The following is a 54,145-nucleotide window of genomic DNA, read 5'->3' as shown; positions in this document are numbered from 1 at the left end:
ATTATCTCACGCTCGGCGGAGAGTTGATCGGCTGCAGCTGGCACGGCGCTTTGTTCGAGATCGAGACGGGGGCCTGCGTCGGAGGGCCGTGCGTCGGGCAGCGGCTGATCGCCTGGCCGGTGACCGTGGTGGACGGCATCCTGACCACCGCATAAGGCGCGCGCCCTTTACTCCGAAGGCGTGCCCGCCTTGGCCACCACGCGCTGAATAGCCGTAGCGGTCATATCCTCGCCCATCGCGACACCCTCGCTGCGCGGATCGGCGGCGCCCGCCCAATGGCCGTCCTTCCACTCGATCGCATTGGCCTTGAGGCCGAGTGGCGCCACCGTGGTCTTCTGGCCCATCGCATCGAGCGCGGGCTTCATCGCCTCGGCCTGCGTGCCCTTTTCCAGCACCACCATATCGCCGGGCGCATAGACCAGACCGAGCGCGATCGCGTCCTGCGCGCTCAGGTGCCAATCGAGCACCGCGACCAGCGCCTTGGCCACCTGCGCGATGATCGTCGATCCTCCTGCCGCGCCGATCGCGATCCGCACCTTGCCGTCCGGCCCATAGACGATCGTCGGCGCCATCGAACTGCGCGGCCGCTTGCCGCCCTCGACCCGGTTGGCGACCCACATGCCGTTCTTCACGGGCACGATATCGAAATCGGTCAGCTCGTTGTTGAGGAAGGCGCCGTCCTGGCTGAGGCCCGATCCCGCGACGCTTTCGATCGTGGTGGTGATCTCGGCAACGTTTCCGGCGCGATCGATGGCGACCATATCGGTGGTGCCATGCTCGGGGCCGGGCGTGGCGCGGACGCGGGGCGGGGCGCCCGGAGGCGTGCCCGGCTGGACGATGTCGATCGAGCTGTTCGGCGAAATCAGCGCCGATCGACCGGCGATATAGCCCGCGCTGAGCAGCCCCGCGACCGGCACGCTGACCTTATCGGGATCGGCGAGATAGGTGTCGCGATCGGCGTAAGCGAGGCGCGAGCTTTCGGCGAACAGATGCCAGGCAACGGGGGAATCCTTGCCCAGCTTGGCCATGTCGAAGCGTTCGAGCTGCTTGAGGATCGTCAGCACGACGATCGATCCCGATCCCGCTGACCCCTCGCCACAGATCCTGTAGATGCGATAGGTGCCGCAGATCGGGGTGCGCGGCTTGGCATCATAGGCGGCGAGATCGGCGACCGTCATCTTCGAGGGGTTCTTGGCGGCGCCGTTGACCGTGGCGACCAGTTTCTCCGCCTGCGCGCCCTTGTAGAAATAGTCCGGCCCTTTGGCCGCGATGGCTTCGAACTGTGCCGCGAGCTTGGGATTCTTGACCATCGTGCCCACCGGCAGCGCCTGGCCGTTGGCATCATACAGATAGGATTTCCCCCAGGCGTCCATCGGCAGCGGGAAGTGCGCGAGGAAATTGTAGAGCCGCGGCGTGATCACCCAGCCATCGCGCGCCAGCCGGATCGCGGGCTGGAACAGCGCCGCCCAGGGCAGCTTGCCATGCGCCTGATGCGCCTTCCACATCAGCTTGAGGTTGCCCGGCACGCCGACGCTCCGCCCGCCGGGCACCGCCTGCATATGCCCCAGTGGCTTGCCGTCGACATAGAACCAATAGGGGTCCGCCGCCGCCGGCGCCGCCTCGCGCCCGTCATAGCTGGTGGTGCGATGCGCGGCATCCGAATAGACGAGGAAGCCGCCGCCGCCGAGGCCGGAGTGCAGCGGCTCCACCACGTTGAGCGCCGCCATCATCGCCACCGCCGCATCGGCCGCCGTGCCGCCCTTGCGAAGGATTTCGACGCCCGCCGCCGTCGCGCGCGGATCGGCGGCGGAGACCATGCCGGGTTGCGGCCTGGTCGGGTGGTGCGGCGCCTTGGCCTGCGCGGCGAGGGGAACGAGGGCGAGGAGGAGGGCGAGGCGCTTGAGCATGAAACGGAGGCTAACCGTCTTTTGCGGCGCAGCAAGAGGGATTTGCGTCTCGCGCTAAACCGTTCGTGTCGAGCGAAGTCGAGACACGTTAGCGTGACGCCAGCGGCACGTCCCTCGACTTCGCTCGACACAAACGGTTTTAGGGGTGGGTGCCTACAGCCTCAGCAACGTTCAGAAAGCCATCGCGCTCCAACAGCGCCACCAGCTCCGCCGCAATCCTCCGCGCCAGCAACGGCCCCTCATACACCAGCGCCGTATAGAGCTGCACCAAACTCGCCCCCGCCAATATCCGCGTATAGGCATCCGCGCCGCTCGCGATCCCCCCCGCCGCGATCAATGGGATCGCGCCGCCCGTCGCCGCGCGGAAATCCTTGAGCCGCTGCAGCGCCAAAGCCTTCAGCGGCGCGCCGGAAAGCCCCCCCGTCTCGCCGGCCCTGCGGCTCGTCAAATCCGGCCGCGCAATCGTGGTGTTGGAGACGATCAGCGCATCAACCTTGCGATCGATCGCCACCCGCGCGATCGCGTCCACATCGGCGGGCGCGAGATCCGGGGCGACTTTGAGGAAGATCGGCGGCCCCTCATCCCCGCGCACCGCCATCGCGCGGATCAGCAGATCGTCGAGCGCCGCCGCCTCCTGCAGCGCGCGCAGCCCCGGCGTATTGGGGGAGGAGATGTTGATCGTCAGATAATCGGCGACCGGCGCCATCCGCGCGACGCCCGCGGCATAATCGGCGACGCGATCGGCGGCATCCTTGTTGGCACCGACGTTGACCCCGACGATCCCCCGGCGCGGGCGCTTGGAAAGGCGATCGAAGGCCTCCTTCTGCCCGCCGTTGTTGAAGCCCATCCGGTTGATCACCGCGCGATCCTCGGGAAGACGGAACAGGCGCGGCTTGGGATTGCCCGCCTGCGGCAGCGGCGTCAGCGTGCCGACCTCGACGAAGCCGAAACCGAGCGAGAGGAAGGCGTCCGGAACTTCCGCATCTTTGTCGACGCCCGCGGCAAGGCCGATCGGTGAGGGGAAGCGGAGGCCTGCGACTTCCGTGGCGAGGCGGGGATCGTGTGATGCCACACGGCGCGGCATCGCCTTGAGCCCCTCGATCGTCAGCCGATGCGCGCGTTCGGCTTCGATCGCAAACAGGGCGGGGCGGATGAGCGGGAAGAGGCGCATATATGTATTATTAGGCACACGCGATCGGTAGGTCACGCGCAACACGTCCTCCGCTTGTCCCGAGCGAAGTCGAGGGACGTGCAAGATCCTTGAGCGCGAACGTGTCTCGACTTCGCTCGACACAAACGGAATTTGAAGCGAGCAGCGGCTTGACCCAACGCCCTCCCGCCCCCATTTGCCAATCGGATCGAATCAGTCCGATTAGGAGCCTATGCGCCTTTCCAACCTTGCCGATTATGCGGTCGTTCTGCTCTGCGCCGCCGCGCGGGCGGGGGAGGTGCGGCTCAACGCCACCTGTCTCGCCGCCGAGACGGGCGTGCCGCTGCCGACCGCGCAAAAGCTGATCGGGAAGCTTTCGGGCGCGGGGCTGCTGGTATCGGCGCGCGGCGGCAACGGCGGGTTCCGGCTGGCGCGAACGCCTGCGCAGATCACGCTCGCCGATATCGTAGAGGCGGTCGAAGGGCCGATCGCGCTGACCGCCTGTGTCGAGGCGGGGCGGCAGGATTGTGGGCTGGATCATCATTGCCAGGTCAAGCCGCATTGGGACGTGGTGAATGATGCGATGCGGGGGGCTTTGGCGAGCGTGACGCTCGCCCAACTCGCTACCCCCACACCGTTCGTCCCGAGCGCAGTCGAGGGACGTGCCCCAAGCGCAAAGGTCGAACGTGCCTCGACTTCGCTCGACACGAACGGATTGTTGGAGGCGAGAGTCTGATGGCCACCCGCAACGCCGATGCGATCGCCGCCGCCGAGAAGGCGTACGAGTGGGGTTTCTCTTCGGACATCGAGCAGGAATTCGCCCCCAAGGGGCTCAGCGAAGACACCGTCCGCTTCATTTCGGCCAAGAAGAATGAGCCCGAGTGGATGCTCGATTGGCGGCTCAAGGCCTATCGCCACTGGCTGACGATGGAGAGCCCCGACTGGGCCAAGCTCAACATCCCGCCGATCGATTATCAGGACGCTTATTATTATGCCGCGCCCAAGGTGAAGCCCAAGCTGGGCTCGCTGGACGAGGTCGATCCCGAGATCCTGCGCGTCTATGAGAAGCTCGGCATCCCGATCGAGGAGCAGAAATTGCTCGCCGGCGTCGAGAGCGACGTGCCGCAACGCAAGATCGCGGTGGACGCGGTCTTCGATAGCGTCTCGGTCGCCACCACCTTCCGCAAGGAGCTGGAGTCCGCCGGCGTCATCTTCCGCAGCATCAGCGAGGCGATCCGCGAATATCCGGAGCAAGTGCGCCAATGGCTCGGCAAGGTCGTGCCGATGCACGACAATTATTTCGCGGCGCTCAACTGCGCGGTCTTTTCGGACGGCACCTTCGTCTATGTGCCCAAGGGTGTGCGCTGCCCGATGGAGCTCAGCACCTATTTCCGCATCAATGCCGAAAATACCGGCCAGTTCGAACGCACGTTGATCGTCGCCGATGCGGGCAGTTACGTCAGCTATCTCGAAGGCTGCACCGCGCCGATGCGTGACGAGAACCAGCTCCACGCCGCCGTGGTCGAGCTGGTCGCGCTCGACGATGCCGAGATCAAATATTCCACCGTGCAGAACTGGTATCCCGGCGATGCGAACGGCCTCGGTGGCATCTACAATTTCGTCACCAAGCGCGCGCTCTGCCAGGGCCGGAACAGCAAGGTTTCGTGGACGCAGGTCGAAACCGGCAGCGCGATCACCTGGAAATATCCGAGCTGCGTGCTGGCGGGCGAGAATAGCGTCGGCGAATTCTATTCGGTGGCGGTCACCAACAACCGGCAGCAGGCCGATACCGGCACCAAGATGATCCACCTGGGCAAGGGCAGCCGCTCGACGATCGTCTCCAAGGGCATTTCGGCGGGGCGCAGCGACAACACCTATCGCGGCCTGGTTCGCGTCGGCCCCACGGCGGAGGGCGTGCGCAACTTCACCCAGTGCGACAGCCTGCTGTTGGGCGATCGATGCGGCGCGCACACCGTCCCCTATATCGAAGTGCGCAACCCCAGCGCGCAGATCGAGCATGAGGCGACGACCAGCAAGATTTCGGACGATCAGCTCTTCTACGCGATGAGCCGCGGGCTGGATCAGGAGGCGGCGGTGGCGCTGATCGTCAACGGTTTCGCCAAGGAAGTGCTGCAGCAGCTCCCGATGGAATTCGCGGTCGAGGCGCAGAAGCTGCTGGGAATCAGCCTTGAGGGGAGCGTAGGGTGATGCCCAGCGCAATTGTGCACAAGTTGTTCGACAAGGAAGGCCGTGCACTGAACCTCGGCGAACGCGAGTTCTACGAACTGCCCCGGATTGGTGAAAAAATTCAGCTAGATGAACAGGGTTATCAAACCTTGTGCCTCGTAACAGACATTGTGCACGTCCCAGAGTGCGTCAATCAAATTTCCTTCGTGATGATCGGCATCCCTGAAATGGCGACTCACATTTATTGTCGGGCAGTTGATGCTTAAAATTGAAAACCTCCACGCCGAAGTTGACGGCAAGCCGATCCTTAAGGGCCTTTCGCTCACGCTGAACGCGGGCGAGGTGCATGCGATCATGGGGCCGAACGGGGCGGGCAAATCGACGCTCGCTTATGTGCTGGCCGGCAAGCCGGGCTATGCGGTGACGGGGGGCAGTGCGACGTTCACGTCGCCCCTCCCGCTTGCGGGAGGGGTCGGGGGTGGGCGCGAGCCGATAGGCGAGCTCCCGGAACCGGCGTCGGAGCGCGACCTTGCGGTCGCGCGCCCACCCCTAACCCCTCCCGCAGGCCGGAGGGGGACAGATCTGCTTGCCCTCGCCCCCCACGAACGCGCCGCTGCGGGCCTGTTCCTTGGCTTCCAATATCCCGTCGAAATCCCCGGCGTCTCCAATCTCCAGTTCCTGCGCGAGGCGCTCAACGCGCAGCGAAAAGGCCGGGGCGAGCCGGCCGCGTCCGGCGCGGAGTTCCTCAAGATCGCGCGCGCGCAGGCGGCCGCGCTGGGTCTCGATCCTGAGATGCTCAAGCGCCCGGTCAACGTCGGCTTTTCGGGCGGCGAGAAGAAGCGCGCCGAGATGGTGCAGATGGGCATCCTCGATCCCAAGCTCGCGATCCTCGACGAGACCGACAGCGGCCTCGATATCGATGCGCTGAAGGCGGTAGGCGCGGGGATCAACACGATCATGCGCAAACCCGACAAGGCGGTGCTGCTGATCACGCATTACCAGCGGCTGCTCGATTATGTGAAGCCGGATTTCGTGCATGTGCTGGCGGGCGGCCGGATCGTGCGCAGCGGCGGCCCGGAGCTGGCGCTGGAGCTGGAGCGCGAAGGCTATCGGGAGATGGCGGCGTGAGCGAGCTGCACATCCTCCCCTGGAAGGGGAGGTGGCATCGCGCAGCGATGACGGAGGGGTGTTACCCCCTCGATAGCGGGACACCCCTCCACCACCGCTTCGCGGCGGTCCCCCTCCCCTTACAGGGGAGGATTTGATGACCGCGCTCCCCACCAAGCGCGACGAATCCTGGCGGTACAGCGATCTCGAAGCCGTCGCTCGCGTCTGGCCGGTCGAGACGCACACTCACGTCGTCGCACCTGGCGAAAGCTTCACGCTGCCGATCCTGATCGACGGCGATGCCGACGCCGTCATCATCGAAGATCACGCCATCGAGATCGGCGCAGGCGCCACCGCCACGGTCAACGCCGCGATCACGGGCGGCAAGCTGGGGCGCCTGTTCGTGCGCGTGCGGCTGGCCGAGGGGGCACATTTCGAACTCTCAGGCGCGATACTCGGCGGCGGCAGCGAAACGCACGAGATCGTCACCCGCGTCACCCATGCCAAGCCCAATGCCACCAGCGCGCAGGCCGTGCGGATCGTCCTCGGTGGCCAGGCGACCGGCTCCTATCTCGGCAAGGTCGCGGTGGCGCGCGGGGCGCAGAAGACCGACGCCTCCCAATCCGCCAAGGCGATGCTGCTTAACCGCGCCGCGACCGCCAACCTCAAGCCCGAACTCGAAATCTTCGCCGACGATGTGAAGTGCGCGCATGGCGCGACGGTGGGCGAACTGGACGCGGGGGCATTGTTCTATCTGAACGCGCGCGGGATTCCGCCGGCGGAGGCCAAGGCCTTGTTGTTGCGCGCATTCGTGGGCGGTCTGTTCGAGGGCGACGAGCGCTTCGAAGGCGCGATCGATCGTGCGTTGGAGAGATTATTGTGATTACCGTCTCTCCGTTCGTGTCGAGCGAAGTCGAGACACGTTCGACCTCGCCGCTGGCCCGTCCCTCGACTGCGCTCGGGACGAACGGGTCTCCGCTGGATGTCCTGAGCGACTTTCCCGCCATCCCCGCGGACTGGTCCTACCTCGATACCGCCGCCACCTCACAAAAGCCGCAGCCCGTGATCGACGCGATCACCCGTGCCTATGGCGAAACCTACGCGACGGTGCATCGCGGCGTCTATCAACGCTCCGCCGACATGACGATCGCCTATGAAGCGGCGCGGGAGCGGGTGGCGCGGTTCATCGGCGCGGGCTCGGCCAACGAGATCGTCTTCGTGCGCGGGGCGACCGAGGCGATCAATCTTGTCGCCACCTGCTGGGGCGGCACCACGCTCAAGGCGGGCGACCGCATCCTGCTGAGCCAACTCGAGCATCACAGCAATATCGTGCCGTGGCAGCTGCTCCGCGATCGCACCGGTATCGAAATCGACGTCTGCCCGCTCACCGCAGACGGCAAGATCGATCTCGATGCGGCCGAGGCGATGCTGACCCCGCAGCACAAGCTCGTCGCGCTCGCGCATGTCTCCAACGTCCTCGGTTCGGTGCTGGATGTCCGCTGCGCCGCCGATCTCGCGCACAAAGTCGGCGCCAAGCTGCTGGTCGATGGCTGCCAGGCGGTGCCGCGCCTGCCCGTGGATGTCGCGGCGCTGGGCGCCGATTTCTATGTTTTCTCGGGCCACAAGCTTTACGGCCCCAGCGGCATCGGCGTGCTGTGGGCGCGTCCCGAATTGCTCGACGCGATGCCGCCCTATCAGGGTGGTGGATCGATGATCGATCGCGTCAGCTTCGAACGCACCACCTATGCCCCGCCGCCGCAGCGGTTCGAGGCGGGCACGCCGCATATCGTCGGCGCGCTCGGGCTCCATGCGGCGATCGATTATGTCGAGGGCATCGGCCTCCCCGCGATCCATGCGCATGAGACCGCGCTCGTCACCGCGACGCGCGAGGCGTTGCGCGGGATCAACAGCGTGACCCTGTTCGGCCCCGAAGACTCCGCCGGAATCGTCAGTTTCGCGATGGAGGGGGTGCATCCGCACGACATCGGCACCATCTTGGACGAAGGCCAGGTCGCGATCCGCGCCGGTCACCATTGCGCGCAGCCCTTGATGGAGGCGCTGGGCGTGCCGGCAACGGCGCGGGCGAGTTTCGGGGTGTATAACGGATTGGCCGATGTCGATGCGCTGGTGCGCGGGCTGGAACGGGTAAGGCGGATTTTCGGATGAGCGACGAAGATAACAGGTGGGTGAAGATCGAGGATTTGGCGCAGGTCGTGCAGCCGCCGCGCGCTCGCGTTTCGGATGTCGAGGAAGCGCCTGCCGCGCGCCCGCGCGATTATCTCGAAGGCTTCCTCGCCGAAAAGCCGCAGCCGCTGTCCGGCAACGAGCCCGGCGGCGCGCTGTATGAAGCGGTGATCGATGCGCTCAAGGAAATCTATGATCCCGAGATCCCGGTGAACATCTATGAGCTGGGCCTCGTCTATGGCGTCGATATCGATGCCGGCGGGCACACAGTGGTGTCGATGACGCTGACCACGCCCAATTGCCCCGTCGCCGAGACAATGCCTGCCGAGGTCGAGATGCGCGTCGGCGCGGTGCCGGGGGTGGGATCGTCCGAGGTCAATCTCGTCTGGGATCCGCCGTGGGATCCGGCGAAGATGTCGGACGAGGCAAAGCTAGAGTTAGGGATGCTTTAATAAACTCCCCCTCCCCTTCAGGGGAGGGGGCCGGGGGGTGGGGGAGTCTGATGGTGGTGCATGATGCCGCTGAGAGACTGCCCCACCCCAACCCCTCCCCTGAAGGGGAGGGGCTTAGGAGATGAAGTGATGGCCACGATGACCCGCCAGCGCCCCGCCGCGCTCACCCTCACGCCCTCCGCCGAGGCGCGGATCGCGGAGCTGATGGCGCAGGCTCCTGAGGGCACGATCGGCGTCAAGCTCTCGACGCCGCGGCGCGGCTGTTCGGGGCTGGCCTATTCGGTCGAGCATGTCGCCAGCGCCAATCCGCTCGACGAGAAGATCGAGACGCCGGGCGGGGATTTCTACGTCGATGCCGGATCGGTGCTCTATCTCATCGGCAGCACGATGGATTGGGTGGACGACGATTTCACCGCCGGCTTCGTGTTCAACAACCCCAATGCCAAGGGCAGTTGTGGGTGTGGGGAGAGTTTTACGGTGTAGCGATCCTCCCCTGTAAGGGGAGGTGGCAGCCGAAGGCTGACGGAGGGGTATCACCCTTTCGATAGCGGGAAACCCCTCCACCATGCTGCGCATGGTCCCCCTCCCCGTCCCGGGGAGGATCTTAGAAGCTTACCGAATACCGCACCGCCGACCCGACATCATTGCCCGCTGCGGCGATATTGCCCGGCTGCATCCTCAGAAACACATTGGCGTCCAGCCACCCCGCGCCGGGAATGCGCGTGCCGAAATTGGCTTCCACGTCGCGCTCCTGGCCCTGCGGGGCGAGGCCGATGCGGGCGTTGGAAAAGCCGATCGCCCCGGTGGTATAATCATAGCTGGTGGGCAGCCAGAGATCGAGGCCGCCCGCCGTCACGCGCGGCGGCAACGCTACGCGCAGACCGAAGCGGCTCTCTGCGCCAACATGGGCGAGATCGAAGCTTGCCGAGCGGCTCTTGATGTCGCTGGCCAGCAGCACGCCGCCGCTCTGCGTGTGCGTCCAGCCCTGGCGCCAATGCGCGGCAAGGCTCCAACCCTTGCCGATCCAGAGCCTCGCCTCCGCGCCCAGATAGCGCGTCACCGCGCCGCTGCGCCCCATCGCCGGGGACAGACGCGCGCCGAGCACGGTGCCGTCTTCCTGCAGCGTCGATGCCGTGCCGATCAGCGTCAGCCCGCCGAAGCGCCGCTCCGCCCGCACGCCCATCATCGCATAGGCCGGATCTACGGGATCAAGATGGCTGGCCTGGTTGATCGTCCCGCGCTCGGCGGTGAAGCCGATCGCCCAGTGGCCGACGCTCTGCCGCCCGGCGAGGCTGAACGCCTGCCGCCCGGTGAAGCCCGGTGTCTCGTCGGGCGCGCGCGCGGCGAGGAAGCTGGTCGCCGGTGCATCGGGATCGATCCGCTGCTCCAGCGTGTGCCCGCTGGAGGCATAGCCCGCTGCCAAGGTCAGCGTCTCGCCGATCGCGGCGACCATCGTGCTGGAAACGGGCCGCGCCGCGATGCCCGCGTCGAAGCCGCGCCGGCCGAGCGCCAGCGACTGCCAGGGCTGGCCGCTCGCATCCTGCGACACCATTGATGAAACCGAGAAGCGCCCGGTCGTAAAATCGGTCGAGCGGATGTTGCCCGCCAGGCTTTCGCGCAGCGGCTGATCGACCGCGACATGCGCGACGCCGGGCGCGACGCTCATCGTATAAGCGCGGCCGAGCGCATCGAGCACCACCGCCTGGCCGACCGACGATCCCGTCACCTTGGCATCCCCCATCGCGCTGGATAGCGTCATCGTATCACTAGAGGAAAGCGTCACGGTGCTGCCCGCCAGACTGGTCGATCCCACCGGCGCGAAGGCTTTTGCGATGTTGAGCAGGCCATTGCCATAAATGCTGTCGACACCGGTCGCGCCCGCATCGGTCGCGCTCGAATAGAGCAGGGCCACCACCTGTGTAGGTGTGAGATTGGGGAAGGCCTGTTCCAGCAGCAGCGCGGCGGCGGCGATTTCGGGCGCCGAATAGCTGGTGCCGCTCGCCAGCACCGCCGCACCCGTATTGTCGATGGTGCGGACGGAATTGCCGAGCGCGGTCAGATAATATTGCGCATAGGTGCCGGCCCGGTCCGAAAAGGAGGAGATGGTGCCGTTGGCATCGTGCGATCCGGCGATAATCACCAGGCCGTGCGCGCTGCTCAGACTGGCGACGTCGGCGAAGACATCGGGATTGGCGCTGCCGTCATTGCCCGCCGAAATGACGACGATGATCCCCGCCGCAGTCGCGCGGTTCACGGCCGCGATCGTGGAGGAGGGCATCGCCGATCCGCCTAGCGACATGTTGATCACCTTGGCGCCGTTGGTGGTCGCGTAATTGATCGCGTTGGTGATCGCGGTGCTGCTGTAGGAACAGCCGTCGGTTCCGCCGCAGCTGCCCGATGTATCGGTGCGCAGGATCATCAGATTGGCGTTGAAGGCCACGCCCTCCATCTGGCTGCCATTGCGCGCCGCGGCGGCGACGCCGGCGACGGTGGTGCCGTGGCCGCCTTCATCGCTGATCGAATTGGTGCCATTGAAGGAGGTGCTGGAGGAAAGGATGCGGCCGGTGAATTCGCCATCGACATCCTTGATACCCGAATCGATGATCGCCAGCGTCTGCCCGGTGCCGGTGTAGCCCGCGTTCCAGGCAGTGATCGCACCCGAATCGACCGTGCCGTTGGATCGCTGATATTCGGCGTCATTGTAATTGATCACGGGCGCTGCGGGCGTGGTGGTTGTCGTTGAACCCGTGGAAGCCGCCGACGAGACCGAGTTGACGCCGCCGCCACCGCCGCCGCACGCGGTGAGCATCAGCAGCGAAGCGCCGGTCAGCAAGCCGCAGCCACGGCGAATCATGATATGCGAATGAGCCATACAAACCCCCGTCTGCCTGAGCTTATCAAAAGCGTGGTTAATTGTTGCTTGCGTATTTCTGCGAGAGTTGGTGCGGGTCGCTCACGCGGAGGAAGGTTTTCAGGACCCGCTAGTCCTGAGCGAAGTCCAAGGACGTGCCTCCAGCGTCATACCGGCGTGTCTCGACTTCGCTCGATACGAACGGGTGGGAAGAATCGTGTGAACGAGGCCCCCGAAACGTGAGGTCGGGCGGGGGAGCGGGCCGGCGCCGCGGGGGTTATGCTTTGCCGAACCCCACTCTAAAGCAAGATCAATGCTCGCCGCGCTCGCCTCGATCGACACCTGGATCTTCGATCTCGATAATACGCTGTATCCGGCGAGCTGCGATCTGTTCGGGCTGATCGATCAGCGGATGACCGATTATGTCGCGCGCGTCACCGGGTTGGATCACGATGCCGCCTACGCGCAGCAGAAGCGTTACTTCCATGAGCATGGCACGACGCTTTCGGGGATGATGGCGGATCATGGCGTCGATCCCCACGATTTTCTTGCCGACGTCCATGCGATCGAGATGGATGTGCTGCGCGAGGATCGCCTGCTGATCGATGCGATCGCGCGGCTGCCCGGCCGCAAGCTCGTCTTCACCAATGGCGACGAACCGTACGCCCGCCGCGTGCTGGCGCGGCTCGGCCTGAGCGAGAGCTTTGAGGCGATCCACGATATTCACGCGATGGCCTATCAGCCCAAGCCGCATGCCGATGCATATGCCTCGATGCTCGCCAACCTGCGCGTCACGCCCGAAACCGCTTTGTTCGCAGAGGATATGGCGCGCAACCTCCGCCCCGCGAAGGCGCTCGGCCTCACCACCTTGTGGGTGGACAATGGCAGCGAGCAGGTCGGCGTGCATGACGGCGAGGGTTTCATCGACTATCGCACCGCCGATTTGGGCCATTGGCTCGAAAGCATCTTGGAGGAAAAGTGACCGAACAGCTCGCCCCCGAACAGCTCGCACAGGTGATCGAAGCCGCGTGGGACGCGCGCGACACGATTTCCTTCGCCACCAAGGGCGAGGTCCGCGATGCCGTGGAGACGGCGCTGAACGCGCTCGACAGCGGCACGGCGCGGGTCGCCGAGAACGGGCCTGAGGGCTGGACCGTCCATCAGTGGCTCAAGAAAGCCGTGCTGCTCAGCTTCCGCCTCAACGACAATGCGCTGGTCGCCGCGGAGGCGGGTGGCCCGGCGTGGGACAAGGTGCCGCTCAAATGGGCGGGCTGGGGCGAGGATCGCTTCCGGGCGGCGGGCTTTCGCGCGGTGCCGGGCGCCGTCGCGCGGCACGGCGCGCATATCGCCAAGGGCGTGGTGCTGATGCCGAGCTTCGTCAACATCGGCGCCTATGTCGGTGAGGGCACGATGGTCGATACCTGGACCACGGTCGGCTCGTGCGCGCAGATCGGCCGGAACGTCCATCTCTCGGGCGGCGTCGGCATCGGCGGCGTGCTGGAGCCGCTGCAGGCCAATCCGGTGGTGATCGAGGACAATTGCTTCATCGGTGCGCGCAGCGAAGTCGCCGAAGGCGTGATCGTCGAGGAGGGGGCCGTGCTCTCAATGGGCGTCTATCTCGGCGCCTCGACCAAGATCGTCGATCGCGCGACGGGGGAGGTTGCCGTGGGCCGTGTGCCCTCTTATTCGGTGGTCGTGCCGGGAACGCTGCCGGGCAAGGACGGCGGGCCGGGCCTATATTGTGCAGTAATCGTCAAGCGCGTGGACGCGCAGACGCGCAGCAAAACCGGCATCAACGAGCTGCTGCGGGATTGACCGGCGTGCCCTCTCCCGCTTTCGCGGGAGAGGGAGGGGCCCGCAAAACGAGCGAAGCGAGATTTGTGGGAGGGTGAGGGTCTTCTTCTCCAGCGTGTGTTGAAGAAGAAGACCCTCACCCAACCCTCTCCCGTGAGGACGGGAGAGGGCTTGATGTTTAGCTGAAGGCGGGGCGCATCCCACCTTGCGGACGGAGCGAGCGCAGGCCGTCCTTGAACTTCGATCCGAACAGGTTCTGCGCGACGGGCTTGCGCTCCGCGGCGATCGCCGGTTCGGCGGTGGCGAGATACTCGCCATTTTCGCGTGCGCGCTGGTCCATGAAACGGGCGCGCTTCAGACGGTGGCGTAGCGACAGCGATGGATTGTCCTCGGTCGGTCCGCGATAGGCCGCCTGAACGTGCGCACCATAACGCGACAGATCGAAATCCTCGTGCAGCGCGGTGGTCGGCGCGCCTTCGATCGCCATGGGCGCAGCCGTTACCGGCGCAGCAGCCAGCGTTTCGTACGCGACCGGTTCGGCGGCGACGGGCGTCGTGGTGATTGCGGCGGGGGCAAGCACCTCTTCCTCCTCGTCACGCTTGCGGCGGCTGAGTGCGAAGGCCCCGCCGATCAAGGCCAGCAGGCCGACCGCGCCCACGCCGGCCAGCTCAAGCTCGCGGCTGTCGTCGCTGGCGGTGCTGGTCGTGGTCGATGTCTTGACGACCGCAGGTGCGGGCGCAGGAGCCGACGGCAGCGGGGCGGGAGCCACGGCGCGCGGCGTTGTCACCGGTGTCGGCGCTGCAACCGGAGCCGCCTCAGGTGCGGTCCGCGTTGCCGCAACACTAGTATGCTTTGGCGCAGCAGCCTTGGTCACCGGAGCAGCGGGTGCCACCGGCGCGTCGGCGGTGTGAATCACGACCGGCGATCGCGTCGCCATCGGCGTGGCGGTGGCGACCGGAGCCGAAGTATTCTCGCTGGTGTCGTTCGACTGCAGCGGAGCCGTCGCAGCCGGGATCACCGGTGCCGTTTCAACACTGGCCGGCGGCGCGGAGATCACGGGCGCATCCTGCGCCGGCGCGGTTTCCGCGCTCTGCGCGAACACGGGGGTTGCGGACAGGGCCAGCACCGTAGCAAGTGCGGTAAGGCCGGGGCGGAGCGGGGTAAGATTGTTACGCATGCCAGACCAACCCGTCAGCGCATAAGATGCTCCATAATCTGCGATGAGATGTGGCAAGGCGGCGATAAAGTGATTGATTGCTCTGATATGTGTTTGGGATATAATATCCGTGTGAATATCTGTTCATTGAATATTGTCCATGAACGCCTATTCATCTTGGTATATCGAGAAACGCGCAGCTAGTCAGGGGTCAGCAATCAAGTTTGTGCCTCTGCCGTTCAGCGTATCGCGGTTCCGCTTTCTGCAATCGAAAATGCCTTCAAGGCACCCCGGTCCGCTTGACCCTGCCGTCGCGAGGCGGGAAAGGAACGCTCCCGCTGCAGAGGCCCGTTTTATGCCGATCGAGATCAAGATGCCCGCTCTGTCCCCGACGATGGAGGAGGGCACACTCGCCAAATGGCTGGTCAAGGAAGGCGATACGGTGAAGTCCGGCGATATCCTCGCCGAGATTGAGACCGACAAGGCGACGATGGAATTCGAGACGATCGACGAGGGCACGATCGTCAAACTGTCGGTGCCCGAAGGCAGCGACGGCGTGAAGGTCGGCGCGGTGATCGCGCTGCTGCAAGGCGAGGATGAGGGCGATGCCCCCGCGCCGAAAGCCGAAGCCAAGCCCAAGGAACAGCCCAAAGCCGAAGTAGCCCCAGCCAAAGCTCAGGTTGCGGAGGAAAAAGCCGCGTCAACCGCCCCCGTCAAATCCGAAGGGGATCGCGTCAAGGCGAGCCCGCTCGCGCGGCGCATTGCCGAGCAGCAGGGTGTCGATCTCGGTCAGGTAAAGGGCTCCGGCCCCGGCGGGCGGGTCGTCAAAGCCGATCTGGCAGGCGCGACGCCCGGTGCGGCGCAGCCCGCGCCCAAGGCGGAAGCAGCGCCCCCCCCGCCACCCGCCGCGCCGCAGGAGGCCGGCGATATCCCATCGGAGACGATCAAGCTCTCCAATATGCGCAAGACGATCGCCAAGCGCCTCACCGAGAGCAAGCAGCAGGTGCCGCATATCTATCTCACGGTGGATATTCTGCTCGATCCTTTGCTCGCGCTGCGCGAGCAATTGAACAAGGGGCTCGAGGCGCGCGGCATCAAGCTTTCGGTCAACGATCTGCTGATCAAGGCGCAGGCGCTGGCGTTGACCGAGGTGCCCGCCTGCAACGTCAGCTTCGCCGGCGATACGCTGATCCAATACAAGCGTGCCGATATCTCCGTGGCGGTGTCGATCCCCGGCGGGCTGATCACCCCGATCATCGCGGGCGCGGAGGCCAAGACCGTCTCGACGATCGCCACCGAGGCCAAGGAACTCGCCGGCCGCGCGCGCGAAGGCAAGTTGCAGCCGCACGAATATCAGGGCGGCACCGCCAGCCTCTCCAACATGGGCATGTTCGGGATCAAGCAGTTCGAAGCGGTGATCAATCCGCCGCAGGGCATGATCCTGGCGATCGGCGCGGGTGAGAAAAGGCCCTATGTCGTGGGCGACGCGCTCCAGATCGCCACGGTGATGAGCGCCACCGGCAGCTTCGATCACCGCGCAATCGATGGCGCGGACGGCGCCAAGTTCATGGCCGCCTTCAAGCGGCTGGTCGAAAACCCGCTGGGCATGCTCGCTTGAACGAAGGCGAACAGCCTCCCGCCTCGGAACCGGCCATCCGCGTGGTCGCCATGCCCGCGGACACCAATCCCTATGGCGATATCTTCGGCGGCTGGCTGATGAGCATGATGGATTCGGCCGCGGGCACCGTCGCCGCCCGCATCTCCAAGGGCCGCGCGGTGACGGTTGCGGTCGATGGCATGACCTTCCACAAGCCGGTCAAGGTCGGCGATGTCGTCTCGGTCTATGCCGATGTGATCGAAACCGGCCGCAGTTCGCTCAAGATCGACGTCTCCGCCTGGCGCCGCGTCCGCGCGAGCGAGGATGTCGCCAAGGTGACGCACGCGACCTTCACCTTCGTCGCGATCGGTGATGATGGGCGGCCGCGGGCGATTCTGGGTGACTAATTGGGGCTGGACAGAATGGCTTGCATGGGCTGGCGTCGTTGTGCCGCTCGCGAGTCTGGCTTGGGCTGCTGTTATGTATGTCCGGACCAAACGTGCTGAAGTCGATGCGCAGCGATTCGAGCAGTTCTTCAAGGTGATGGAGTTGTTCGGATCGAACAGCAGCATAGCATCTAAAATGGCGGCGGCATTCGAGCTGCGGAAATATCCTCAATATAAGGAGGTCATCATTCGGCTTTGTGAGAAGGCGAGGGTGGAAGGCGATGCGGCCGAAATGTTGCGCGATGAACTTCGATTAACCGCCGAATCTATGCGGAAGGCCTAACGAATGACTGACACCTATGATCTCGCCATCCTCGGCTCCGGGCCCGGCGGTTATGTCGCCGCGATCCGCGCGGCGCAGTTGGGGATGAAGGTAGCGATCGTCGAGCGGGAGTTGCTCGGCGGCATCTGCCTCAACTGGGGCTGCATCCCGACCAAGGCGCTGCTGCGCTCGTCCGAGATCTTCCATTATATGCAGCATGCCAAGGATTATGGCCTGAAGGTGGAGGGCGCGAGCGTCGATCTGGCGGCGGTGGTGTCGCGGTCGCGCGGCGTGTCGAAACAGCTCAATCAGGGCGTTGGGCACCTGATGAAGAAGAACAAGGTCACGGTGGTGACGGGCGTCGGCACGCTCGCCGGCAAGGGCAAGATCAGCGTCAAGGGCGCCGACGGCAAGACCACCGAGGTGCAGGCCAAGTCGATCATCCTCGCCACCGGCGCCCGCGCGCGTGATCTGCCCTTCGCCAAGGCCGATGGCGATCGCATCTGGACCTATCGCCACGCGATGACGCCCGCCGAAATGCCGACCAAGCTGCTGGTGATCGGCTCCGGCGCGATCGGCTGCGAATTCGCCAGCTTCTACCGCGACATGGGCGCCGAGGTGACGATCGTGGAGATGCTCGATCGCATCCTGCCGGTCGAGGATGCCGAGGTCTCCGATTTCGTGAAGAAGGCGTTCGAGAAGCAGGGCATGACGATCCTGCCCAAGCATGGCGTCGAGAAGCTGGACCTGAAGGCGGGCCGCTTGGTCACCGCGACGATCAAGCTGCCCGACGGCAAGACCGAGGCGCGCGAGTTCTCCCACGTCATCGTCGCGGTCGGCATCGTGCCCAATACCGAGAATCTCGGGCTCGAGGCGCTGGGCGTGAAGACCGATCGCGGCCATGTCGTGATCGACGCCGCCTGCAAGACCAATGTCGAGGGCCTCTACGCGATCGGCGACATCACCGGCGCGCCCTGGCTGGCGCACAAGGCGAGCCATGAAGGGATCATCGCGGTCGAGACGATCGCCGGGCTACACCCGCACGCGATGGACGTGCTCAAGATCCCCGGCTGCACTTATTCGCGCCCGCAGGTGGCGTCGGTGGGGCTCACAGAAGCCAAGGCCAAGGACGCGGGATACGAGGTGAAGGTCGGCAAATTCCCCTTCATCGGCAACGGCAAGGCGATCGCGCTGGGCGAGGCCGAGGGTTTCGTGAAGACGGTGTTCGATGCCAGGACCGGCGAACTGCTCGGCGCGCACATGGTCGGCGCCGAAGTGACCGAGCTGATCGAGGGCTATATCGTCGCCAAGCAGTTGGAGACCACCGAAGCCGACCTGATGGAAACCATCTTCCCGCACCCGACGCTCAGCGAAATGATGCACGAGAGCGTGCTCTCGGCCTATGGGCGGGCGCTGCACTTCTAATGATCCCTCTCCCGCAAGCGGGAGAGGTAGGGGCCCGCGGTTCGAGCATATCGAGAAGCGTGGGAGGGTGAGGGAGCGACGGTGATCCCTGGGCTGACGGCAAAGAAGAAGACCCTCACCCAACCCTCTCCCGCGAAAAGCGGGAGAGGGCTTTACGTTGCGCTCGCCGCCTTCGCCCTCTGCCTCCTCTCGCTCGCGCTGCGTTGGCCGGGCGTGGTGATGTACGACAGCGTCGGCCAATATGAGCAGGCGCTCACCAGCGACTATTCGGATTGGCACCCGCCGATCATGGCGCATCTCTGGGCGCTGCTGCTGCCCGTCTGGTCCGGGACGGCGCCGTTTCTGCTGCTGCAGATGCTGCTGTGGTGGGGCGGCTTCGGCCTGATCGCCGCCGTTTTTGCGCGGGCCTCCCCCCAATCCGTTCATGCTGAGCTTGTCGAAGCACCGTCCTTCTTTTCCGCGCCAGCCAAGAAAAACGATCCTTCGACAAGCTCAGGACAAACGGTAGTCACGAAGAGGCAGCGGACTTACGCCGCGATCGTCACGCTCCTCATCGGCGCTTTCCCACTATTCCTCGGCTGGGGGACGGTGGTGCTCAAGGATGCGCAGATGGCCGCCTGCCTGATCGGCGCGACGGGGCTGGTCGCCTGGTGGCGGCTCGACGGGCGCAAACTGCCAGTGTGGGCGATCGTCGCAGTGGCGGTGTTGATCGCTTATGCGACTCTGGTCCGCGGCAACGCGGTGTTTGCCACCGTTCCTTTCGCTTTGGCATTGAGCGGGTGGGGCGGTGTCCGGCGTTGGTGGCTGCGTGTGGGGCTGACGGCGGCGGGCATCGTCGCGGTGCTGGGCGTGAGCCCGCTGATCAATCAGCGCCTGATGAGCGCCGAAGCCACCCACAACAGCCGTTCGCTACCGCTGTGGGATATCGTCGCCATCGCGCATCGATCGGGCACCGTGCCGCCGGGTGTCGCCCCCGCCGATTGGGCGGCGGCGGAGCAGCGCGGCTGCTACACGCCTTACTTCTGGAATCCCTATGGCGAGCCCGCGCAATGCGATGCGATAGGGCAGGCGCTGGCCTTCTCCGATGGCCCGCACCCGCAGCTGATGCGCGATTGGGCGATGAGCGTGCTGCTCCATCCGATCGCTTATGCTGCGCATCGCCTCGCCCATTTCAACGCGACGACGCGCTTTGTGGTGGGCTGGGGCGAGCCGGATTGCCTTCCGCCTCTCTATAGCGAGCCCAACAGCGATGGCCTCGGCGGGCCGGCCAATCCCGGCGGCAAGGCGCTGATCGCCCTCGCCGGGGCCGCCAGCGGGACGCCGCTCGGCTGGCCGATTGTCTGGCTGGCGGCGGGGCTGGCGCTGGCCTGGGTGCTGCGCGGGGAAGCGAGCGCCGAGGCCGGGCTTGCGCGGGCGCTGGTGCTGTCGGGCGTGGTGATGAGCGGCAGCTTTGCGGTGGCCAGCATCGCCAGCGATCTGCGCTATCATCTCTGGTCGATGATCGCGATCGCACTGGCGTTGACGATCGGGGCTGCGCAGGTGCCGCGCGGTCGGCGGCGGATCGTGATCGGGATCGTCCTTGCCGTAGCGCTGGTGGCATGGGTGGCGCGCTTTGTCGCCCCGCCCGTCTCCGTGCCGCTGCCGCCCCGCGTGCCCGGGATCGCCGCGCAATGAGGGAGCCGATCCCCGCCCGGCACGTTGCCGCCGCATGACCGAAGCCGACAAGAAAAAGATCCGCGCCAATTTCACCAAGGCGGTCAACATGACGCCTGCCGAGCTGGCGGAATGGCTGGAAACCGACGAGAGCAAGAAGGTCGGCTTCAAGGGCAAGGACGGCACCGCCGAGGAGAGCATCGGCCACAAATCCGGCCGGCGCATCATCCAGATCAAGCACAAGAAACAGGCCGACCTGACCGACGACGATTACGCGCACATGCGCAAAGTCGTCGGCTACGTCGCCCGCCACTCGGCCCAGAAGCCCGAGAACCAGGTCACCTCCCGCTGGCGCTACTCGCTGATGAACTGGGGCCATGATCCGCTGAAGTGACGGTATAGCGGTATCATAATACCCTCACGATCGTCATATGGGCGAGCTTGCTGAAGTTATCCGCCTGCCCCAAGAGGGTCTGATGTCATCCGGCGGTAACAAGATGGTCCTCGTGACGGCGCTCGCCGCCAATCTCGGCATCGCGGTCGCCAAGTTCGTCGCGGCTGCGATCACCGGATCGTCGGCGATGCTCACCGAGGGCTTTCACTCGGTGGTGGACAGCCTCAACCAGATCCTGCTGCTCTACGGCCAGAAGCGCAGCCAGCTCCCGCCCGACGAAAAGCATCCGCTCGGTTATGGGCGCGAGCTGTATTTCTGGAGCTTCGTCGTCGCCATCCTGATCTTCGCCACCGGCGCTGGGCTCTCGATCTACGAAGGCATCCTCCACATCATCGAGCCGCACGAGATCGAGCGCCCGATCGTCAGCTATATCGTGCTCGCCGTCTCCACCGCACTGGAGGGGTATAGCTGGTGGGTCGCGGTACGCGAGTTCGCGGCCACCAAGGGCGATCAGGGCTGGTGGCAGGCGATCGTGCGCTCCAAGGATCCGCCGAGCTTCATCGTCCTGTTCGAGGATTCGGCGGCGCTCTTCGGTCTGATCGTCGCCGCGATCGGCATCGCACTCGCACAGCTCACCGGCGATCCGGCGTGGGACGGCATCGCTTCGATCGTGATCGGCGTGGCGCTGGCGGCGGTCGCCTTCGTGCTGGCGCGCGAATCGAAGGGCCTGCTGATCGGCGAGCGCGCGCATCCCGATCTGGTCAAGGCGGTGCGCGAGGTGCTCGATCGCCCGCGCGAAGTGACGGCGGTGGCCAACATCCTCTCGGTCCAGATCGCGCCCGATCGCGTGTTCATCGCCGCCGATGTCGATTTCGAGGATGAGGTCCGCGCCGGTGATGTCGAACGGATCATCGCCGAGGCGGAGGCCGAACTGCGCAAGAGCTGGCCGACCATCGCCAGCCTCTATGTGAAGCCCAAGGCGGGGACGCCGGAGAATCGTTGACCGATAGCGGGCGCATGGGTATAGGCCCGCAGTCCGAGGGGCATTGCTCCTTTAGGATCTTGAACATTGCCGATGCCTGCCAGGGCCCGGAGATCGCCTGATCGCCGTGGCCCTTATGCTTTTCCGCTAAGCCTTTCATTGGGCGGCGGCGAGGGCGGTCAGCGGCAAAGTAACCCAAGCAAGAGGTGAAGGGCTTCATGCCAACGATCAACCAGCTGATCCGCAAGGGTCGCGACCCGCAGAAGGCCAAATCGAAGGTCCCTGCGATGGAGCAGAATCCGCAGAAGCGCGGCGTCTGCACGCGCGTTTACACGACGACTCCGAAGAAGCCGAACTCGGCGCTGCGCAAGGTGGCGAAGATTCGCCTGACCAATCAGCGCGAGGTCATCAGCTACATCCCCGGCGAGGGGCACAACCTGCAGGAGCACTCGGTGGTGCTGATCCGTGGCGGCCGCGTTCGCGATCTTCCCGGCGTCCGCTATCACGTGCTGCGCGGCGTACTCGATACGCAGGGCGTGAAGAACCGCAAGCAGTCCCGCTCCAAGTACGGCGCCAAGCGTCCGAAGTGATCGGCTGCAAGCCGATCATCCCGGCGCAGACCGGGATCTAGGTCCATAGTAAGTCCCGGACGGGTTCCGGATCAGGCTGAAGAATACAAGGAAACATCAGATGGCTCGTCGTCGTCGTCCCGAAAAGCGCGAAATCCTGCCGGATCCCCGGTTTGGAGACATCGTGCTCTCCAAGTTCATGAACTCCGTCATGTATGATGGTAAGAAGGCAACTGCCGAAAGCATCGTCTACACCGCTCTCGAAACCGTCGAGACGCGCGCCAAGCGCGAGCCGATCGGCGTGTTCCACGAGGCGCTGGCCAACGTCCGCCCAGGCATCGAGGTCCGCAGCCGCCGCGTCGGCGGCGCCACCTATCAGGTTCCGGTCGAGGTTCGCCCCGAGCGGAGCCAGGCGCTGGCGATCCGCTGGCTGATCAGCGCTGCGCGCGGCCGTTCGGAGCATACCATGTCGGCCCGCCTTTCCGGCGAGCTGATGGACGCGGCGAACAATCGCGGTAACGCGGTCAAGAAGCGCGAAGACACGCACCGCATGGCGGAAGCCAACCGCGCCTTCTCGCATTATCGCTGGTAAGCTATTATATGGGCGGTAAGGGATAGTCATGGCTACCGTAACCGAACCGTCCATTTCGGAGCTGCATCGCCAGTCGGAAAGACTGGAGGCCGAAACGCGCAAGCTGATGGCCGAAGCCAATAAGCTCACGGCGGAACAGCTCAAGCTCCAGGCGGAGCGCGAGTTGATGCCGCGGTCGATGATTTTCCAGGCGATGCTTGCTACGGCGGCTCTGCTTGGGGCCGGTGCTGCAATAGCCAAGCTTTTCTTCCCCTGAGCGGGACTTAGGCTCCGTTCAACCGTTAATTTCCAGTCCAAAGGACCAATGATCATGGCCCGCCGCCATCCGCTCGAACATTATCGTAACATCGGCATCATGGCCCACATCGATGCCGGCAAGACGACGACGACCGAGCGCATCCTCTATTACACCGGTAAGTCCTACAAGATCGGCGAGGTCCATGAGGGCACCGCGACGATGGACTGGATGGAGCAGGAGCAAGAGCGCGGCATCACGATCACGTCCGCCGCGACGACCTGTTTCTGGGCGGCCGACGAAGGCAAGGGCCCCGAGCACCGCATCAACATCATCGATACGCCCGGCCACGTCGATTTCACGATCGAAGTCGAGCGTTCGCTGCGCGTGCTCGATGGCGCGGTCGCCTGTTTCGATGGCGTTGCCGGCGTCGAGCCGCAGTCCGAGACGGTCTGGCGTCAGGCCGAGAAGTATAAAGTGCCGCGGATGTGCTTCATCAACAAGCTCGATCGCACCGGCGCCAACTTCAACATGTGCGTCGAGATGATCAAGGATCGCCTCGGTGCGCGTCCGGCGGTGCTGTATCTGCCGATCGGTATCGAGGGCGGCTTCAAGGGCTTGGTCGATCTGGTCAACAACCGCGCGATTATCTGGCTTGAGGAGAGCCTGGGCGCCAAGTTCGAATATCAGGACATCCCTGCTGATCTCGCCGATGCTGCTGCGGTCGCCCGCTCCGAGCTGATCGAGATGGCCGTCGAGCAAGACGACGACCTGATGGAGGCCTATCTCGAAGGCAATGAGCCCAGCGTCGCCGATCTCAAGAAGCTGATCCGCAAGGGCACGCTCAACTTCTCGTTCGTGCCCGTGCTGTGCGGCTCGGCGTTCAAGAACAAGGGCGTGCAGCCCCTGCTTGATGGCGTCGTCGATTATCTGCCGAGCCCGCTCGACATCCCGCCGGTGGAGGGCCTCAAGCTCGACGGCGAGACGCCGGATTCGCGTCCTGCGTCCGACGATGCGCCGATGTCGGCGCTGGCGTTCAAGATCATGAACGATCCGTTCGTCGGTACGCTGACCTTCGCCCGCATCTATTCGGGCAAGATGGAAGCGGCCTCGATCGTGCAGAATTCGGTCAAGGATAAGAAGGAAAAGATCGGCCGCATGCTGCTGATGCATGCCAACAGCCGTGAGGATATCCAGGAGGCCTATGCGGGCGACATCGTCGCTTTGGCGGGCCTCAAGGACACGACCACGGGTGACACGCTCTGCGCGCAAAACGCCCCGATCATTCTCGAGCGCATGGAGTTCCCGGACCCCGTCATCGAGCTGTCGGTGGAGCCCAAGACCAAGCAGGACCAGGAGAAGATGGGCGTCGCGCTCAATCGTCTCGCCCGGGAGGATCCGTCGTTCCGCGTGTCTTCGGACAATGAAAGCGGCCAGACCATCATCAAGGGCATGGGCGAGCTCCATCTCGAGATCCTGGTCGATCGCATGAAGCGCGAGTTCAAGGTCGAGGCCAATGTCGGCGCGCCGCAGGTGGCGTATCGCGAATATCTCAAGAAGCCGGTCGAGCTGGTCTACACGCACAAGAAGCAGTCGGGCGGCTCCGGCCAGTTCGCCGAGGTCAAGGTGCAGGTGAAGCCGGGCGAGCGCGGTTCCGGCTTCGTCTTCGTCGACGAGGTCAAAGGCGGCAACGTGCCGCGCGAATATATTCCCTCGGTCGAAAAGGGCATGAAGGAAACCGCGGCGACTGGCGCTTTGATCGGCTTCCCGATCGTCGACGTCGAGGTTCACCTGATCGACGGTAAGTATCATGACGTCGATTCGTCGGCGCTGGCGTTCGAAATATGCGCCCGCGGCGCGATGCGTGAGGCGGCTCAGAAGGCCGGCATCACCATCCTTGAGCCGATCATGAAGGTCGAGGTCGTAACGCCCGAGGATTATCTCGGCGACGTGATCGGCGATCTGAACAGCCGCCGCGGCCAGATCCAGGGCACCGACACCCGCGGCAACGCGCAGGCGGTCGAAGCGCAGGTGCCGCTGGCCAATATGTTCGGCTATGTGAACTCGCTCCGGTCCTTCACGCAGGGCCGCGCGCAGTACACGATGCAGTTCAGCCACTATGACGAGGTTCCCGCGAACGTCGCCGAAGAGGTGAAGGCCAAGCTGGCCTAAGGCTGGCGTAGACGAAAAAAGCTGCTATGGGCGCGCCCTCTGAGAGAGGGCGTGGCCCTTACTCCCACAGATTCGAAGCAAGGTAGGATAAAATGGCCAAGGCTAAATTTGAGCGGACGAAGCCGCACTGCAACATCGGCACCATCGGGCACGTCGATCATGGCAAGACGTCGCTCACGGCCGCCATCACGAAGATCCTCGCCGAAACCGGCGGCGCGACCTTCGTCGATTATGCCAACATCGATAAGGCTCCCGAGGAGCGCGAGCGCGGCATTACGATCTCGACCGCACACGTCGAGTATGAGACCGTGAACCGCCACTATGCGCACGTCGATTGCCCGGGCCACGCCGATTATGTGAAGAACATGATCACCGGGGCCGCGCAGATGGACGGTGGCATTCTCGTCGTCTCCGCGACCGACGGCCCGATGCCGCAGACCCGCGAGCACATCCTGCTCGCCCGCCAGGTCGGCGTGCCGCAGCTCGTCGTGTTCATGAACAAGGTCGATCTGGTCGACGATGCCGAGATCCTCGAGCTCGTCGAGCTCGAAATCCGCGAGCTGCTGTCGTCCTATGATTTCGACGGCGACAACATCCCCGTCATTCCGGGTTCGGCCAAGGCCGCTCTGGACGGCGTCAACGAAGAGCTCGGCCGTGGCGCCGTGCTCAAGCTGATGGCCGCGGTTGACGAGTTCATCCCGCAGCCCGAGCGTCCGCTCGACAAGCCGTTCCTGATGCCGATCGAGGACGTGTTCTCGATCTCGGGCCGCGGCACGGTCGTCACCGGTCGCGTCGAAGCCGGCGTTGTGAAGGTCGGTGAGGAAGTCGAGATCGTCGGCCTCAAGGACACGCGCAAGACCGTCGTCACCGGCGTCGAGATGTTCCGCAAGCTGCTCGATTCGGGCCAGGCAGGCGATAACATCGGCGCGCTGATCCGTGGCGTCGGCCGCGAAGAGGTCGAGCGCGGCCAGGTTCTCTGTAAGCCGGGTTCGATCAAGCCGCACACCAACTTCGAATCGGAAGTTTACGTGCTGTCGAAGGAAGAGGGTGGCCGTCACACGCCGTTCTTCGCCAACTATCGTCCGCAGTTCTATTTCCGCACGACCGACGTGACCGGTGAAGTCGTCCTCCCCGAGGGCACCGAAATGGTCATGCCCGGTGACAACGTGAAGCTCGGCGTCAAGCTGATCGCGCCGATCGCGATGGAGCAGGGCCTGCGCTTCTCGATCCGCGAAGGCGGCCGTACCGTCGGCGCCGGGGTTGTCAGCTCGATCTCCGCATAATATAGCGGCGACCAACAAACGAACCGGCCGATTCCTTAAGGGATCGGCCGGTTTGCTTTTTATAGGGGCCTTTCGAGGCCCAGGCTCTTTCTCATCGGCAGGAACCCATGGACAGCAATATCCGCATTCGCCTCAAGGCGTTCGATCACCGCGTTCTCGATCAGGCGACCGGCGAGATCGCCGACACCGCCCGACGTACCGGCGCGCTGACCCGTGGCCCCATTCCCCTGCCCACCCGCATCGAGAAATTCACGGTCAACCGTGGCCCGCATATCGACAAGAAGTCGCGCGAGCAGTTCGAGGTGCGCACCTACAAGCGGCTGCTCGATATCGTGCAGCCCACCCCGCAGACGGTCGATGCACTGATGAAGCTCGATCTTGCCGCGGGTGTTGATGTTGAGATCAAGTTGGCGTAAGGCGCCAGCACCGCCGGCCAAGGTGATTCACCTCAGCCGGCGCTTTTAGTTTCCCGCATGCGCCTTCGGGCATGCGGTTGAAGCAGAAAGCAAGGATACCGAACGGTTATTTCCTTCTCCGGAAGGTGCCGTTGCCTGCGTCCCCGCTTTCAACAGGAGACGGCGAGCGATCGCTTCTCGGTTGGATACTGGCCCTGGCGGGGCATGCAGTTTCATTGGGCCGGGGCTTCCGATCTCGGAGGCCTTTTTCGTTGGCAAGCTCCTCGGACGACCGCGGAGCCTCTGTTTGGAAGGAATGGATCATGCGCACTGGCGTGATCGCGAAGAAGATGGGGATGACCCGGCTGTTTCAGGAGGATGGGCGCCATGTGCCCGTCACCGTCCTGCAGCTCGATGAGCTCCAGGTTATCGCGCAGAAGACCGAAGGCCGTGATGGTTACGTCGCCGTGCAGCTTGGTGCTGGCAAGGCCAAGGTCAAGAATGTCGCCAAGCCACAGCGCGGCCACTTCGGCAAGGCCGAGGTCGAGCCCAAGGCCTATGTCGCAGAATTCCGTGTGACCGAGGAAAACCTCCTCGACGTCGGCGCCCAGATTTCGGCCGAGCATTATGTCGCGGGCCAGCTCGTCGATGTCGCTGGCCACACGCAGGGCAAGGGCTTTGCGGGCGGCATGAAGCGCTGGAACTTCGGCGGTCTTCGCGCCACGCACGGCGTCTCGGTCTCGCACCGCTCGCTCGGGTCGACCGGCCAGCGTCAGGATCCCGGCAAGGTCTTCAAGAATAAGAAGATGGCCGGCCACATGGGTGACAAGCAGCGCACCCAGCAGAATCTCGAAGTCGTCCGCACGGATGCCGAGCGCGGCCTGATCTTCATCAAGGGTTCGGTTCCCGGCTCCAAGGGCGGCTGGCTCCTCGTCAAGGATGCCGTGAAGGTCCCCGCTCATAAGGACGCGCCGTTCCCGGCCGCGCTGTGGACCGGCAAGGCGCTGCACGAACAGGCTCCTCCGGGCATGGTCGAGGAAGGCGCAGTTCACGAACTGCCGCACGATCCGAGTGCCGAGGAAGTCGCAGCGGGCGTCGCCGCAGCGGATGCCGCGATCGCGCAGGAGGCCGAAGTGGCCGCTGCCGAGACCGACACGCCCAGCACCGATAAGCAGGAGGGCTGATCATGAAAATTCAGGTCAAGAACCTCGACGCCAAGGCAGCCGGCGAACTCGAACTCAACGATGCCATCTTCGGCATCGAGCCGCGCGCGGACATCCTGCACCGGGTCGTCACCTGGCAGCTTGAGAAGCGTCGCGGCACCGCCCGCGGCACCCGCGAGCGGTCCGATGTGGCGCGTACCGGCAAGCGTCTGGGCAACCAGAAGGGCGGCGGTACGGCGCGTCACGGTGATCGTGCAGCCCCGATCTTCATCGGCGGCGGCAAGGCGCACGGCGCCCGCGTTCGCGATTTCAATCCCGGGCTGAACAAGAAGGTTCGCGCGCTTGGTCTCAAGATGGCGCTGTCGTCGAAAGCCAAGGACGGCACGCTGATCGTGCTCGACGGGCTCGATGTCGCCGAGGGCAAGACCAAGGCGCTCGTCGGCCAGCTCGGCGCGCTCGGCTTCGGCACCAAGACTTTGGTGATCGATGGTGACGCGCTGAACGTCAGCTTCGCCAACGCCAGCGGCAATCTCAAGGGCATCAACCTGCTCCCCGCCGTCGGCGCCAACGTCTACGACATTTTGAAGCATGACACGCTGGTGCTGACCCGCGCCGCCGTCGAGAAGCTGGAGGCGCGCCTCAATGGCTAAGAAGCAATCATCGGCGGTCGATAACCGCCATTACGATGTGGTGCTCGCGCCCCACATCACCGAGAAGTCGACTCTGCTCAGCGAGCATAATGCGATCGTCTTCAAGGTGGCGCTCGGTGCGTCCAAGCCCGAGATCAAGGCCGCCGTCGAGGCGATCTGGAGTGTCAAGGTGACGGGCGTAAACACGATCGTCACCGAGGGCAAGACCAAGCGCTGGAAGGGTGCTCCCTACAAGCGCACCGACTTCAAGAAAGCGATCGTGACGCTGGCCGAAGGCCAGTCCATCGACGTGACGACGGGGATCTGAGGCGATGGCGCTCAAGCATTATAATCCGACCAGCCCGGCCCGTCGCGGCCTGGTGCTCGTCGATAAGTCGGGCCTCTGGAAGGGCAAGCCGGTCAAGGCGCTCGTCGAGGGCAAGCACAAGTCCGGCGGCCGCAACAACATGGGCCACGCCACCGCGCGCGGCATCGCCGGCGGCCACAAGCAGAAGTATCGCTACATCGATTTCAAGCGCCGCAAGTGGGATGCACCTGCGACCGTCGAGCGTCTCGAGTATGATCCGAACCGTTCGGCCTTCATCGCGCTGGTGAAGTATGAGGATGGCGAGCTCGCCTACATCCTGGCGCCGCAGCGTCTCGCGGCCGGTGACGTGATCGTCGCCGCCAAGAAGACCGACGTGAAGCCGGGCAATGCGATGGAGCTGGGCCAGGCCCCGGTCGGCACCATCGTCCACAATGTGGAGATGAAGCCGGGCAAGGGTGGCCAGATCGCGCGTGCGGCGGGCACCTATGCCCAGATCGTCGGCCGTGACCGCGGCATGGTGATCATGCGCCTCAATTCGGGCGAGCAGCGCTACATCCATTCGGAGTGCATGTGCACCGTTGGCGCGGTTTCGAACCCGGATAATGGCAATACCTATCTCGCCAAGGCCGGCCGCAACCGCTGGCTCGGCAAGCGCCCGCTGACGCGCGGCGTCGCCAAGAACCCGGTCGATCACCCGCACGGCGGCGGCGAAGGCCGCACCTCGGGTGGCCGTCATCCGGTCACGCCGTGGGGCAAGCCGACCAAGGGCGCCCGTACCCGCAAGAACAAGTCGACCGATAAGATGATCATCCGGTCGCGCCACGCGAGGAAGAAGTAATGGCTCGCTCCGTCTGGAAAGGCCCGTTCGTCGAACTGAGCCTGCTCAAGAAGGCCGAAACCGCCCAGGATGCCGGCACCCGTGCGCCGATCAAGACCTGGTCGCGTCGCTCGACCATCCTGCCGCAGTTCGTCGGCCTCACCTTTAACGTCTACAACGGCCGCAAGTTCGTGCCGGTGTCGGTCAGCGAAGAGATGGTCGGCATGAAGCTCGGTGAGTTCGCGCCGACCCGTTATTTCCCGGGTCATGCGTCCGACAAGAAGGGCAAGCGCTGATGTCCAAGCCTGCATCCCCCCGCAAGGTGGGCGACAAGGAAGCCCTTGCCGTCAACACCTCGGTCCGCGGTTCGCCGTACAAGCTCAATCTCGTCGCGGGCCTGATCCGCGGCAAGAAGGTCGGCGACGCGCTCAACATCCTTTCCTTCTCGACGAAGGCAATGGCTGTCGAAGTCCGCAAGACGCTCGCCAGCGCGATCGCCAACGCCGAGAACAACCACAATCTCGATGTCGATTCGCTGATCGTGCAGGAAGCGTCGGTCGGCAAGGGCCTCGTCATGAAGCGCTTCGCCACCCGCGCCCGCGGCCGCAGCGCCCGCATCGTCAAGCCGTTCAGCCGCATCCGCGTCGTCGTGCGCGAGCAGGAAGAAGCATAATGGGTCAGAAGAGCAATCCGATCGGTATGCGGTTGCAGATCAACCGCACCTGGGACAGCCGCTGGTATGCGGAAGGCGAAAGCTACGCCAAGCTGCTGCTCGAGGATCTCAAGATCCGCGCCTATATCTTCAAGACGCATCCGCAGGCTGCGATCTCGAAGGTGGTGATCGAGCGTCCGGCCAAGCTCGCCCGCGTCTCGATCTATGCCGCACGCCCCGGCGTGATCATCGGCAAGAAGGGCGCGGACATCGAGAAGCTGCGCAAGACGCTGAATTCGATGACCTCGTCCGACGTGAGCCTGAACATCGTCGAGATCCGCAAGCCGGAGATCGACAGCAAGCTCGTCGCGCAAGGCGTCGCCGATCAGCTCGAGCGCCGCATCGCCTTCCGTCGCGCGATGAAGCGCGCGGTGCAGTCGGCGCTGCGTCTCGGTGCCGAGGGCATCCGGATCACCTGCGCCGGCCGTCTCGGCGGTGCGGAGATCGCGCGGACCGAATGGTATCGTGAGGGCCGCGTGCCGCTGCACACGCTGCGCGCCAACGTCGATTATGCGGAAGCCGAAGCGCACACCGCTTATGGCGTCTGCGGCGTCAAGGTCTGGATCTTCAAGGGCGAGATCCTGGGTCATGATCCGCTCGCGCAAGACCGCCTGATGATGGAAGCGCAGACTTCCGGAGTTCGTCCGGCGCGCTGAGGGTAATCCTCCGCCGCCTTATCGGCCGCTAAGAAGCGGTGTTTGAAGGTTAGAGACTATGCTGCAACCGAAGCGCACCAAGTTCCGCAAGGCCTTTAAGGGCCGCATCCACGGCGACGCCAAAGGCGGAACCGCGCTCAATTTCGGCGCCTTCGGCCTCAAGGCCCTGGAGCCCGATCGCATCACCGCCCGCCAGATCGAAGCGGCACGCCGCGCGATCACGCGCCACATCAAGCGCCAGGGCCGCTTGTGGATCCGCATCTTCCCGGACGTTCCCGTCTCGGGCAAGCCTGCCGAAGTCCGCATGGGCTCGGGCAAGGGTGCGCCTGAATTCTGGGCGGCGCGCGTCAAGCCCGGCCGTATCCTGTTCGAGCTGGACGGCGTTCCCGGCCCCATCGCCCGCGTCGCTTTCGAGCGTGCGATGGAAAAGCTTCCCATCAAGACCAAGGTCGTCGCCCGCCTGGGCGAGTCCGTCCACGAGGCTGTGTAAGTCATGGCAAAGATTTCGGATCTCACGGTCGCGACCGACGACCAGCTCTCCACCCAGCTCGGCGAGCTGAAGCGGGAGCAGTTCAACCTGCGCTTTCAGGCCGCCACCAACCAGCTCGAAAAGCCGAGCCGGGTGAAGCAGGTCCGCCGCACGATCGCGCAGATCAAGACCCTGCAGACGCAGCGCTCCGCTGCGGCTGGCAAGTAAGGAGCCACACATGCCGAAGCGCGTGCTGACGGGCACTGTGGTGTCCGACAAGACCGACAAGACGGTGGTGGTCTCGGTCGAGCGGCGGGTTAAGCACCCGCTGTACGGCAAGATCATCAAGCGTTCGAAGAAGTATCACGCCCACGATGAGGCGAACACGTACAAGGAAGGGCAGACCGTCCGCATCGAAGAATGCGCGCCGATCTCCAAGCTGAAGACGTGGACGGTTCTCGGTGCCGTGGATACCCACGCCACCCCCAACGCCGCCGCATAAGGAAGGACTGACCCCATGATTCAGATGCAGTCCAACCTCGAGGTCGCCGATAATTCGGGCGCCAAGCGCGTCCAGTGCATCAAGGTGCTCGGCGGATCGAAGCGGCGCTTCGCCACGGTGGGCGACGTGATCGTCGTTTCCATCAAGGAAGCCGCGCCGCGCGCCAAGGTCAAGAAGGGCGACGTTCATCGCGCCGTGATCGTCCGCACCGCTAAGGACGTGAACCGTCCCGATGGTTCGACGATCCGCTTCGACGGCAATGCCGCCGTGCTGATCAACAAGAACAATGGCGAGCCGATCGGCACCCGTATCTTCGGCCCGGTGGTCCGCGAACTGCGCGCCGCCGGCCACATGAAGATCATCTCTCTCGCGCCCGAGGTGCTTTGAGATGGCTGCCGCCAAGATCAAGAAGGGTGACAACGTCATCGTCCTGTCCGGCAAGGACAAGGGCAAGACGGGCACGGTCACCAAGTCGCTGCCCAAGGATGGCAAGGTGATCGTCGCCGGCGTCAACGTCGCGACCCGTCACCGCAAGCCCAGCCAGGCAAACCCGCAGGGCGGTCTCGAGAAGATCGAGGCTCCGATGCACATTTCCAAGGTTGCGATCGCGACCGCCGACGGCAAGCCGACGCGCGTTCGCTTCGAAACCCAGGACGGCAAGAAGGTCCGCGTCGCCGTGAAGACCGGGGAGAAGATCGATGGCTGATTCCAAGCCCCGTCTCCAGAAGCAGTACGAGGACTCGATCATCAAGGCGATGACCGAGAAGTTCGGCTACAAGAACGTCATGCAGGTGCCCCGGCTCGACAAGATCGTGCTGAACATGGGCGTTGGCGAGGCGAGCCAGGACAAGAAGCATGTCGCCAAGGCCGCGGAAGAAATGACCGCGATCGCCGGCCAGAAGTCGGTGATCACCAAGGCCAAGAAGTCGATTGCTCAGTTCAAGCTGCGCGAAGGCATGCCGATCGGCTGCAAGGTCACGTTGCGCCGTGCCAAGATGTACGAATTCCTCGATCGCTTCGTGACGATCGCCTTGCCGCGCGTCCGCGATTTCCGCGGGCTTTCGGACAAGTCTTTCGATGGCCGCGGCAATTATGCCACCGGCCTCAAGGAGCAGCTGATCTTCCCGGAGATCAGCTACGACCAGATCGATAAGGTCCGTGGCATGGACGTGATCATCACCACCACCGCGAATACCGATGACGAGGCACGCGAGCTGCTCCGTCTGTTCGGTTTCCCGTTCCCGCTGCCCGTCGTTGAAGAGAAGAAGGCGGCGTAATTCACTCCCGCCCCGGCACGATGGCAGGGGCGATTAAGGACTTAAGTCGATGGCGAAACTGAGTTCGATCAACAAGAATGAGCGTCGCAAGAAGCTCGTTAAGAAATATGCGGGCAAATATGCCCGGCTGAAGGCGGTTGCCGCCGATACCTCGCTCGATGAGACGGAGCGCCTGATCGCGCGCCTGAAGCTCGCCGAGATTCCGCGCAACGGCAATCCGACGCGCGTGCGCAACCGCTGCATGATCACCGGGCGTCCGCGCGGTGTGTATCGCAAGTTCGGTCTGGGCCGCGTCATGCTGCGGCAGCTGGCGACGCGGGGCATGATCCCCGGCGTCATCAAGTCGAGCTGGTAAGGGCTAGATATGTCGATCAACGATCCATTGGGTGATCTGCTCACCCGCATCCGCAACGGCCAGCGCGCCCGCAAGGACAGCGTCACGTCGCCCGCATCGAAGTTGCGCGCCCGCGTGCTCGATGTGCTGCAGCGCGAGGGCTATATCCGTGGCTATTCGGAAGAGAAGCTGGGGGATCATCCCGGCCTGCGCATTGAGCTGAAATATTTCGAGGGCCAACCCGCGATCCAGCACGTCGCGCGCATCTCGACCCCCGGCCGCCGCGTCTATTCGGGCAGCCAGGAGCTGCCGCGCATCCGCAACGGCCTCGGCATGACCATCGTCTCGACGCCCAAGGGCGTTCTGTCCGACGCGGAAGCGCGCGACCAGAATGTCGGCGGCGAAGTGCTCGCGGAGGTGTTCTGATGAGCCGCATCGGTAAGAAGCCGGTTCCCGTTCCTTCGGGCGTGACCGCCAACATCGATGGCAAGCTGCTCACCGTGAAGGGTGCCAAGGGCACTCTCACCATGCCGCTGGTCGAAGACGTGACCTATGAGATCGGCGACGGCGGCGTTTCGGTGCAGCCGGCCAACGACACCAAGCGGGCGCGTTCCTTCTGGGGCATGCAGCGCACGATGATCGCCAATCTGATCACCGGCGTGACCGAGGGCTTTTCGAAGCAGCTCCTGATCACCGGCGTCGGCTATCGCGCCAACGTGCAGGGCAAGAACCTCAAGCTGCAGCTCGGCTACAGCCACGATGTCGATTTCGCGATCCCCGAGGGGATCACGATCGCGACCCCGGATCAGACCACGGTCAACATCTCGGGCATCGACAAGCAGAAGGTCGGCCAGGTTGCCGCCGAAATCCGCCGCTGGCGCAAGCCTGAGCCCTACAAGGGCAAGGGTATCAAGTACGCCGGCGAATATATCTTCCGTAAGGAAGGAAAGAAGAAGTAATGGCCAAGGGTCTCTCTCTCTTCGAGCGCCGCCGGCGCCGTGTCCGCACCGCGCTGAAGGCCAAGGGCTCGCTACGCCCCCGGCTTTCGGTCCACCGTTCGGGCCGCCACATCTATGCGCAGGTGATCGACGATGCGGCGGGCAAGACCGTCGCAGCCGCCTCGACCCTCGAAAAGGATGTGCGCAGCACGACGGGCGCCACCGCCGATGCGGCGGCTTCGGTCGGCAAGCGCGTCGCCGAGCGCGCCAGCCAGGCTGGCGTCACCAAGGTCGTCTTCGATCGCGGCGGTTTCCTGTTCCACGGGCGTGTGAAAGCGCTCGCCGATGCCGCCCGTGAAGGCGGATTGGAGTTCTAAATGGCTGACGAAGTTCAGAACGACGCCCCCGTTGAGGCGGTGGCACCCGAGGCGGCTCCGGCCGCCGCTCCCGAGGGCCGTGGCCCGCGTGGCGGCCGTGGCCGTGGCGGCAACGACAATCGTGGCCGGGGTGGCCGTGACGGCAACCGCCGCCGCGACGACCGCAACAAGAGCGACGACGGCGGCGAAGAGCTGGTCGAGAAGCTCGTCCACATCAACCGCGTCTCCAAGACGGTGAAGGGCGGCAAGCGTTTCGGCTTTGCGGCGCTCGTCGTCGTGGGTGACGGCGCCGGTCGCGTCGGCTTCGGCCACGGCAAGGCGCGCGAAGTTCCCGAGGCGATCTCCAAGGCGACCGCCGCCGCCAAGAAGGCGATGATCCGCGTCGCGCTCAAGGATGGCCGCACGTTGCATCATGATGGCCTCGGCCATTTCGGTGCGGGCCGCGTCACGCTGCGGTCGGCGCCTGCCGGCACCGGCATCATCGCCGGTGGCCCGATGCGCGCCATCTTCGAAAGCCTTGGCGTCCATGACGTGGTCACCAAGTCGGTCGGCACCAGCAATCCCTACAACATGATCCGCGCGACCTTCGAAGCGCTCGGCGAGCAGACGAGCCCCCGTGCCGTCGCGCAGCGCCGTGGCAAGAAGATCGCCGATCTGCTGCGCCGCAGCGGCGTTTCGGTCGAAGTCGCCGAAGCCGATGCCGCGGCCGTGACGGAGTAAGCACGATGGCGACCATCAAGGTAACCCAGACCGGATCCCCGATTCGCCGCCCGAAGGAGCAGCGCGCGACTTTGGTCGGCCTCGGTCTCAACAAGCTGCACAAGACCAGCGAGCTCGAGGATACCCCCGAGGTCCGCGGCATGATCCGTGCGGTACGGCATATGGTGAAGGTCGAAGGTTGATCTCCGCAAAGCCCCTCCCCTTCAGGGGAGGGGTTGGGGTGGGCCGGCCCATCGACGGTGTGATCCGCCGCTACCGGACTCCCCCACACCCCGACCCTCTCTCCTGAAGGGGAGAGGGAGTTTAGCGCGAACATAGCGAAAGCGAGTGCAGACAATGAAACTGAACGAAATCCAGGACAATGACGGCGCCCGCAAGGGCCGGATGCGCGTTGGGCGCGGCATCGGCTCGGGCAAGGGCAAGACCGCGGGCCGTGGCCAGAAGGGCCAGAAGAGCCGCGAAGGCGTCTCGATCAACGGCTTCGAAGGCGGCCAGATGCCGCTCCACATGCGGATCCCGAAGCGCGGCTTCAACAATATCTTCGCCAAGGATTATGCCGAAGTGAACCTCGGCGCGATCCAGAAGCTGGTCGATGCCGGTACGCTCGCCAAGGACGGCACGATCGATCATGCCGCGCTGAAGGCGGCGGGCGTGGCGCGCGGCGGCAAGCATGGCGTGCGCATCCTCGGCAAGGGCGAATTTTCGGCCAAGCTTTCGTTCAACGTCGCGGGCGTCTCGAAGGGCGCGCGCGAGGCGATCGAGAAGGCCGGCGGTTCGGTGTCGGTGATCGAGGTGGTCCCGGCCGCCGACAAGCACAAGGCCAAGCACCGCACCGCACAAGCCGCAGCAAAGGCCGCGCGCGCCTAAGTCCATCGGACGGGTGGCGTAAGCCAGTAACGCACACTATGGAGCGGCGGGTGCGGGGTTCGTACCCGCCGCTCTTTTGATTTCAGGGTAATCGATCCACAATGGCATCCGCAGCCGAGCAACTGGCCGCCAACGCGAGCCTTTCGCAATTCGCGAAGGCGACCGAACTCAAGAAGCGCATCTGGTTCACGCTCGGTGCGCTCGTCGTGTTCCGGCTGCTCTCTTATGTGCCGCTGCCGGGCATCGATCCGCGCGCGCTCGCCACGCTCTTCGATTCGACGAAGGGCGGCGTCATGGATTTCTTCAACACCTTCACCGGCGGCGCGCTGACGCGCATGTCGATCGTCGCGCTGGGCGTCATGCCCTACATCACCGCCTCGATCGTCGTGCAACTCTCCACCTCGCTCAGCCCTGCCCTGAACGCGATCAAGAAAGAGGGCGAGAGCGGGCGGAAGAAGCTCAACCAATATACCCGCTACGGCACTGTCGGCCTCACGGCTGTACAGGGTTATTTCATCGCCGTGGGGCTGAGTGCCTGGGGCGCGAGCGCCGGGCAATCGGCGGTGGTCGTCGATCCGATGCTGTTCCGCGTCACCACGGTGATCACTTTGGTGGGCGGCACGCTGTTCCTGATGTGGATCGGCGAGCAGATTACCAGCCGGGGGATCGGCAACGGCGTCTCGCTGATCATCATGTCCGGCATCGTCGCGCAGCTGCCGACGACGATCGCGGGCGCGCTCGATCAGGCACGCACCGGCGCCACCTCGCCCCTGATGGTGCTGGGCGGCTTCGTGCTGGTGATCGGGCTGATCCTGTTCATCTGCTTCATGGAGCGCGCGACCCGGCGGGTGCTGATCCAATATCCAAAGCGCCAGACCGCGCGGGGGATGCAGCAGGGCGATCGCAGCTTCCTGCCGCTCAAGATCAACACCGCCAACGTGATCCCGCCGATCTTCGCCTCGTCGCTGCTGGCGCTGCCGCTGACGATCACGCAGTTCGCGGGCAAGCATATCAACGGCGAGAGCCGGTGGGGCGATTTCGTGATCAGCCTCAATCAGTGGATCGGCCAGGATACGCCGCTCTATTTTGTGCTCTATGCGGCCGGGATCATCTTTTTCTCCTTCTTTTACACGGCGGTCGTGTTCAATCCGGAGGAGACGGCGGACAACCTCAAGCGCTACGGCGGTTTCATTCCGGGCATCCGCCCCGGCAAGAGCACCGAAACCTATCTCGATTATGTGCTGACCCGCATCACCGTGCTCGGCGCGGCGTATCTGACGCTGATCTGCGTGGTGCCGGAAATCTTCATTCCGCGTCACCTCGTCGGATTCGGCGGCACCAGCCTACTCATTGTTGTCAACGTCACCATTGATACCGTAACGCAGATCCAGAGCCACCTTCTCGCCCATCAATATGGCGACCTCATCAAGAAGGCGAAGCTCAAGGGAGGAATGCGTCGGTGAAGATCCTGATATTGCTCGGGCCGCCGGGGGCGGGCAAGGGCACCCAGGCACAATCGTTGATGACCAAGCACGGCCTGGTGCAGCTTTCCACCGGTGATATGCTGCGCGCCGCGGTGAAGGCCGGCAGCGAGATCGGGCAGAAGGCCGATGCGCTGATGAAGGCGGGCAAGCTTGTGCCGGACGATGTGGTGACCGCACTGATCGAAAGCCGGCTGGAGTTCGAAGCGCATGCGCCGGGCTTCATCTTTGACGGCTATCCGCGCACTCACGCGCAGGCGGAATCGCTGGATGCGCTGCTCGCCAAGCATGGCATGAAGCTCGATCATGTGCTGGAGTTGGCGGTGGACGAAGAGGCGCTGGTCGCGCGCATCTCGGGCCGTTTCACCTGCGCGCATTGCAACGAAGGCTATCACGACAGTTTCAAGCCACCCAAGGTGGAGGGCACCTGCGATGTCTGCGGCGCCCATGATTTCAAGCGTCGCCCGGACGACAATGCCGAAACCGTCCGTGCCCGCCTTACCGAATATCGCGCCAAAACCGCGCCGATCCTGCCGTATTATGAGGCGAAGGGTCTGGTCAGCCGGGTCGATGGCATGGCCGATATCAAGGTGGTGACCGAGGCCATCGAAAAGGTTCTAGCGGGTGACACCGAGACGGTTTGATCAGGCGGCGAGGGCGTTGCCGTCTTTCCGTTGGTTTGCCCCGGCGAGCAGCGCGGTGGCCTGAACCGTCGCGATCTGGGTGCTTTGGGCGAGGCGCTTCACTTCCTGGGCGACCACCGCGAAGCCGCGCCCCGCCTCGCCGGCGCGCGCCGCTTCGATCGTTGCGTTAAGTGCGAGAAGGTTGGTCTGGCGCGCGATATTGTCGATCAGCCCGACAATGGTGCTCAGTTCGCTCGCCATCTTTTCCAGCGTATGGCGGCGCGCATCGATCTCGGCGGTCAGCCGCCGCTGGTTATCGTCGGCGGAGCGCTGCGCCACGCGCTGGGCGGTGACATCGCTCGCGATCTTGAAGATGCGCTCCACCTCGCCTTGGGCGTTGTATAGCGGATTATAGCTTGCTTGCAGCCAGATCGGTGAGCCGTCAGCCTTCCGGCGTTGAAAGACGCCTACCTGGAATTGGCCGCTGCTGAGGCCCTGCCAGAAGGCGCGATAATCCGCCGTGGCGGCCACTCCTGGATCGCACAGCATGCTGTGGTGGCGGCCGATTACGGCTTCTGCGGAATAGCCGGTCGCCCGGAGAAAATTGGTGTTGGCCACCAGAATCGTGCCATCAAGAGCGAACTCGATCGTCAGCTGCGAGCGGTCGACGGCATTGAGCCGGCTGACGCTGTCGGCCGCCTGCGCCCGTTGCGCGCTGATATCGGTGCCGAATAGGACGAAACCGACCATCTCGCCGCGGTCGGATCGAATCGGCGCATAGACGGCATGCAACCAAAAGCGCTCTCCACCGCGCCGCATCATGCCGATATCGCAAATGTCATGCTCACCACGGCGAAGCGTGTCCCAGCGCACTTTATAGGCGGGATCGGCAAAAGTCGCCGGCGCGCACAATTTGCGGTGCAACTCGCCGCGGAGGTCGCTCAGGCGGTAGCCGAACAGCGTCAGGAAACGATCGTTGGCTTCGACCAGCCGCCCATCCATATCGAAGAAGGCGACCGCGCTAGATTGCGAGATCGCCTGCCACACCGCCTGCGCGCCGGTAAGGATCGGAGCTCCCACGGCTTCGCCGCTATCCCGCTGTTTCCGCATGATATCATCCATTTGCGCGGAGCTACGCGCAAGATGGTCACCGATAGGTTAACCGTCTGCTCCGCTTGACAACGCGCCGACCCGCCCGTAAGAGCGGCGCATCCCAAGAAACCGTTCCGGCGGCGCTTCTGCGCGCGCCGTTTTTCTGTTTAATGGGCAACCAGAGCGTAGAGATGGAATGGTCGCCAGCCGTTCCGTGGAGCGAGGAGATACAAACGACATGGCACGTATCGCGGGTGTCAACATCCCGACCAACAAGCGCGTCGAAATCGCGCTGACCTATATCCACGGCATCGGCTCGGCCAAAGCCAAGGAAATCACCTCCAAGCTGAACATCGAGCCTGCGCGCCGCGTGCAGGATCTCACCGATCAGGAAGTGCTCCAGATCCGCGAGACGATCGATGCGACCTATACGGTGGAGGGTGATCTTCGCCGCCAGGTGGCGATGAACATCAAGCGGCTGATGGATCTGGCCTGCTACCGCGGTCTGCGCCATCGCAAGGGCCTGCCGGTCCATGGCCAGCGCACGCACACCAACGCGCGCACCCGCAAGGGCAAGGCCAAGCCGATCGCAGGCAAGAAGAAGTAGCAGCGAAAGCGCGGGGCGCTTTCGCGCCACTTCTCCTCCTAGGCCGCGCGCAAGCGTGGGCGAGCAGAGCAACAGATTAGGTCAGGACTTTTCGAATGGCACAGGCACCTCAGCGCATTAAGCGGCGCGAGCGCAAGAACATCACCGCCGGCGTCGCACATGTGAACGCCAGCTTCAACAACACCATGATCACCATCACCGATGCGCAGGGCAATGCGATCAGCTGGTCTTCGGCCGGCATGATGGGCTTCAAGGGCTCGCGCAAGTCGACGCCTTATGCCGCGCAGGTCGCCGCCGAGGACGCCGGCAAGAAAGCCGCCGAGCATGGTGTCCGCACGCTTGAAGTCGAAGTGAAGGGCCCGGGTTCGGGCCGCGAGTCGGCGCTCCGCGCGCTGCAGGCTGTGGGCTTCCACATCACTTCGATTCGCGATGTGACTTCGATCCCGCACAACGGCGTGCGCCCGTCGAAGCGCCGCCGCGTCTGATTTTGTAGTCCGGGGCCCGCCGGGGCTCCGCTTTTTCTTATCGGCCGCGGTGGACGCACCGTGGCTTTACCCCGAGGGGAACACCATGGCTGTCAACGCCAAGAACTGGCAAGAACTGAAGAAGCCGATGGGGCTGGAGCGTAAGGCTGGCGGTGCCGGCAAGAACCGCGCCACCTTCGTCGCCGAGCCGCTGGAGCGCGGCTTCGGTCTCACGCTCGGCAACGCGCTGCGCCGCGTTCTGCTATCGTCGCTGCAGGGCGCCGCGGTGACCGCGATCAAGATCGAGAACGTGCTGCACGAATTCTCGAGTCTTGCCGGCGTCCGTGAGGATGTCACGGACATGGTGCTCAACGTGAAGCAAATCGCGCTGCGCATGCAGGGCGAGGGCTCCAAGCGTCTCCAGCTCTCCGCCACCGGCCCCGCCGAGGTGAAGGCCGGCGACATCGCCACCTCCGGCGATATCGAGGTGATGAACCCCGAACTGGTGATCTGCCATCTCGACGAGGGTGCGACGCTCAACATGGAGCTGACCGCCGCGATCGGTAAGGGCTATGAGCCAGCCGCGAACAACCGCCCGGCCGATGCGCCGATCGGGCTGATCCCGGTCGATGCGCTGTACTCACCCGTCCGTCAGGTCGCCTACAAGGTGGAAAACACCCGCGTCGGCCAGGAGCTGGATTACGACAAGCTGACGATCACCGTCGAGACCGACGGCACCGTCACGCCCGAGGACGCGCTCGCCTATTCGGCGCGCATCCTGCAGGATCAGCTCCAGCTGTTCGTCCACTTCGACGATGGCATGGCGGTTTCGGCGGCTCCCACCCATTCCGCGCCGCTGGCGCCGATCAGCGGCGGCATGATCGAGCCCGAGGCCAACAGCAACCAGCTCAACCGCTTCCTGCTCAAGAAGGTGGACGAGCTCGAACTGTCGGTGCGTTCGGCCAATTGCCTCAAGAACGACAACATCATCTACATCGGCGATCTCGTGCAGAAGACCGAAGCGGAGATGCTGCGCACGCCGAACTTCGGCCGCAAGTCCTTGAACGAGATCAAGGAAGTTCTCTCCACGATGGGCCTGCGGCTCGGTATGGAAATTCCGGGCTGGCCGCCCGAGAATATCGAGGAAATGGCCAAGAAGCTCGAACAGGAATTTTGAGCTAAAACCTCCCTCTCCCATTTTGGGAGAGGGAGGGGCCCGCCAATCGAGCGAAGCGAGATTGGTGGGAGGGTGAGGGCACGAGGCGAAGCCTCGTGGTGCCGCCCGACAGGAGATTGGGCGGCGCTCCATTCCAGCCGCCTGGTCGAGACTACCTGAAACGGGTCTCGAACGAACCGAAGGAAGAAAATCATGCGCCATCGTGTCGGCGGTCGTAAGCTCCAGCGTACCTCGAGCCATCGTATCGCGCTGTTCCGCAACCAGGCGGCCGCGCTCATCAAGCATGAGCAGATCCTCACTACCGTCGCCAAGGCGAAGGAGCTTCGCCCCTACGTCGAGAAATTGGTGACGCTGGCCAAGAAGGGCGGCCTCTCCAACCGTCGCCTCGCCCATTCGCGCCTGCTGGACGACGCGCAACTGGTGAAACTGTTCGACGTGATCGCGGTGCGCTACGCGGACCGCAACGGCGGCTACACCCGCATCATCAAGGCCGGTATCCGTTCGTCGGACGCGGCTTCGATGGCGGTGATCGAATTCGTCGACCGTGACACCTCGGCCAAGGGCCAGGATTCGGGCCCGGTCGAAGTGCTGGAAGACGAAGCCGCCTAAATCATCCGGGCGGCTACGCCACCCAGCGACACCAACACCACCGGAAGGCCCGCCAGCGCAAGCCGGCGGGCCGACGTGTGTCTGGCCTGGGTGAGCGCGGCGATGGCTGCGACAGCGCCGCCCAAAGTCACCCAAAGATAGTAGCGTACCTCCGATGCGACGCTGAGCGGCAGGTAGCTGAAGCCATAGAGCAAAGCCGATATCGCGAGCGGGAGGGCGACTCCCGTCTCGCTCTGTCCAAGCAGCAGGACAAGAGCCCCTGCCGCCACCGCCAGCCAGACAATCGGCCAGCCGATCGGCGTGCGCAGGCTGGCGGTCGCCGCCTGCTCGATCGCGGTCAGTGGGGCGTTAGCCGGGACCGCACAGCCCCACGGATTGGGATCTGAGACGAGCGGCAGCGGCGGCAGATCGGCATCGTGGACAAGGAAGCGCGTCGTGCTGTTGAAATGCGCGAGGCGGTGCTCGGCATAGGCGATCGGGTGGCGGACGACCGCACCCAGCCACCAACGTGTCGGTTTCACTTGCATGGCCGCGAAAGCCCTGCGGACATCGGCGAACTGGATCGCGCACGGCTCCGGCCCCCACCAGGCATAGCGATCCCACGAAACCGGCGTGTAGCAGGCCGCGTTCACCGCCACCGGATCGGCCACCGCCAGCTGCGGGAAGGCATTCGCGCCGCTGAACCGGGTGATGCCGGCCAGATCATAGATCACCAGCGAAAGCTCGACCCCGCTCTTCTCCGCGCGCAGCAGCGTATTGGCGACCGGCATCGCCGCGAACAAAGGGATCGCCACGGTAACCGAAGCCAGCGCCAGCCGCTTCCAGCCTGCGCGCCACGCCGCCGGCAGCAACGCTACCCCCAACGGCAAACAGGCCGGCACCGCGTTGAACCGCAACGTCGCCGCCCCGATCAGCAGCGCCCACGCCATCGCCGCCAGCACATGCTCCCCCGGTCGCCGAACCGCGATCAGTCCTGCGGCGGTCAGCAATGCCCCCGCCATCAGGCTATCCTTGAGGATCGTCCCCACCACGACCAGCGACACCGGCAACAGCGCGACCAGCAACAGCGCCGCGGCAGACCTGCGCCGCCCCTGCCGCCACCAGACCCAGCCGATCAGTCCGAAACCCAGCCAATACAGCGCCACCTGCAGCACCAGCATCGGCAGCGGGCCATCGTGGATCGCGGTCAGTTGCCGCCACAGCCAGTTCATCGCCGGCGGATGCCAGTCGTCGTAATGGCCGGAGAGCGCCTGCTTATACTGGCGGATCGCGTCCCACGTCAGGATGCCGGGGCGGAAAGTGAAGATTTGAAGGAGTGCGGGCGCGCCGCACATCGCAACGTATAAAAGCTTCGATCGCCGAAAAAGGTCTGGTGCCACCCGCGTATTGCTAGGCGCGGTGCGATGTCACGCCAAGGCGCGGAAGCGAGGAGCGCCACATAGACGCTCCTCGAACCCTTTACCCCCCGTGCGCCGCCAAGGCGGCCAACAGCAGCAGCGCCACGATGTTGGTGATCTTGATCATCGGGTTCACGGCGGGGCCGGCGGTGTCCTTGTAGGGATCGCCGACCGTGTCGCCGGTCACTGCGGCCTTATGGGCTTCGGAGCCTTTGCCGCCGTGGTTGCCGTCTTCGATATATTTCTTGGCATTGTCCCATGCGCCGCCGCCGCTCGTCATCGAGATGGCGACGAACAGCCCGGAGACGATCACGCCGAGCAATAGCGCGCCCAGGCTTGCGAAGCCGTTGGCCTGCCCCGCCACGGCCCTGATCGCGAAATAGACCACCACCGGCGCCAGCACGGGCAGCAGGCTAGGGATGATCATCTCCTTGATCGCCGCCTTGGTGACGAGATCGACGGTGCGGGCATAATTGGGCCGGCTGGTGCCCTCCATGATCCCCGGATTGCTGCGGAACTGATCGCGGACGTCCTCGACCACCGCACCCGCCGCGCGGCCCACCGCGGTCATGCCGAACGCGCCGAAGCTGAACGGCAGCAGCGCGCCGAGCAGCAGCCCGACGATCACGTAAGGGTTGGAGAGCGAGAAATCGACGATCAGCGCGGGGAAGAACTCCTTCAAGTCCGCCGTGTAAGCGCCGAACAGCACCAGCGCCGCAAGTGCCGCCGATCCGATCGCATAGCCCTTGGTCACCGCCTTGGTGGTGTTGCCGACGGCATCCAGCGCATCGGTCTTGACGCGCACCTCATGATCGAGCCCCGCCATTTCGGCGATGCCGCCGGCATTGTCGGTCACCGGGCCATAAGCATCGAGCGCCACGACCATGCCCGCCAGCGCCAGCATCGCGGTGGCGGCGAAGGCGATCCCGATCACGCCTGCCAACTGGAAGGCGGCAATCACCGCCACCACGATCACGATCGTCGGCGCGGCGGTCGATTCCAGGCTGATCGCCAGGCCCTGGATGACGTTGGTGCCGTGGCCGGTGACGCTCGCCTTGGCGATCGACTTGACCGGGCGATAGTTGGTGCCGGTGTAATATTCGGTGATCCACACCAGAGCCGCGGTGACGGCGAGGCCGATCAGCATGCAGTAGAAGATGTCCATGCCGGTGAAGGCGGTGTGGCTTGCGGTCTGGGGTGAGGTGCCCGGCCCGGCGGCGGCGAGATGCCCGCCGAGCTGTTGGGTGAGATCGCCATCGAGGGCGTAGCGGGTGGCGAAGAAGATCGCCACCGCGCCCAGCACAGCGCTGGTCCAGAAACCCTTGTAGAGCGCGCCCATGATCGAGCCGCCGCCCAGCCGCACCGCGAAGGTGCCGATGATCGAGGTGACGATACACACACCGCCGACCAGCAGCGGCAGGCTCATCAGCGCCAGCGTGTTGACGCCATTGCCCACGAACAAGGCGATCGACACCATCGTCACGCCGAGCGTCACGACATAGGTTTCGAACAGATCGGCCGCCATGCCCGCGCAATCGCCGACATTGTCGCCGACGTTATCGGCGATGACGGCGGGGTTGCGGGGGTCATCCTCGGGAATTCCGGCTTCGACCTTGCCGACCAGATCGGCGCCGACGTCGGCCGCCTTGGTGAAGATGCCGCCGCCGAGGCGCGCGAAGATCGAGATCAGCGATGCGCCGAAAGACAGCGCGACCAGCCCGTTGATCACGATGCGATCGGTGGGCGCATGGTTGGCGCCGTGCGTGCTGACCAGATACCAGAAGAAGCAGGAGATCGCGAGCAGGCCGAGCCCCGCCACCAGCATCCCGGTGATCGCTCCCGATCGGAAGGCGGTGGTGAGGCCGCCCTGCAGGCTGCCCCGCGCCGCTTCGGCGGTGCGGACATTGGCCTTTACCGAGATGTTCATGCCGATGAAGCCGGTCAAACCGGAGAGGATCGCGCCGATCAGGAAGCCGACGGCGGACACCGTACCGAGGAAATAGAACACCAATGCGACGACGACGAGGCCGACCACGCCGATCGTGGTATATTGCCGCGCTAGATAAGCGCGTGCGCCTTCCTGGATGGCGGCGGCAATGTCCTGCATCCGCTGATTGCCCGCCGGTTGGCGCAGCACCTGAAAGCTCGTGACGATTCCGTAGAGCACCGCCAGCAATCCGCAGGCAATGGCCAGTTCAACGATCCGCATCGGGTTCCCCTCACACATCCTATCCGCCGGAATGCCCTTCGTGGGGCCATTCTCGAACGGGCATGTTGTCGCGGGGCGGCGCGGTTGGCAAGCTGCGAGCGTTGGAAACCGCACAAATGCGCCCTTGGCGCGCGTCTAAGTCCGGCTGGCGAGCAGTTTATCGATTTTGCGGCCGTCCATGTCGACGATTTCGAAGCGCCATTTGCCCATGCGGAAATGCTCACCCTCGCTGGGCAGGTGTTTCAGCACCGAGAGCGCGAAGCCGGCGGCGGTGGCGTAATCGCGATTCTCGTCCAGTTCGATGCCGAGCTGGTCGGCGAGGCGGTCGGCGGAGGCCGAGCCCGCGATCAGCCAGCTGCCATCCTCGCGCTGGACGAAGGGCGCATCCTCGTCGCCGGCATCCGAGGCGAACGCACCGGCAATCGCGGCAAGCAGATCGACCGGCGTCACCAGTCCATCGAAATGGCCATATTCATCGTGAACGAACGCGACCGGCACCTCCGATCCGCGGAGCACCTGCAGCGCGTTCATCGCATCCATCTGATCGGGGACGACCTGGACGGGATGGATGAACTCCAGGATGGAGGGCAATGGTCCTGCCAGCGCGGCGGCGAGCAGATCCTTGGCCTCGATCACCCCGATCAGTTCGTCGACCGATCCGTTGCCGACCGGCACGCGGCTGTGCGGCAGTGCCAGCAGGCGATCGCGCAACGCCGCCGCGTCCAGCGTCGCGTCGATCCATTCGACCTGCGTGCGCGGCGTCATCACTTCGCGCACCGGCCGATCGGCGAGGCGGACGACGCCGGAGATGATCGCGCGCTCGCTCTCCTCGATCACGCCCGCGCTTGACGCCTCGGCGACGACGAGGTGCAGCTCCTCGGCGGTGACACGATCCTCGCGCTCGCGATCGAGACCGAGCAGCTTGAAGAAGAGAGCACTCGAACGATCGAGCAGCCAGACGAAGGGTGCCGCTGCGTAAGACAGCCCCATCATCGGCCGCGCCATCGCCGCCGCGATCGGCTCAGGCGTGCGCAGCGCGACCTGCTTGGGCACGAGCTCGCCGATCACCAGGCTCAGATAGGTGGTGCCGATGATGACGAGCGCAAAGCCCCAATGCCCGGCGATAGTGTGTTGAAGCCCCAGCCGTTCGAGCCGATCGGCCACCGGCCCGCCGAGCTTCTCGCCCGAAAAGGCACCGGCAAGGACGCCGATCAAGGTGATCCCGGTCTGGACGGTGGAGAGGAACTTGCCCGGATCGCTCGCCAGCCGCAGCGCGATGCGCGCGCCCTTTTGCCCGCGCCGCGCCATCGCTTCCAGCCGCGGCTTGCGGGACGAAACGATCGCCATTTCGGACATGGCGAAAACGGCGTTGACCAGCATCAGCGCGACGATGATCGCGAGATCCAGCCAGGGGAAGGGCGCGAGCGGAGGGAGGATCGGTCTCATTGGGCCTGACGCTGCATATCGCTGTAACCGGACCGCGGGGCAAGAGCGGCGGCACAGACGGGCTTCGTGCCCAGGTTGGGTCGAGGTTCGTAGCCGATCATCGATCCTCCCCTGCAAGGGGAGGTGGCAGGCCGAAGGCCTGACGGAGGGGTGTCACCCTCACGATAGCGGGACACCCCTCCGACGCGCTGCGCGCGCCACCTCCCCTTGCAGGGGAGGACTTCGACAGCGCATCCGCCCTAGATCGATTGGGCGAAGCGGCGGGCGACCTTTTCGACGCCTTCGATCGCGATCGGCGTGGCCTCGATGAGCACGCGGCGCTGGTCGATCGCATCGCGGCGGCGCGTGACGAGCGCCTCCTTCTCCATCGCCGCGATGTAGCGCAGGCCGGTGGTCGCGGGCACCTGTGCGGCGATGCACAGGCTCGATACCGAGGTGACCCGCTTTTGCAGATGCGCGTCATAAAGGTCGAGCAGCATGTCCCATGCCGGATCGCGGAACAGCTCGGTCTCGAAAACCTGACCGCGGACGAGGCGCGCCTTCATCGTCGCGCGGATATAGCGGGCGGGCCCCGGCAGCTCGCGATCGCCGGACAGGACATCGCCAAGCGCCGCGCTCAGGGCTTCGCTGACGCGGTCGTGGAGCTGAGGGGATTGCTGCGCGATCTCCCGCAGGGCGATCAATTTATCCTCCACCGTATCGGCGGGTGCGCTATGGGGTGGCGGATTCACAGCGCTAAGCTTCGCGCAAAACGGGCGGCGTGCGAGGCACGTATTCGTCCGATTCGGTGGCAACCGCCCAAGGCCTCACCATTTCGGACCGTAATCGGTGAGCGGCGCCGACCTGCGTCCTGAATGCAACAATCGTGCAAAGCGCGGAATTGCCCCGGCCCGGGCTTCGCGGTAACGCGAAACCCATGAACGATATGAGCCCTGCTGCCTTCCCCGCGGCGCCGGCGCAAGATTTTCGCGGACTGGCGATCGTCTCGATCGCGAAGAGCTACGATCGCCGTCAGGTGCTGCAGGATGTGAGTCTGGATGTCGCGCGTGGCGAGGTCGTCGGCCTGCTCGGCCCCAATGGCGCGGGCAAGACGACCTGCTTCTATTCGGTGATGGGGCTGGTCAAGCCGGACGCCGGGCGCATCCTGCTCGATGGCAATGATGTTACCGGTCTGCCGATGTACCGGCGCGCGATCCTGGGGCTGGGCTATCTGCCGCAGGAAACCTCGATCTTCCGCGGGCTGACCGTCGCGCAGAATATCATGGCGGTGCTGGAGATTTCGCAGCCCGACAAAGTGGCGCGTGCCGAGCGGCTGGAGTCGCTGCTCGCCGAATTCCATCTCGAACGGCTGCGCGATGCCGCCGCAATGGCGCTATCGGGCGGCGAACGGCGCCGCTGCGAGATCGCCCGCGCGCTCGCCGCCGATCCGTCGATCATGCTGCTCGATGAGCCGTTCGCGGGCATCGATCCGATCTCGATCAGCGACATCCGCGAGCTGGTGCGCGATCTCAAGCGCCGCGACATCGGCGTGCTGATCACCGATCACAACGTCCGCGAGACGCTCGACATCGTCGATCGGGCCTGCATCATCTATGATGGCCGGGTGCTTTTTCAGGGCTCGCCCGAAGACCTTGTCGCCAACGAAGAGGTCCGGCGGCTCTATCTCGGCGAGAGTTTTGCGCTTTAGATATGATGACCCTTCGCTCTGGACCTCCGTTCGTCCCGAGCGAAGTCGAGGGACGTGGCGCTGACTGCGGCTATCGAGACGCGTACCTCGACTTCGCTCGGCACGAACGGCCTTTCAGCGAGCTGACGGACTGGTGAGTCTCGCGCCGCGCCTCGATCTGCGCCAGTCGCAATCGCTGGTGATGACGCCGCAGCTGCAGCAGGCGATCAAGCTGTTGGCGCTCTCCAATCTCGAACTCGAAGGGTTCCTCGCCGAGGAGCTGGAGAAGAATCCCCTGCTGACCAGCGGTGCCGAAGAGGAGCCGGGCGAAGCCGCGCCCGAGACGGATTTCTCCGGCGATGCGCCCCCCGAAGAGCCGCTGACCGCCGACCAACTGGTCATGACCGGTGATGCCCAGGCCGATGCTCCGCTCGACGTCGATTATGAGGCCGAGACCTTTCACCATGATTCGCCGGGCGACATGGGGAGCGCCGATCGCCTAAGCCAATTGCCCGAGGACGGCCCCGATCTCGATGCGCTTTCCGGCGGCGCCATCTCCTTGCGGGATCATCTTCTCCACCAAGCCGGCGAAAAGCTGGAAGGGCTCGGCCTGCTGATCGCCCAGCAGATCATCGATGGCATCGATGATGCGGGCTATCTGACCGTGCCGCTCGACGAGATCGCCTACCGGCTCGGCATCCCGCTTCAGCATGTCGAGCGGGTGCTCGGTTTCATCCAGTGCTTCGATCCGGCGGGCGTCGGCGCGCGCGATCTCGCCGAATGTCTTGCGATCCAGGCCAAGGAGGCGGATCGCTACGATCCCTGCATGGCGGCGCTGATCGCCAACCTCGATATGCTCGCCAAGGGTCAACTTCCTCAACTTCGCCGCCTCTGCAACGTCGATGAGGAAGATTTCGCCGACATGATCCGCGAGCTGCGCGCTTACGATCCCAAGCCCGGCCTGCGCCATGGCGGCGAGCCTGCCGCGCCGGTCTCGCCCGACATCTTCATCACACGCACCCGCAGCGGCTGGTCGATCGAGCTCAACAGCGGCACCCTGCCGCGCGTGCTTATCGACCGCCGCTACCACGCCGAGCTGGCGAGCGCGCACAACGATCGGCAGGCCAAGGCATGGCTGTCCGATTGCCTCACCAGCGCCAACTGGCTGGTCAAGGCGCTCGATCAGCGCGCGCGGACGATCATCAAGGTCGCCACCGAGATCGTAAAGCAGCAAGAGGGCTTTTTCCTCCACGGTGTCAGCCATCTCAAGCCGCTCACCCTGCGGACGATCGCCGAGGCGATCGAGATGCACGAATCGACCGTCAGCCGCGTCACCTCGAACAAATATCTGAGCTGCGCGCGCGGCCTCTATGAGCTCAAATATTTCTTCACGAGCGGTGTCGCCTCGGCCGACGGCGGGGAGGCGGTTTCGGCGGAAGCGGTGAAGAGCGAAATCGCCAAGCTGATCGCGGCGGAAGGCGACGACATTCTTTCGGACGATAAATTGGTCGAACTCCTCAACGCCAAAGGCTTCGATCTCGCGCGCCGCACGGTGGCGAAATACCGCGAGGCGATCGGGCTCGGGTCATCGGTTCAGCGCAGACGGGCCCGCAACCTTCGCTAGGCTTGCCAGCCGCGGCGGCGCTTTCTACCCCGCACGCTGATATCGAGGATGAGGATCAATCGTGCGTGCATTCATTTTCCCCGGGCAGGGTAGCCAGGCGGTCGGCATGGGCGCCGATCTCGCCGCCGCGAGCGTTGCCGCCCGCGCCGTGTTCGAGGAAGTGGATGACGCGCTCGGCCAGCGCCTCGCCAAGCTGATGGCCGAAGGGCCAGCAGACGAACTCACGCTCACCGAGAACGCCCAGCCCGCGATCATGGCCAATGCCCTCGCCGTTCTGGCGGTGCTGGAGAAAGAGGGCGGTATCCGCCTTGCCGAGAAGGCCGATTATGTCGCGGGCCACAGCCTCGGCGAATATAGCGCGCTTGCCGGGGCGCAGGCGTTCGATCTGGCGACCACCGCCAGGCTGCTCAAGCTGCGCGGCCAGGCAATGCAGGCTGCGGTGCCTGCGGGGGAGGGTGCGATGGCGGCGCTGCTCGGTACGGATTTTGCACTCGCGCAGGCGATCTGCGCCGAGGCCGCGCAGGGCGAGGTGTGCGAGGCCGCCAACGATAATGGCGGTGGCCAGGTGGTGATATCGGGCGCCAAGGCGGCGGTCGAACGCGCGATGGCGCTGTCCAAGGAGAAAGGCGTCAAGCGCGCGCTACCGCTCCCCGTCTCCGCGCCGTTCCATTGCGCGCTGATGCAGCCCGCCGCCGATGCGATGGCTAAGGCGCTGGCCGAAGCGACGATGCGTGCGCCGCTAGTGCCGCTCTACGCCAACGTCACCGCCGCCCCCGTTACCGATGCCGATACGATCCGCGATCTGCTGGTGAAGCAGGTGACGGGCACGGTCCGCTGGCGGGAGAGTATCGAGGCGATGTGGGCCGCGGGCGTCACCGATTTCGTCGAACTCGGCGCCAAGGTGCTCGGCCCCATGGTCAAACGCATCGCCACCGACGCGACCACCACCAGCGTGGTGACGATGGCCGATATCGAGGCGTTGGCGGCGGCGTTGTAGTTAAAGCCCTCTCCCGTCGTCACGGGAGAGGGCTGGGTGAGGGCCTTCTTCTAGCTGGTCGGCAAGAAAGAAGACCCTCACCTCCCATCGCCTCCGGCGATGGGCCCCTCCTCTCCCGCGAAAGCGGGAGAGGGATTGGAAGGAGATAAGCGATGTTCGATCTGACAGGCATGACCGCTTTGGTCACCGGCGCATCGGGGGGCATTGGTTCTGCGATCGCGACGGCGCTGGCGGCGCAGGGTGCGACGGTTGCGCTGTCCGGCACGCGCAAGGATGCGCTGGAGGCCGTCGCGGAGAAGTTGGGGAGCGATCACAAGGTGGTGCCTGCCAACCTTTCCGACGCCGCCTCGGTCGAGGCACTCATTCCCGCTGCGATCGAGGCGCTGGGCGGCAAGCTCGATATCCTCGTCAACAATGCCGGCGTCACGCGCGACAATCTGGTGATGCGGATGAAGGACGAGGAGTGGGATCAGGTGATCTCGGTCAATCTCGAGGCCGCCTTCCGCCTGATCCGCGCCGCTGCCCGCCCGATGATGAAGGCGCGGTTCGGCCGCATCATCACCATCACCTCGGTGGTCGGCACCACGGGCAATCCGGGCCAGGCCAATTATGCGGCGTCCAAGGGCGGCCTCACGGCGATGAGCAAGGCGCTGGCGCAGGAGCTTGCCAGCCGATCGATCACGGTCAACTGCGTCGCCCCCGGCTTCATTGCGAGCGCGATGACCGATGCGCTCACCGATGCGCAGAAAGAGGCGATCAATACGCGCATCCCGGCTGGAGCCATGGGCCAGGGCACCGATATCGGTGCCGCCGTTGCCTATCTCGCCAGCCGGGAGGCAGGCTATATCACCGGCCAGACCTTGCATGTGAACGGCGGCATGGCGATGATTTGAGGCTCTTGCGGCCCCGTCACCACGAAGCTAGGGCAGCGGCAAATCAGCTAGGAAGGCTTTAGAATGAGCGACACCGCCGATCGCGTGAAGAAGATTGTCGTCGAGCATCTCGGCGTCGAGCCCGAAAAGGTCACCGAGGAAGCCAGCTTCATCGACGATCTCGGCGCGGACAGCCTCGATATCGTCGAGCTGGTCATGGCCTTCGAAGAAGAGTTCGGCGTGGAAATCCCCGACGATGCCGCCGAGAAGATCACGACGGTGAAGGACGCGATTTCGTACATTGATACGCATAAGGGCTGAGCTAACCGCTCCGTTCGCCCCGAGCTTGTCGAAGGGCTGCCCTTCGAGAGACATGCAGGGCTTCGACAGGCTCAGCCCGAACGGGTTGGGCCTGTTGTCATTTTGAGAAACAAAAGAGGATGATGCCATGCGCCGCGTGGTGGTGACCGGACTGGGGCTCGTGACGCCGCTCGGCGCGGACGTCGAAACCGCGTGGGCGAACATCGTCGCCGGTAAATCGGGCGCGGCGACGATCACGCGCTTCGATGCCTCCGATCAGAAATGCACCATCGCCTGCGAGGTCAAGCCCGCCGATCATCCTTACGGCTTCGATCCGGGCAAGCGCGTCGATCACAAGGTGCAGCGCCAGGTCGATCCGTTCATCATCTATGGCATCGATGCCGCCGGCCAGGCCTATGAGGATTCGGGCCTCGGCGAGCTGACCTATGAGCAAAGCTGCCGTGTCGGCTGCTCGATCGGTTCCGGGATCGGCGGCCTGCCCGGTATCGAGAGCGAATCGATCGTCTGCAAGGAGAAGGGGCCGAGCCGTGTCTCGCCGCACTTCGTTCATGGCCGGCTGATCAATCTGATCTCGGGCCAGGTCTCGATCAAATATGGCCTGCGCGGGCCGAACCATGCGGTGGTCACCGCCTGCTCGACCGGCGCGCATGCGATCGGCGACGCCGCGCGGATGATCGCCATGGACGATGCCGACGTGATGCTGGCGGGCGGCGCCGAGGGCGCGATCTCCCCGCTCGGCATCGCCGGCTTCGCGCAGGCGCGCGCGCTTTCCACGGGCTTCAACGACCAGCCCGAAAAGGCCAGTCGACCCTACGATCAGGCGCGCGACGGCTTCGTGATGGGCGAGGGTGCCGGCGTGGTGGTGCTCGAGGAATATGAGCATGCCAAAGCGCGTGGCGCCAAAATCTATGCCGAGGTGATCGGCTATGGTCTTTCGGGCGACGCCTATCACGTCACCGCTCCGCATCCCGAAGGCGA

At 64.7% G+C, this 54,145-nt stretch carries 65 protein-coding genes (2 of these 65 running past the window's edge); 56 read left to right on the top strand and 9 right to left on the bottom strand.

What is annotated here, in order from left to right:
* On the top strand, positions 1-155 hold the 3' portion of the coding sequence (locus FHS31_RS13865; protein ID WP_425057237.1) for a Rieske (2Fe-2S) protein. Its footprint begins 208 nt before the window's first position; 155 of the gene's 363 nt are visible here — the last part of the coding sequence; its start codon lies beyond the left edge, outside the window; the stop codon is at positions 153-155.
* A 12-nt stretch (positions 156-167) separates the two neighbouring features.
* Here FHS31_RS13865 and FHS31_RS13860 read toward each other — a convergent pair whose 3' ends face one another.
* A complete protein-coding gene (locus FHS31_RS13860; protein WP_167074533.1) occupies positions 168-1,907 on the bottom strand; it encodes a gamma-glutamyltransferase family protein in 1,740 nt (579 codons plus the stop codon).
* A 139-nt stretch (positions 1,908-2,046) separates the two neighbouring features.
* Positions 2,047-3,078 (bottom strand): quinone-dependent dihydroorotate dehydrogenase, encoded by a 1,032-nt coding sequence (locus tag FHS31_RS13855; RefSeq protein WP_167074531.1) that lies wholly within the window; start codon positions 3,076-3,078, stop codon positions 2,047-2,049.
* A 211-nt stretch (positions 3,079-3,289) separates the two neighbouring features.
* On the opposite strand from FHS31_RS13855, the gene FHS31_RS13850 reads away from it, so the two are divergent.
* The 8 genes from FHS31_RS13850 (at position 3,290) to FHS31_RS13810 (ending at position 9,470) form a co-directional block, all read left to right on the top strand.
* Positions 3,290-3,793, top strand: coding sequence for an SUF system Fe-S cluster assembly regulator (locus FHS31_RS13850; protein ID WP_167074529.1), 504 nt, complete (start codon positions 3,290-3,292; stop codon positions 3,791-3,793).
* Positions 3,793-5,265, top strand: a complete 1,473-nt coding sequence (sufB, locus tag FHS31_RS13845) for a Fe-S cluster assembly protein SufB (RefSeq protein ID WP_167074527.1) — start codon at positions 3,793-3,795, stop codon at positions 5,263-5,265. The genes FHS31_RS13850 and sufB overlap by 1 nt, the downstream gene beginning before the upstream one ends.
* Positions 5,265-5,510 carry a hypothetical protein gene (locus tag FHS31_RS13840; RefSeq protein ID WP_167074525.1) on the top strand — a complete coding sequence of 82 codons (246 nt, stop codon included), beginning with the start codon at positions 5,265-5,267 and terminating at the stop codon, positions 5,508-5,510. The genes sufB and FHS31_RS13840 overlap by 1 nt, the downstream gene beginning before the upstream one ends.
* Positions 5,503-6,372, top strand: coding sequence for a Fe-S cluster assembly ATPase SufC (sufC, locus tag FHS31_RS16505; RefSeq protein ID WP_243843469.1), 870 nt, complete (start codon positions 5,503-5,505; stop codon positions 6,370-6,372). Before FHS31_RS13840 ends, sufC begins: the two co-directional genes overlap by 8 nt.
* 136 nt (positions 6,373-6,508) lie before the next feature.
* Positions 6,509-7,234, top strand: coding sequence for a SufD family Fe-S cluster assembly protein (locus FHS31_RS13825; protein ID WP_167074523.1), 726 nt, complete (start codon positions 6,509-6,511; stop codon positions 7,232-7,234).
* Positions 7,235-7,287: 53 nt separating this feature from the next.
* On the top strand, positions 7,288-8,517 hold the full coding sequence (locus tag FHS31_RS13820) for a cysteine desulfurase (RefSeq protein ID WP_167074564.1): 1,230 nt from the start codon (positions 7,288-7,290) through the stop codon (positions 8,515-8,517).
* Complete coding sequence (locus FHS31_RS13815) at positions 8,514-8,987, top strand: SUF system Fe-S cluster assembly protein (protein ID WP_167074521.1); 474 nt, start codon at positions 8,514-8,516, stop codon at positions 8,985-8,987. Before FHS31_RS13820 ends, FHS31_RS13815 begins: the two co-directional genes overlap by 4 nt.
* Before the next feature lie 129 nt (positions 8,988-9,116).
* Positions 9,117-9,470, top strand: coding sequence for a HesB/IscA family protein (locus FHS31_RS13810; RefSeq protein ID WP_167074519.1), 354 nt, complete (start codon positions 9,117-9,119; stop codon positions 9,468-9,470).
* A gap of 121 nt (positions 9,471-9,591) precedes the next feature.
* On the opposite strand, the gene FHS31_RS13805 is transcribed toward FHS31_RS13810, so the two are convergent.
* Positions 9,592-11,841 carry a S8 family peptidase gene (locus tag FHS31_RS13805; RefSeq protein ID WP_167074517.1) on the bottom strand — a complete coding sequence of 750 codons (2,250 nt, stop codon included), beginning with the start codon at positions 11,839-11,841 and terminating at the stop codon, positions 9,592-9,594.
* Positions 11,842-12,151: 310 nt separating this feature from the next.
* Here FHS31_RS13805 and FHS31_RS13800 point away from each other — a divergent pair, with 310 nt between their 5' ends.
* A complete protein-coding gene (locus FHS31_RS13800) occupies positions 12,152-12,820 on the top strand; it encodes a pyrimidine 5'-nucleotidase (RefSeq protein ID WP_167074515.1) in 669 nt (222 codons plus the stop codon).
* Entirely contained in the window at positions 12,817-13,653 is an 837-nt protein-coding gene (gene dapD / locus FHS31_RS13795) for a 2,3,4,5-tetrahydropyridine-2,6-dicarboxylate N-succinyltransferase (protein ID WP_167074513.1), read from the top strand. Before FHS31_RS13800 ends, dapD begins: the two co-directional genes overlap by 4 nt.
* A gap of 157 nt (positions 13,654-13,810) precedes the next feature.
* On the opposite strand, the gene FHS31_RS13790 is transcribed toward dapD, so the two are convergent.
* Positions 13,811-14,809, bottom strand: coding sequence for a hypothetical protein (locus FHS31_RS13790; RefSeq protein WP_167074511.1), 999 nt, complete (start codon positions 14,807-14,809; stop codon positions 13,811-13,813).
* A 334-nt stretch (positions 14,810-15,143) separates the two neighbouring features.
* Between FHS31_RS13790 and FHS31_RS13785 the strand changes: the two genes are divergently transcribed.
* The 35 genes from FHS31_RS13785 (at position 15,144) to FHS31_RS13615 (ending at position 38,707) form a co-directional block, all read left to right on the top strand.
* Positions 15,144-16,406, top strand: coding sequence for a pyruvate dehydrogenase complex dihydrolipoamide acetyltransferase (locus tag FHS31_RS13785; protein WP_167074509.1), 1,263 nt, complete (start codon positions 15,144-15,146; stop codon positions 16,404-16,406).
* A gap of 50 nt (positions 16,407-16,456) precedes the next feature.
* The gene (locus FHS31_RS13780; protein WP_167074561.1) at positions 16,457-16,792 is read left to right on the top strand and encodes an acyl-CoA thioesterase; all 336 of its coding nucleotides are present in this window, start codon (positions 16,457-16,459) and stop codon (positions 16,790-16,792) included.
* The gene (locus tag FHS31_RS13775) at positions 16,785-17,114 is read left to right on the top strand and encodes a hypothetical protein (RefSeq protein WP_167074507.1); all 330 of its coding nucleotides are present in this window, start codon (positions 16,785-16,787) and stop codon (positions 17,112-17,114) included. The genes FHS31_RS13780 and FHS31_RS13775 overlap by 8 nt, the downstream gene beginning before the upstream one ends.
* Positions 17,115-17,117: 3 nt before the next feature.
* Positions 17,118-18,518 carry a dihydrolipoyl dehydrogenase gene (gene lpdA, locus FHS31_RS13770; protein ID WP_167074505.1) on the top strand — a complete coding sequence of 467 codons (1,401 nt, stop codon included), beginning with the start codon at positions 17,118-17,120 and terminating at the stop codon, positions 18,516-18,518.
* Between the two features lie 81 nt (positions 18,519-18,599).
* A complete protein-coding gene (locus FHS31_RS13765) occupies positions 18,600-20,192 on the top strand; it encodes a hypothetical protein (RefSeq protein WP_167074503.1) in 1,593 nt (530 codons plus the stop codon).
* Positions 20,193-20,226: 34 nt separating this feature from the next.
* On the top strand, positions 20,227-20,565 hold the full coding sequence (locus tag FHS31_RS13760) for a DUF3140 domain-containing protein (RefSeq protein ID WP_167074501.1): 339 nt from the start codon (positions 20,227-20,229) through the stop codon (positions 20,563-20,565).
* Positions 20,566-20,647: 82 nt separating this feature from the next.
* A complete protein-coding gene (locus FHS31_RS13755; RefSeq protein WP_167074499.1) occupies positions 20,648-21,568 on the top strand; it encodes a cation diffusion facilitator family transporter in 921 nt (306 codons plus the stop codon).
* Between the two features lie 197 nt (positions 21,569-21,765).
* A complete protein-coding gene (gene rpsL, locus FHS31_RS13750; RefSeq protein ID WP_167074497.1) occupies positions 21,766-22,137 on the top strand; it encodes a 30S ribosomal protein S12 in 372 nt (123 codons plus the stop codon).
* Between the two features lie 100 nt (positions 22,138-22,237).
* A complete protein-coding gene (gene rpsG, locus FHS31_RS13745; RefSeq protein ID WP_167074495.1) occupies positions 22,238-22,708 on the top strand; it encodes a 30S ribosomal protein S7 in 471 nt (156 codons plus the stop codon).
* Between the two features lie 28 nt (positions 22,709-22,736).
* Positions 22,737-22,964 (top strand): hypothetical protein, encoded by a 228-nt coding sequence (locus FHS31_RS13740; protein WP_167074493.1) that lies wholly within the window; start codon positions 22,737-22,739, stop codon positions 22,962-22,964.
* Between the two features lie 54 nt (positions 22,965-23,018).
* Positions 23,019-25,115: an elongation factor G gene (fusA, locus tag FHS31_RS13735; protein ID WP_167074491.1), complete on the top strand. Its 2,097-nt coding sequence runs from the start codon at positions 23,019-23,021 to the stop codon at positions 25,113-25,115.
* 92 nt (positions 25,116-25,207) lie between these two features.
* Positions 25,208-26,398, top strand: a complete 1,191-nt coding sequence (gene tuf, locus FHS31_RS13730) for an elongation factor Tu (RefSeq protein WP_167074489.1) — start codon at positions 25,208-25,210, stop codon at positions 26,396-26,398.
* A 107-nt stretch (positions 26,399-26,505) separates the two neighbouring features.
* The gene (rpsJ, locus tag FHS31_RS13725) at positions 26,506-26,814 is read left to right on the top strand and encodes a 30S ribosomal protein S10 (protein ID WP_167074487.1); all 309 of its coding nucleotides are present in this window, start codon (positions 26,506-26,508) and stop codon (positions 26,812-26,814) included.
* Between the two features lie 302 nt (positions 26,815-27,116).
* Positions 27,117-27,977, top strand: coding sequence for a 50S ribosomal protein L3 (gene rplC / locus FHS31_RS13720; RefSeq protein WP_167074485.1), 861 nt, complete (start codon positions 27,117-27,119; stop codon positions 27,975-27,977).
* 2 nt (positions 27,978-27,979) lie between these two features.
* Complete coding sequence (gene rplD, locus FHS31_RS13715) at positions 27,980-28,606, top strand: 50S ribosomal protein L4 (RefSeq protein WP_167074483.1); 627 nt, start codon at positions 27,980-27,982, stop codon at positions 28,604-28,606.
* A complete protein-coding gene (locus tag FHS31_RS13710) occupies positions 28,599-28,913 on the top strand; it encodes a 50S ribosomal protein L23 (protein WP_167074481.1) in 315 nt (104 codons plus the stop codon). Before rplD ends, FHS31_RS13710 begins: the two co-directional genes overlap by 8 nt.
* A 4-nt stretch (positions 28,914-28,917) precedes the next feature.
* Positions 28,918-29,751: a 50S ribosomal protein L2 gene (rplB, locus tag FHS31_RS13705; RefSeq protein ID WP_167074479.1), complete on the top strand. Its 834-nt coding sequence runs from the start codon at positions 28,918-28,920 to the stop codon at positions 29,749-29,751.
* Positions 29,751-30,026 carry a 30S ribosomal protein S19 gene (gene rpsS, locus FHS31_RS13700; RefSeq protein ID WP_167074477.1) on the top strand — a complete coding sequence of 92 codons (276 nt, stop codon included), beginning with the start codon at positions 29,751-29,753 and terminating at the stop codon, positions 30,024-30,026. Before rplB ends, rpsS begins: the two co-directional genes overlap by 1 nt.
* Positions 30,026-30,403, top strand: a complete 378-nt coding sequence (gene rplV, locus FHS31_RS13695; RefSeq protein ID WP_167074475.1) for a 50S ribosomal protein L22 — start codon at positions 30,026-30,028, stop codon at positions 30,401-30,403. Before rpsS ends, rplV begins: the two co-directional genes overlap by 1 nt.
* Positions 30,403-31,098, top strand: a complete 696-nt coding sequence (gene rpsC, locus FHS31_RS13690) for a 30S ribosomal protein S3 (protein WP_167074473.1) — start codon at positions 30,403-30,405, stop codon at positions 31,096-31,098. The genes rplV and rpsC overlap by 1 nt, the downstream gene beginning before the upstream one ends.
* A 58-nt stretch (positions 31,099-31,156) precedes the next feature.
* A complete protein-coding gene (rplP, locus tag FHS31_RS13685; protein WP_167074471.1) occupies positions 31,157-31,588 on the top strand; it encodes a 50S ribosomal protein L16 in 432 nt (143 codons plus the stop codon).
* A 3-nt stretch (positions 31,589-31,591) separates the two neighbouring features.
* Positions 31,592-31,795 carry a 50S ribosomal protein L29 gene (rpmC, locus tag FHS31_RS13680; RefSeq protein ID WP_167074469.1) on the top strand — a complete coding sequence of 68 codons (204 nt, stop codon included), beginning with the start codon at positions 31,592-31,594 and terminating at the stop codon, positions 31,793-31,795.
* A 10-nt stretch (positions 31,796-31,805) separates the two neighbouring features.
* Positions 31,806-32,069 (top strand): 30S ribosomal protein S17, encoded by a 264-nt coding sequence (rpsQ, locus tag FHS31_RS13675; protein ID WP_167074468.1) that lies wholly within the window; start codon positions 31,806-31,808, stop codon positions 32,067-32,069.
* A gap of 15 nt (positions 32,070-32,084) precedes the next feature.
* On the top strand, positions 32,085-32,456 hold the full coding sequence (gene rplN / locus FHS31_RS13670; protein ID WP_167074466.1) for a 50S ribosomal protein L14: 372 nt from the start codon (positions 32,085-32,087) through the stop codon (positions 32,454-32,456).
* A 1-nt stretch (position 32,457) separates the two neighbouring features.
* Positions 32,458-32,775, top strand: coding sequence for a 50S ribosomal protein L24 (gene rplX, locus FHS31_RS13665; RefSeq protein WP_167074464.1), 318 nt, complete (start codon positions 32,458-32,460; stop codon positions 32,773-32,775).
* The gene (gene rplE / locus FHS31_RS13660) at positions 32,768-33,346 is read left to right on the top strand and encodes a 50S ribosomal protein L5 (RefSeq protein ID WP_167074462.1); all 579 of its coding nucleotides are present in this window, start codon (positions 32,768-32,770) and stop codon (positions 33,344-33,346) included. Before rplX ends, rplE begins: the two co-directional genes overlap by 8 nt.
* 49 nt (positions 33,347-33,395) lie before the next feature.
* Positions 33,396-33,701, top strand: coding sequence for a 30S ribosomal protein S14 (gene rpsN / locus FHS31_RS13655; protein WP_167074460.1), 306 nt, complete (start codon positions 33,396-33,398; stop codon positions 33,699-33,701).
* A gap of 9 nt (positions 33,702-33,710) precedes the next feature.
* Positions 33,711-34,106, top strand: a complete 396-nt coding sequence (gene rpsH, locus FHS31_RS13650; protein WP_167074458.1) for a 30S ribosomal protein S8 — start codon at positions 33,711-33,713, stop codon at positions 34,104-34,106.
* Positions 34,106-34,639: a 50S ribosomal protein L6 gene (gene rplF / locus FHS31_RS13645; RefSeq protein WP_167074456.1), complete on the top strand. Its 534-nt coding sequence runs from the start codon at positions 34,106-34,108 to the stop codon at positions 34,637-34,639. The genes rpsH and rplF overlap by 1 nt, the downstream gene beginning before the upstream one ends.
* Positions 34,639-34,995: a 50S ribosomal protein L18 gene (gene rplR / locus FHS31_RS13640; RefSeq protein ID WP_167074454.1), complete on the top strand. Its 357-nt coding sequence runs from the start codon at positions 34,639-34,641 to the stop codon at positions 34,993-34,995. The genes rplF and rplR overlap by 1 nt, the downstream gene beginning before the upstream one ends.
* A complete protein-coding gene (rpsE, locus tag FHS31_RS13635; RefSeq protein ID WP_167074452.1) occupies positions 34,996-35,715 on the top strand; it encodes a 30S ribosomal protein S5 in 720 nt (239 codons plus the stop codon). It abuts the gene before it with no gap.
* A gap of 5 nt (positions 35,716-35,720) precedes the next feature.
* Positions 35,721-35,897 (top strand): 50S ribosomal protein L30, encoded by a 177-nt coding sequence (gene rpmD / locus FHS31_RS13630; protein ID WP_167074450.1) that lies wholly within the window; start codon positions 35,721-35,723, stop codon positions 35,895-35,897.
* Positions 35,898-36,051: 154 nt separating this feature from the next.
* Entirely contained in the window at positions 36,052-36,582 is a 531-nt protein-coding gene (rplO, locus tag FHS31_RS13625; RefSeq protein ID WP_167074448.1) for a 50S ribosomal protein L15, read from the top strand.
* Between the two features lie 101 nt (positions 36,583-36,683).
* Positions 36,684-38,045, top strand: a complete 1,362-nt coding sequence (gene secY / locus FHS31_RS13620; RefSeq protein WP_167074446.1) for a preprotein translocase subunit SecY — start codon at positions 36,684-36,686, stop codon at positions 38,043-38,045.
* Positions 38,042-38,707, top strand: coding sequence for an adenylate kinase (locus FHS31_RS13615; RefSeq protein WP_341786363.1), 666 nt, complete (start codon positions 38,042-38,044; stop codon positions 38,705-38,707). The genes secY and FHS31_RS13615 overlap by 4 nt, the downstream gene beginning before the upstream one ends.
* On the opposite strand, the gene FHS31_RS16495 is transcribed toward FHS31_RS13615, so the two are convergent.
* On the bottom strand, positions 38,708-39,796 hold the full coding sequence (locus FHS31_RS16495) for a methyl-accepting chemotaxis protein (protein WP_208408722.1): 1,089 nt from the start codon (positions 39,794-39,796) through the stop codon (positions 38,708-38,710).
* Positions 39,797-40,016: 220 nt separating this feature from the next.
* Between FHS31_RS16495 and rpsM the strand changes: the two genes are divergently transcribed.
* The 4 genes from rpsM to rplQ all read left to right on the top strand — a co-directional run bounded on the left by rpsM (position 40,017) and on the right by rplQ (position 42,635).
* Positions 40,017-40,385: a 30S ribosomal protein S13 gene (gene rpsM, locus FHS31_RS13605; protein ID WP_167074444.1), complete on the top strand. Its 369-nt coding sequence runs from the start codon at positions 40,017-40,019 to the stop codon at positions 40,383-40,385.
* Positions 40,386-40,480: 95 nt separating this feature from the next.
* Positions 40,481-40,870, top strand: a complete 390-nt coding sequence (gene rpsK / locus FHS31_RS13600; RefSeq protein ID WP_167074442.1) for a 30S ribosomal protein S11 — start codon at positions 40,481-40,483, stop codon at positions 40,868-40,870.
* Between the two features lie 85 nt (positions 40,871-40,955).
* The gene (locus tag FHS31_RS13595; protein WP_167074440.1) at positions 40,956-42,026 is read left to right on the top strand and encodes a DNA-directed RNA polymerase subunit alpha; all 1,071 of its coding nucleotides are present in this window, start codon (positions 40,956-40,958) and stop codon (positions 42,024-42,026) included.
* Between the two features lie 192 nt (positions 42,027-42,218).
* Entirely contained in the window at positions 42,219-42,635 is a 417-nt protein-coding gene (rplQ, locus tag FHS31_RS13590) for a 50S ribosomal protein L17 (protein ID WP_167074438.1), read from the top strand.
* Here the strand turns inward: rplQ and FHS31_RS13585 are convergent.
* The 4 genes from FHS31_RS13585 to FHS31_RS13570 form a co-directional block, all read right to left on the bottom strand.
* Positions 42,632-43,969: a hypothetical protein gene (locus tag FHS31_RS13585; protein WP_167074436.1), complete on the bottom strand. Its 1,338-nt coding sequence runs from the start codon at positions 43,967-43,969 to the stop codon at positions 42,632-42,634. The two genes, rplQ and FHS31_RS13585, sit on opposite strands and share 4 nt — an antisense overlap.
* A 124-nt stretch (positions 43,970-44,093) precedes the next feature.
* Positions 44,094-46,241 (bottom strand): sodium-translocating pyrophosphatase, encoded by a 2,148-nt coding sequence (locus FHS31_RS13580; protein ID WP_167074434.1) that lies wholly within the window; start codon positions 46,239-46,241, stop codon positions 44,094-44,096.
* Between the two features lie 135 nt (positions 46,242-46,376).
* Entirely contained in the window at positions 46,377-47,687 is a 1,311-nt protein-coding gene (locus FHS31_RS13575; protein ID WP_167074432.1) for a hemolysin family protein, read from the bottom strand.
* Positions 47,688-47,926: 239 nt separating this feature from the next.
* Positions 47,927-48,418, bottom strand: coding sequence for a helix-turn-helix domain-containing protein (locus tag FHS31_RS13570; protein ID WP_167074430.1), 492 nt, complete (start codon positions 48,416-48,418; stop codon positions 47,927-47,929).
* A gap of 185 nt (positions 48,419-48,603) precedes the next feature.
* Here FHS31_RS13570 and lptB point away from each other — a divergent pair, with 185 nt between their 5' ends.
* The 6 genes from lptB to fabF all read left to right on the top strand — a co-directional run.
* Positions 48,604-49,374: an LPS export ABC transporter ATP-binding protein gene (gene lptB, locus FHS31_RS13565; RefSeq protein ID WP_167074428.1), complete on the top strand. Its 771-nt coding sequence runs from the start codon at positions 48,604-48,606 to the stop codon at positions 49,372-49,374.
* A gap of 133 nt (positions 49,375-49,507) precedes the next feature.
* The gene (gene rpoN / locus FHS31_RS13560) at positions 49,508-50,977 is read left to right on the top strand and encodes an RNA polymerase factor sigma-54 (protein ID WP_167074426.1); all 1,470 of its coding nucleotides are present in this window, start codon (positions 49,508-49,510) and stop codon (positions 50,975-50,977) included.
* A gap of 61 nt (positions 50,978-51,038) precedes the next feature.
* A complete protein-coding gene (gene fabD / locus FHS31_RS13555) occupies positions 51,039-51,974 on the top strand; it encodes an ACP S-malonyltransferase (RefSeq protein WP_167074424.1) in 936 nt (311 codons plus the stop codon).
* A 152-nt stretch (positions 51,975-52,126) separates the two neighbouring features.
* Entirely contained in the window at positions 52,127-52,867 is a 741-nt protein-coding gene (gene fabG / locus FHS31_RS13550) for a 3-oxoacyl-[acyl-carrier-protein] reductase (protein WP_167074418.1), read from the top strand.
* A gap of 63 nt (positions 52,868-52,930) precedes the next feature.
* Positions 52,931-53,167 (top strand): acyl carrier protein, encoded by a 237-nt coding sequence (locus tag FHS31_RS13545; protein ID WP_167074416.1) that lies wholly within the window; start codon positions 52,931-52,933, stop codon positions 53,165-53,167.
* Between the two features lie 127 nt (positions 53,168-53,294).
* Positions 53,295-54,145 carry the 5' portion of a beta-ketoacyl-ACP synthase II gene (gene fabF, locus FHS31_RS13540; RefSeq protein WP_167074414.1) on the top strand. 409 nt of this gene lie beyond the right edge of the window, so only the first 851 of its 1,260 coding nucleotides appear in the window; the start codon lies at positions 53,295-53,297; its stop codon lies beyond the right edge, outside the window.

Origin of the sequence: Sphingomonas vulcanisoli, from assembly GCF_011761305.1 — a bacterium.
GTDB lineage: Bacteria > Pseudomonadota > Alphaproteobacteria > Sphingomonadales > Sphingomonadaceae > Sphingomonas_I > Sphingomonas_I vulcanisoli.
This window is presented reverse-complemented; position numbering and strand designations above follow the sequence as displayed.

Bases quoted from the DNA above. Each gene is read 5' to 3' on its own strand.
- FHS31_RS13860 (WP_167074533.1), bottom strand. From the start codon at position 1,907: ATGCTCAAGCGCCTCGCCCTCCTCCTCGCCCTCGTTCCCCTCGCCGCG.
- FHS31_RS13855 (WP_167074531.1), bottom strand. From the start codon at position 3,078: ATGCGCCTCTTCCCGCTCATCCGCCCCGCCCTGTTTGCGATCGAAGCC.
- FHS31_RS13850 (WP_167074529.1), top strand. From the start codon at position 3,290: ATGCGCCTTTCCAACCTTGCCGATTATGCGGTCGTTCTGCTCTGCGCC.
- sufB (WP_167074527.1), top strand. From the start codon at position 3,793: ATGGCCACCCGCAACGCCGATGCGATCGCCGCCGCCGAGAAGGCGTAC.
- FHS31_RS13840 (WP_167074525.1), top strand. From the start codon at position 5,265: ATGCCCAGCGCAATTGTGCACAAGTTGTTCGACAAGGAAGGCCGTGCA.
- sufC (WP_243843469.1), top strand. From the start codon at position 5,503: ATGCTTAAAATTGAAAACCTCCACGCCGAAGTTGACGGCAAGCCGATC.
- FHS31_RS13825 (WP_167074523.1), top strand. From the start codon at position 6,509: ATGACCGCGCTCCCCACCAAGCGCGACGAATCCTGGCGGTACAGCGAT.
- FHS31_RS13815 (WP_167074521.1), top strand. From the start codon at position 8,514: ATGAGCGACGAAGATAACAGGTGGGTGAAGATCGAGGATTTGGCGCAG.
- FHS31_RS13810 (WP_167074519.1), top strand. From the start codon at position 9,117: ATGGCCACGATGACCCGCCAGCGCCCCGCCGCGCTCACCCTCACGCCC.
- FHS31_RS13805 (WP_167074517.1), bottom strand. From the start codon at position 11,841: ATGATTCGCCGTGGCTGCGGCTTGCTGACCGGCGCTTCGCTGCTGATG.
- FHS31_RS13800 (WP_167074515.1), top strand. From the start codon at position 12,152: ATGCTCGCCGCGCTCGCCTCGATCGACACCTGGATCTTCGATCTCGAT.
- FHS31_RS13790 (WP_167074511.1), bottom strand. From the start codon at position 14,809: ATGCGTAACAATCTTACCCCGCTCCGCCCCGGCCTTACCGCACTTGCT.
- FHS31_RS13785 (WP_167074509.1), top strand. From the start codon at position 15,144: ATGCCGATCGAGATCAAGATGCCCGCTCTGTCCCCGACGATGGAGGAG.
- FHS31_RS13780 (WP_167074561.1), top strand. From the start codon at position 16,457: ATGCCCGCGGACACCAATCCCTATGGCGATATCTTCGGCGGCTGGCTG.
- lpdA (WP_167074505.1), top strand. From the start codon at position 17,118: ATGACTGACACCTATGATCTCGCCATCCTCGGCTCCGGGCCCGGCGGT.
- FHS31_RS13760 (WP_167074501.1), top strand. From the start codon at position 20,227: ATGACCGAAGCCGACAAGAAAAAGATCCGCGCCAATTTCACCAAGGCG.
- FHS31_RS13755 (WP_167074499.1), top strand. From the start codon at position 20,648: ATGTCATCCGGCGGTAACAAGATGGTCCTCGTGACGGCGCTCGCCGCC.
- rpsL (WP_167074497.1), top strand. From the start codon at position 21,766: ATGCCAACGATCAACCAGCTGATCCGCAAGGGTCGCGACCCGCAGAAG.
- rpsG (WP_167074495.1), top strand. From the start codon at position 22,238: ATGGCTCGTCGTCGTCGTCCCGAAAAGCGCGAAATCCTGCCGGATCCC.
- FHS31_RS13740 (WP_167074493.1), top strand. From the start codon at position 22,737: ATGGCTACCGTAACCGAACCGTCCATTTCGGAGCTGCATCGCCAGTCG.
- fusA (WP_167074491.1), top strand. From the start codon at position 23,019: ATGGCCCGCCGCCATCCGCTCGAACATTATCGTAACATCGGCATCATG.
- tuf (WP_167074489.1), top strand. From the start codon at position 25,208: ATGGCCAAGGCTAAATTTGAGCGGACGAAGCCGCACTGCAACATCGGC.
- rpsJ (WP_167074487.1), top strand. From the start codon at position 26,506: ATGGACAGCAATATCCGCATTCGCCTCAAGGCGTTCGATCACCGCGTT.
- rplC (WP_167074485.1), top strand. From the start codon at position 27,117: ATGCGCACTGGCGTGATCGCGAAGAAGATGGGGATGACCCGGCTGTTT.
- rplD (WP_167074483.1), top strand. From the start codon at position 27,980: ATGAAAATTCAGGTCAAGAACCTCGACGCCAAGGCAGCCGGCGAACTC.
- FHS31_RS13710 (WP_167074481.1), top strand. From the start codon at position 28,599: ATGGCTAAGAAGCAATCATCGGCGGTCGATAACCGCCATTACGATGTG.
- rplB (WP_167074479.1), top strand. From the start codon at position 28,918: ATGGCGCTCAAGCATTATAATCCGACCAGCCCGGCCCGTCGCGGCCTG.
- rpsS (WP_167074477.1), top strand. From the start codon at position 29,751: ATGGCTCGCTCCGTCTGGAAAGGCCCGTTCGTCGAACTGAGCCTGCTC.
- rplV (WP_167074475.1), top strand. From the start codon at position 30,026: ATGTCCAAGCCTGCATCCCCCCGCAAGGTGGGCGACAAGGAAGCCCTT.
- rpsC (WP_167074473.1), top strand. From the start codon at position 30,403: ATGGGTCAGAAGAGCAATCCGATCGGTATGCGGTTGCAGATCAACCGC.
- rplP (WP_167074471.1), top strand. From the start codon at position 31,157: ATGCTGCAACCGAAGCGCACCAAGTTCCGCAAGGCCTTTAAGGGCCGC.
- rpmC (WP_167074469.1), top strand. From the start codon at position 31,592: ATGGCAAAGATTTCGGATCTCACGGTCGCGACCGACGACCAGCTCTCC.
- rpsQ (WP_167074468.1), top strand. From the start codon at position 31,806: ATGCCGAAGCGCGTGCTGACGGGCACTGTGGTGTCCGACAAGACCGAC.
- rplN (WP_167074466.1), top strand. From the start codon at position 32,085: ATGATTCAGATGCAGTCCAACCTCGAGGTCGCCGATAATTCGGGCGCC.
- rplX (WP_167074464.1), top strand. From the start codon at position 32,458: ATGGCTGCCGCCAAGATCAAGAAGGGTGACAACGTCATCGTCCTGTCC.
- rplE (WP_167074462.1), top strand. From the start codon at position 32,768: ATGGCTGATTCCAAGCCCCGTCTCCAGAAGCAGTACGAGGACTCGATC.
- rpsN (WP_167074460.1), top strand. From the start codon at position 33,396: ATGGCGAAACTGAGTTCGATCAACAAGAATGAGCGTCGCAAGAAGCTC.
- rpsH (WP_167074458.1), top strand. From the start codon at position 33,711: ATGTCGATCAACGATCCATTGGGTGATCTGCTCACCCGCATCCGCAAC.
- rplF (WP_167074456.1), top strand. From the start codon at position 34,106: ATGAGCCGCATCGGTAAGAAGCCGGTTCCCGTTCCTTCGGGCGTGACC.
- rplR (WP_167074454.1), top strand. From the start codon at position 34,639: ATGGCCAAGGGTCTCTCTCTCTTCGAGCGCCGCCGGCGCCGTGTCCGC.
- rpsE (WP_167074452.1), top strand. From the start codon at position 34,996: ATGGCTGACGAAGTTCAGAACGACGCCCCCGTTGAGGCGGTGGCACCC.
- rpmD (WP_167074450.1), top strand. From the start codon at position 35,721: ATGGCGACCATCAAGGTAACCCAGACCGGATCCCCGATTCGCCGCCCG.
- rplO (WP_167074448.1), top strand. From the start codon at position 36,052: ATGAAACTGAACGAAATCCAGGACAATGACGGCGCCCGCAAGGGCCGG.
- secY (WP_167074446.1), top strand. From the start codon at position 36,684: ATGGCATCCGCAGCCGAGCAACTGGCCGCCAACGCGAGCCTTTCGCAA.
- FHS31_RS16495 (WP_208408722.1), bottom strand. From the start codon at position 39,796: ATGCGGAAACAGCGGGATAGCGGCGAAGCCGTGGGAGCTCCGATCCTT.
- rpsM (WP_167074444.1), top strand. From the start codon at position 40,017: ATGGCACGTATCGCGGGTGTCAACATCCCGACCAACAAGCGCGTCGAA.
- rpsK (WP_167074442.1), top strand. From the start codon at position 40,481: ATGGCACAGGCACCTCAGCGCATTAAGCGGCGCGAGCGCAAGAACATC.
- FHS31_RS13595 (WP_167074440.1), top strand. From the start codon at position 40,956: ATGGCTGTCAACGCCAAGAACTGGCAAGAACTGAAGAAGCCGATGGGG.
- rplQ (WP_167074438.1), top strand. From the start codon at position 42,219: ATGCGCCATCGTGTCGGCGGTCGTAAGCTCCAGCGTACCTCGAGCCAT.
- FHS31_RS13585 (WP_167074436.1), bottom strand. From the start codon at position 43,969: ATGTGCGGCGCGCCCGCACTCCTTCAAATCTTCACTTTCCGCCCCGGC.
- FHS31_RS13580 (WP_167074434.1), bottom strand. From the start codon at position 46,241: ATGCGGATCGTTGAACTGGCCATTGCCTGCGGATTGCTGGCGGTGCTC.
- FHS31_RS13575 (WP_167074432.1), bottom strand. From the start codon at position 47,687: ATGAGACCGATCCTCCCTCCGCTCGCGCCCTTCCCCTGGCTGGATCTC.
- lptB (WP_167074428.1), top strand. From the start codon at position 48,604: ATGAACGATATGAGCCCTGCTGCCTTCCCCGCGGCGCCGGCGCAAGAT.
- fabG (WP_167074418.1), top strand. From the start codon at position 52,127: ATGTTCGATCTGACAGGCATGACCGCTTTGGTCACCGGCGCATCGGGG.
- FHS31_RS13545 (WP_167074416.1), top strand. From the start codon at position 52,931: ATGAGCGACACCGCCGATCGCGTGAAGAAGATTGTCGTCGAGCATCTC.